Here is a 51,556-nt window from a genome sequence, read left to right on the forward strand (position 1 = left end):
TCGTTGTACTTCTTCAGACCGCCGTGGTACTCGTCCATCCAGGCCTGGGCGAAGGTGCCGTCCTGGATCTCGGCGAGGACCTGCTTCATCTCGGCCTTGGTGGCGTCGGTGATGATCCGCGGGCCGGTGACGTAGTCGCCCCACTCGGCGGTCTCGGAGATCGACCAGCGCATCTTCTCCAGGCCGCCCTCGTACATGAGGTCCACGATCAGCTTCAGCTCGTGCAGGCACTCGAAGTACGCGATCTCCGGCTGGTAGCCGGCCTCGGTCAGCGTCTCGAAACCGGCCTTGACCAGGGCGGCCGTACCACCGCAGAGGACGGCCTGCTCACCGAACAGGTCGGTCTCGGTCTCCTCGGTGAAGGTCGTCTTGATGACGCCGGCGCGGGTGCCGCCGATGCCCTTGGCGTACGACAGGGCCAGCGCGAAGGCGTTGCCGGTGGCGTCCTGCTCGACAGCCGCGATACACGGAACGCCGCGGCCCTCCTCGTACTGGCGGCGGACCAGGTGGCCCGGGCCCTTGGGGGCGACCATGCAGACGTCGACGCCGGCCGGGGGCTTGATGAAGCCGTAGCGGATGTTCAGACCGTGGCCGAAGAACAGGGCGTCGCCGTCGTTCAGGTTCGGGGCGATGTGCTCCTCGTAGACCTGGGCCTGGATCGGGTCCGGGACGAGGATCATGATGACGTCGGCCTCGGCGGCGGCCTCCGACGGGGTCACCACGCGCAGGCCCTGCTCCTCGGCCTTCGCCTTGGACTTGGAGCCCTCGTGCAGACCGACGCGGACGTCGACACCCGAGTCACGGAGCGACAGCGCGTGGGCGTGGCCCTGGCTGCCGTAACCGATGACCGCGACCTTGCGGCCCTGGATGATGGACAGGTCGGCGTCGGCGTCGTAGAACAGCTCGGCCACTTTGGGTTCTCTCCTTGTGTGCAGGTGTTGCGTCCCACCGTATGACGGCGGGCGGAAGTGAAGCTGCGGGGTCTCGGTATACGGGCGGCCGGTGTCCCCCGGTCGCCCGTATCCATCGTTACGCCGACCGGTCGAGGGCGCGCAGCGACCGGTCCGTGATCGAACGCGCGCCGCGTCCGATCGCGATCGTGCCGGACTGGACGAGTTCCTTGATGCCGAAGGGCTCCAGCATCTTCAGCATGGCGGACAGCTTGTCGCTGCTGCCGGTCGCCTCGATCGTGACGGCCTCCGGGGAGACATCGACGGTCTTGGCGCGGAAGAGCTGGACGATCTCGACGATCTGGGAGCGTGTCTCGTTGTCGGCGCGCACCTTCACCAGAACGAGTTCGCGGTGCACGGCCTGTGCGGGCTCCAGCTCGACGATCTTCAGCACCTCGACGAGCTTGTTGAGCTGCTTGGTGACCTGCTCCAGCGGCAGCGCGTCGACGCTCACCACGATCGTGATGCGGGAGATGTCAGGGTGCTCGGTGACACCGACGGCGAGCGAGTCGATGTTGAAGCCGCGGCGGGAGAACAGGGCGGCGATCCGGGCCAGGATGCCCGGCTTGTTCTCCACCAGGACGGAGAGCGTGTGCTTGGACATGATCTTTTACGTCTCTCTCGCTCAGTCGTCTTCGTTGTCGCCGAAGTCGGGGCGGACGTCCCGAGCGGCCATGATCTCGTCGTTGGAGGTGCCGGCGGCGACCATCGGCCACACCATCGCGTCCTCGTGGACGATGAAGTCGACCACGACCGGACGGTCGTTGATGGAGTTCGCCTCTTCGATGACCTTGTCGAGGTCGGCCGGGTTCTCGCAGCGGATCGCGTAGCAGCCCATGGCCTCCGACAGCTTCACGAAGTCGGGGACGCGGGTGCCGGCGCTCGGCTGCTTGCCGTCGGCCTCGGGGCCGGAGTGCAGCACGGTGTTGGAGTAGCGCTGGTTGTAGAAGAGGGTCTGCCACTGGCGGACCATCCCGAGGGCGCCGTTGTTGATGACGGCGACCTTGATCGGGATGTTGTTCAGGGCGCAGGTGGTGAGTTCCTGGTTGGTCATCTGGAAGCAGCCGTCGCCGTCGATCGCCCAGACGGTCTGCTCCGGGGCTCCGGCCTTTGCGCCCATCGCGGCCGGGACCGCGTAGCCCATTGTCCCGGCGCCGCCGGAGTTCAGCCAGGTTGCGGGCTTCTCGTACTGGACGAAGTGCGCGGCCCACATCTGGTGCTGGCCGACGCCCGCCGCGAAGATGGTGCCCTCCGGGGCGAGTTGACCGATCCGCTCGATGACCTGCTGCGGGGCCAACGAGCCGTCCTCGGGCTGGTCGTAGCCGAGCGGGTAGGTGTCGCGCCAGCGGCTGAGGTCCTTCCACCAGGCGGTGTAATCGCCCTGGTGGCCCTCGGCGTGCTCCTTCTGGACGGCCTGGACCAGGTCGGCGATGACCTCGCGGGCGTCACCGACGATCGGCACGTCGGCGGCGCGGTTCTTGCCGATCTCCGCCGGGTCGATGTCGGCGTGGACGATCTTGGCGTACGGGGCGAAGCTGTCCAGCTTGCCGGTGACGCGGTCGTCGAAGCGGGCTCCGAGGGCGACGATCAGGTCGGCCTTCTGCAGCGCGGTGACGGCGGTGACCGCACCGTGCATGCCCGGCATTCCCACGTGCAGCGGGTGGCTGTCGGGGAATGCGCCGAGCGCCATCAGGGTGGTGGTGACGGGCGCTCCGGTGAGTTCCGCGAGGACCTTCAGCTCGGCGGTCGCGCCGGCCTTGAGGACGCCGCCGCCGACGTAGAGGACGGGGCGCTTCGCGGAGGTGATGAGCTTGGCGGCCTCGCGGATCTGCTTGGCGTGCGGCTTGGTGACGGGCCGGTAGCCGGGCAGGTCCATGGTGGGCGGCCAGGAGAAGACGGTCTTCGCCTGGAGGGCGTCCTTGGCGATGTCGACCAGGACCGGGCCCGGGCGGCCGGTGGAGGCGATGTGGAACGCCTGCGCGATCACCCGCGGGATGTCCTCGGCCTTGGTGACCAGGAAGTTGTGCTTGGTGATCGGCATCGTGATGCCCACGATGTCCGCCTCCTGGAAGGCGTCCGTGCCGATCGCCTTGGACGCGACCTGGCCGGTGATCGCCACGAGCGGCACCGAGTCCATGTGCGCGTCCGCGATGGGCGTGACCAGGTTGGTGGCGCCGGGACCGGAGGTCGCCATGCAGACGCCGACCTTGCCGGTGGCCTGCGCATAGCCGGTGGCCGCGTGGCCGGCGCCCTGCTCGTGACGGACCAGGACGTGGCGCACCCTGGTGGAGTCCATCAGCGGGTCGTACGCAGGCAGGATCGCACCGCCCGGAATGCCGAATACCGTGTCGGCGCCGACCTCCTCGAGCGAACGGATGAGGGACTGCGCACCCGTGACGTGCTCGGGGGCGGACTGCTGTCCTCCGGAACGGGGCCGCGGCTGCGGATTATGGGCCCCGGTGGCCTGCTCGGTCATCGGCATTCTCTTCTCGATGCTGAGGGTTTTTGCGAGGTTTGGGCGGAGTTGCGGTGCTGCACCGACTGGGCCTGTGCAACAAAAAACCCCTCGTGCCATAAGGCAAGCGAGGGGAGCGCGCCGGATGCGGTCGCTGGGAGTTCCGGGTCTGTCCGGACGTCACCAGCTTCAGCCGACGCGCTTTCCAAGTACGAGAATTCGGGTGCGCATGGCACTGACCCTCCCCCCGGCACACACCCACTGTCAAGCGGGTGGGACGGGAGTCTCATTATGTGAGCGAAGGGCACTTCCGCCTCCGAGAACGGCCGACACACCACTGGTGTACACCCCGGAGCCGCCACCCGCGAACGCGGGCTCCACCGGTCCGTGCGGCACCGGAAAGTGGCCGGAACCGATCGCCCGGCGCAGCCGGTACTCGTCCAGCGGCCCGGAGAACGCCATGCCCTGCCCGTGCGTGCACCCCATCGCCCGCAACGCGACGACCTGCTCCGGCAGATCCACGCCGTCGGCCACGGACTGCAGCCCGAGGTCTCCGGCGATCCGCAGCAGCCCGCTGGTGATCTTGTGCAGCCGCGCGGACTCCACGACCCCCTCGACCAGACCGCGGTCGAGCTTGAGGACGTCGACGGGAAGCCTGCGCAGCGCCGTGATCGCCCCGTATCCGCTGCCGAAGCCGTCCAGGGCGACCCGGACGCCGAGTCTGCGCAGGCCGCTCAGGCGGCGCTCCAGTTCATCCAGTGAGACACGGGGGTCCAGATCGGACAGCTCGATGATCAGCGATCCGGAGGGCAGCCCGTGCCGGGTCAGCAGCGCCTCGATCGAGCCGAGCGGCATCGACCGGTCCAGCAGCCGGCGCGCACCCAACCGCACGGCGACGGGTACCGCGAGCCCGGTCGCGGTGCGCTCGGCGGCCTGCTCGACAGCCTCCTCCAGCATCCAGCGGCCCAGCTCGGCGGTCTTGTCGCTGTCCTCCGCCACCCGCAGGAACTCGGCGGGCGTGAACAGCACCCCTTGCGAGGACCGCCAGCGCGCCTGGGCGGCGACCGACGTGATCCGGCCGTCCGCCAGACACACCACCGGCTGGTGCAGCAGCGCGAACTCGCCGTCGTGCAGCGCGGCCCGCAGGCGCGTGGCCAGCTCCGCCTTGCGTACGACGTCCTGCTGCATCTGCGGCTTGTAGAGCTCGACGCGGCCCTTGCCGCCCGCCTTGGCGCGGTACATGGCCAGGTCGGCGTTGCGCAGCAGCTCGCCCGCGCCGAGGCCCGGCTCGGCGAAGGCGACGCCGATGGAGGCGTTGACCCGGACATCGTTGCCGTCGATGAGGTACGGCTGCGACAGGGTCACCCTAAGGCGGTCGGCGAGCTCCAGGATGTGTCGTTCGCGGGCCGTGCGGTCGCGGGTGTTGTCCCCGACGATCAGGGCCGCGAACTCGTCGCCGCCCAGCCGGGAGGCGGTGTCCCCGTGCCGGACCGCCTCCTGGAGTCTGCGGGCGGCCTGGACGAGCAGTTCGTCGCCGGCCTGGTGTCCGATCGTGTCGTTGACGCCCTTGAAGCCGTCGAGGTCGATGAAGAGGACGGCGGTGTTGCGCAGGGCGAGGCCTCGGTCGGTGGCGCGGCGGCCGGACAGGGCCTGCTGCACGCGCTGAGTGAACAGCGCGCGGTTGGGCAGGTCGGTGAGCGGGTCGTGCTCGGCGTTGTGCTGGAGCTGCGCCTGGAGGCGCACTCTTTCGGTCACGTCCCGGCTGTTGAAGATGAGGCCGCCGTGGTGCCGGTTGACGGTCGACTCGACGTTGAGCCAGCCTCCCCCACTTTCGGCTTCGCTCGAGCGGGAGGTGCCCCCACCACCGGACCGGAAGCGGCACTCGATGCGCGTAGTGGGTTCCTCGAGTGGGCTCGTGGCGAGGAAGCGGCGCACCTCGTGCACCACGCAGCCCAGATCCTCCGGGTGGATGAGATTGGCTAGTTCCGTACCCACGAGCTCCTCGGCGGAACTGCCGTAGACCCCGGCGGCGGCCGGGGAGACGTACCGGAGGATTCCGTTGGGCGCGGCGATCATGATGACGTCGCTGGAGCCCTGCACCAGCGAGCGGAAGTGATTCTCCTTCTGCGCCAGTTCCTGGGTGAGGGTGATGTTGTCGAGCAGCATGATGCCCTGGCGCACCACGAGGGCGAGGACGACGGTGCCGCCGGTGATGAGCACCACGCGGTCGACGCTGCGGCCGTTGAGGACGTTGTAGAGGATCCCGAGCGTGCAGACCGCGGCGGCGAGGTACGGCGTGAGCGCGGCCAGGGAGCCGGCGATCGGCCGGGTGACCGGATGCCGGGTGTGCTCACTTCCCGGCGCGGGCGTGTGGTGATGGCTTGTGGCGCGCTGTCCGGGCACATGCTCGTGCACCACGCGCGTGTGCCCTGTGTGGTGCCGGTCGGCCTCCTCGTGCCCCCGTCGGGGCGTGGCCCACGGCGCGTACGCCAGGAGTAGCGAGCCGGCGAACCAGCCCGCGTCGAGCAGTTGCCCGGAGCGATAGCTGTTGTGCAGCAGCGGCGAGGTGAACAGGGCGTCGCACATCACGGTCAGGGCGAGCGCGCCGATCGCGGTGTTGACCGCCGTGCGGTTCGTCGAGGAGCGGCGGAAGTGCAGCGCGAGCACCATGCTGACCAGCGCGATGTCGAGCAGCGGGTAGGCGAGCGAGAGCGCGGTGTGCGCCACGCTCTCCCCGCCGCCGGCGTCGATCTTGGCCGCCTGGGCCAGGGCGAGGCTCCACGCCAGCGTCAGCAGCGAGCCGCCGATCAGCCAGGCGTCCAGCCCGAGGCAGACCCAGCCGGCCTTGGTCACCGGCCGCTTGGCGAGCACCAGGAGTCCCACGATGGCGGGCGGCGCGAAGCACAGGAAGAACCCGTCGGCGTAGGAAGGGCTGGGCACGGGCCGCTCCAGGACGACCTCGTACCACCCCCACACCAGGTTGCCGAGGGCGGCCATCGCCGAGGAGAGGGCGAACAGCAGCCAGGCGGGCCGGAAGCGGATACGGCTGCTACGGGCGTAGCGGAAGCAGGACACGGCGGCGGCGCCGGCCGCGGCGGCCAGGCCGAAGTCGCCCATGATCAGCGCGAGTTGGTCCGAACCCCAGCCGAGCGCGGAACCGACGGCGTATCCCGCGCACACCAGGGCCAGAACAACTTGCGGCAGCAGCCCCGAGCCGTCACCCGAGGACGACAGACGGGGCAGCATCGTGCCCGGCGAACGCTGTGCCCGCAGCGCCGAGTCGAGAGTGGCCGTGGGGGGCGGCGGGCTCACCGGGCCCTCCCGGTCCGCGCCGCTCCCGGGTCCCGAGTGTCCCGGGGCATCGGCTGCACATGCCGCCTGCGGCTGCTGTGCCTGCGGTGGTGATGGGTGTGAGGGCAGCCGTGGCTGCCGTGGTGACCGCGTCTGCGCGCGGCCGTACTCCAGGGTCGCCGACGGCGGCCCCGCCGCGTCGGATTGCTCGTCCATAGGCCGTGCATCGCCCGTCGCCCCCCTCACAAATCTGAAATGTCCATCCCCGGCGCCGAACGGTGCGGCGCAACCCCTGTCCGGACGATACACCAGTCTCGTCACTCAGGGACATAGGGCCTCTACGCTCCGTGACGACCAGCGCATATGCGAGTACGGACCGCTTCCGCAGAGTTGCGGAGGGTACTCGAACCGGATGAAGAAGCTGTTACGCGCCCGTCGTAAGGATCACGTTGCGCAGCGGTTCACGGTTCACATAACGACTCAACTGGTCCACCAGCAGCCGCTTGGCGCGCGGCAGGAACGCGGACGTCGGTCCGCCCACATGCGGGCTGATCAGCACGCCCGGCGCACGCCACAGGGGGTGTTCGCGCGGCAGCGGTTCGGGGTCGGTGACGTCCAGCGCGGCGGTGATGCGCCCGGTCTCCAGCTCGGCGAGCAGCGCCTTGGTGTCGGCGACTCCTCCTCGGGCGACGTTGACCAGCAGCGCGCCGTCCTTCATCAGGGCGAGGAAGTCGGCGTCGACCAGGTGCCGGGTGGCATCCGTCAGGGGCGTGGACAGGATGACGACGTCCGCTTCCGGGAGCAGAGCGGACAGTTCGGTGAGCGGATGCACAGGTCCGCGCGCCGTGGTGCGCTCAGAGCGCGCGACGCGCGCCACCCGCGCGAGTTCAAAAGGCGTGAGCCGGTCCTCGATCGCGGCCCCGATCGAGCCGTATCCCACGATGAGGACGTTCTTGTCCGCCAGCGCGGGCCGGAACCCGCCGCGCCACTCCCCCTTGTCCTGGGCGCGCACGAAGTCGGGGATGCCGCGCAGCGAGGCGAGGATCAGGGTGAGGGTGAGTTCGGCGGTGCTCGCCTCGTGCACCCCGCGCGCGTTGCACAGCCGCACGCCCGGCCGCAGGTGCTTGAGGCCCGGCTCCACGTGGTCGGTACCTGCGGAGAGCGTCTGCACGACCTCCACGGAGCTCATCCGCGGCAGGGGACGCTGCCCGAGCGCGGGCGGCTTCATGTACGGGACGACGTAGAAGACGCAGTCGGCCGGGTCGGCGGGGAAGTCCTCGGCACCGTTCCAGAAGCGATAGTTGGGGCCTCCGGGAAGACCCTCGATCTCTTCCGGCGGGATGGGGAGCCACACGTCAGCAGTCATGGTCAGGAGGCTATGTCAGGCGAACTGGAGTGCAGAGGTTAGGTTGGGGTGCCGGAAGAGGGAGGGTTACGGCCAGGTGGAGCGCAGGACGATCGGCGCGGCGGCACTCGCGGTGGGAGCCGTCGGGCTCGGGTGCATGCCGATGAGCTGGGCCTACAGCTCGTCGCGGCAGCGGGGCGAGGAGTCGGTCAGGGCGGTGCACCGGGCGCTCGATCTGGGCTCGACGCTGCTGGACACGGCCGACATGTACGGCCCGTTCACCAACGAGCTGCTGGTCGGGCGGGTGTTGAAGGAGCGCCGCCAGGACGCCTTCGTGTCGACCAAGGTCGGTCTGCTGGTCGGCGAGCAGCACATCGTGGCCAACGGCCGCCCCGGCTATGTGAAGCGGGCCTGCGACGCCTCTCTGCGCCGTCTGCAGACGGACGTCATCGACCTCTACCAACTGCATCGCGCGGACCCCGAGGTTCCCGTCGAGGAGACGTGGGGCGCGATGGCGGAGCTCGTCCAGGCCGGAAAGGTACGGGCGTTGGGGCTGTGCGCGATGGGCGCGCGAGGCGGCCGCCGCTCCGGAGCGCGCCTGCACGATGCGACGATCCGGCAGTTGCAGCGGGTGCAGCAGGTCTTCCCGGTGAGCGCCGTGCAGGCGGAGCTGTCGGTGTGGTCGCCTGATGCGCTGGAGACGCTGCTGCCGTGGTGCGAGGCGCGCGGCGTCGGCTTCCTCGCGGCCATGCCCCTGGGCAACGGCTTCCTGACCGGCACGCTCACCCCCGGGCAGGGCTTCGAACCGGACGACGTCCGCGCCCGGCACCCGCGCTTCACCGCGGAGATGATGGCGGCGAACCAGCCGATCGTCGTCGGCCTGCGCCGGATCGCGGCCCGTCACGGTGACGGGGTCACGCCCGCGCAGGTGGCGCTGGCCTGGGTACTGGCGCAGGGACGGCACGTGGTGGCGGTGCCGGGGGCCAAGCAGGAGCGCTGGGTGACGGAGAACGCCGGGGCCGAGGGGTTGCGGCTGACGCGGGAGGACCTGGCGGAGGTGGCGGACCTGCCGGGGGCCCGGGGATCCTGGGACTGACATCTGCAGGGCCCCGGCGGCTCTGATTCAAGGTTCACAGTTCGGGAACCTCTGAGGCGCGAGCGGTGTAAGAAAAGTAGAACCCGCCGCGTCGAAGGGACCTTGATCGTGCAACGTCGAGTTGTGGCGGCCGTGACGGCCGCCGCCGCACTCCTGCTGACGGCCGGCTGCTCCTCCGACAGCGGGGGGTCGCCGGACGAGGGCAAGAGCGGGGCGTCCAGCAATGCGGATCCGGGATCGTCGCCCACCCGGCAGGCGGCGGAGACCCCGCCCGCGCAGGGCACGGTCAAGGTGGTGCGCACCGTCGCCGAGGGCCTGAACACCCCCTGGGGCCTGGCCCCGCTCCCCGACGGCGATCTGCTCGTCTCCTCCCGCGACGAGGCCACGATCACCCGGGTCGACGGGGAGACGGGCAAGAAGACAGAGCTGGGCGAGGTACCGGGGGTGTCACCGGCGGGCGAGGGCGGCCTCATGGGCCTGGCGCTGTCGCCGGACTACGCCTCGGACCACATGGTCTACGCGTACTTCACCTCGGCCTCGGACAACCGCATCGTCCGCATGCTGTACGACGAGCAGCGGCCGTCCGGTGAGCAACTGGGCGCGCCCGACACGATCTTCAAGGGCATCCCCAAGGGCTACATCCACAACGGCGGCCGGATCGCCTTCGGCCCGGACAAGATGCTGTACGCGGGCACGGGCGAGAGCGGCGACACCGGGCTGTCCCAGAACAAGGAGTCCACAGGCGGCAAGATCCTGCGCCTGACACCGGAGGGCGAACCGGCCCCGGGCAACCCCTTCCCCAACTCCCCGGTGTACTCGTTCGGCCACCGCAATGTGCAGGGCCTGGCCTGGGACGCCCAACAGCGCCTGTTCGCCGCCGAGTTCGGCCAGGACACCTGGGACGAGCTGAACGCGATCAAGCCGGGCGGCAACTACGGCTGGCCCGAGGTCGAGGGCAAGTCCGACGACAGCCAGTACCAGAACCCGCTGGCCCAGTGGGGCACCGACGACGCCTCCCCCAGTGGCATTGCCTACGCCGAGGGCTCCGTCTGGATGGCCGGTCTGAAGGGCCAGCGCCTGTGGCGCGTCCCGCTGAACGGCACGGAGGCATCGGCGGACCCGCAGGCGTTCCTGGAGGGCGAGTACGGCCGGCTGCGCACGGTCGTCCCGGCGGGCGGCGACAAGCTGTGGCTGACGACGAGCAACACGGACGGACGGGGCGATCCCAAGGACGGGGACGACCGGATTCTGGAGGTGCAGGTGAGCTGAGAGCCCCTCACTCCGCTCCGTCGGCCTCCTGCGCCGACGCCTCGGGCCGCCGTACGACCACCTTCCCGGACGCGAGATCTATCGGCCCACGCCCGGGGTCGTTGTCCCCGACGTCCTCGCGGGTCAGTTCCAGTCGGTTCTGCTCGTCGCGGGTGTGCTTGCGGCCGGGAGCAAAGAGTTCCTCGAAGGCGTTGAACACGAAACCTCCCTTGGCCGACGCGACGTCCCTTACAGCGTAAACCTCAGCTTCTCGTTCCGGATGTGACCGTTTCGGCCGAGAACAACCCCATCCGATGCGCCATCGCGGCTGCTTCCCCCCTCCCTGAGACGCCGAGCTTTCCGAGAATGTTCGACACATGGACGCTGGCCGTCTTGGGGGAGATGAAGAGCTCCTCGGCGATCTGACGGTTGGTGCGACCGGCGGAGACCAGACGCAGGACGTCCCGTTCCCGGGTGGTGAGTCCGAGGGAGTCGGCCGGGTCGGCCGGGGGCGGGGCCGCGGTGAGGGAGAGGCGGGCACGCTGGGCCAGGTGGGCCGTGGCGTCGGCGAGGGGGCGGGCGCCCAGGTGGGTGGCGGTGGCCCGGTTCAGGCGGAGCAGTTCCGTGGCGCGGGCGCGCTCGTCCTCGCCGCCGATCTCGAGCAGTGCCTCGGCGAGGCGGTGGCGGACCTGGGCGAGGTCGTAGGGGCGTTCCAGGGCCTCGAAGGCTGTGACCACATCCGACCAGGTGTCGACGGTGGCCCGGCTCTCGGCGCGGTCGAGTTCGGCTCGGGTCCACTTGTCGTACGCCAGCCACAGGGGGGCGCCCGTGGTGAGCTTGCGGACGGCCTCGAAGAGCCGTTCCAGGTAGGCGGCGCGGCCCTCTTGAGCGGCGGGCAGCGCATGGGCGCGGGCCTCGGACTCGGCGAGGGCGGCGGCCAGCAGCAGCGGCCAGGCGTAGCGCTGGGTGCCGGGCGGGAAGCCGGTGCTCAGGGCCCGGTCGCCCTCGGCGCGGGCGTCGAGGAGGCGGCCCTCGGCGGCGGCTATGCCGATGGTGAGGCAGGCCATCGGCAGGTTGCTCTGCGGCACGGCGTCGTGGGTGCCGTAGGTGGCGCGGGCGGAGGCCAGATGGCCGGCGGCCGCGGCGACCTCGCCGCGGGAGAGCGCAAGGTGGGCAAGGCTGTTGGAGCCGCCGCCGTGCGGCTTGGCGGGCCGCCCTGTGCGCTGGGCGTTGACCGCGGCCTCTACGGCTTCGTCCCAACGGCCCAGGGAGATCAGTGACTCGGCGAGGTTCGCCCAGATCCAGGCCTCGGTGTCGCGCAGGCCCGTCTTCTGGGTCAGCCGCAGTCCCTCCCGCAGGAGGCCCACGGCCTCCTCGGAGCGGCCGACGCCTTCCAGGACGGACGGCAGGTTCACATGGCTGCGTCCGATCACGGCGGTGAGGCCGCGAGCCAGTGCCTCCTCCCTGACCTCGTTCATCTGGGCCAGGCCGGCCTCGATCTGCCCGGCGTCGACCATGAGTCCGCCGAGTGTGAGCCGTGCGTTGAGTTCGATGTCCTCGGCGCCCACCATGCGCGCGTACTCGACGGCCCGCTCGGCGGCGGACATGGCGTCGGGGCCGGGGTCGCGCAGCATCGACCAGTTGGCGGCTGCGGCGAGCACCTCGGCGTGCACCTCGGACGGCGGCAGTCCGCGCACCAGTTGCTGCGCGGTGGCCAGTTCCTTCCAGCCGTCGCCGCGGGCCTGGGCCTGGACCAGTCGGGAACGCTGGACCCAGAACCAGGCGGCGCGCAGGGGGTCGCCGTCCTCCTCCAGGATGTGCAGGGCCCGCTTGGTGATCTTCAGGGCGCGTTCGCGCTCCCCGCAGAGCCGTCCGGCGACGGCGGCCTCGGCCATGAGGTCGAGGTAGCGCAGGGGCTTGGTGGCGGGGTCGCAGCCGCAGGGGGGATAGACCTCGGTGTAGTCGACGGGGCGCAGCGTGGCCCGTACGTCCTCGGGGGCGGAGTCCCACAGCTCCATCGCGCGTTCCAGCAGCCGCAGTTGCTCGGAGTGGGCGTGCCTGCGGCGGGCGGTGACCGACGCGTCCAGGACGGCGGGCAGGGCCTTGGCCGGGTCGTGGGCGTGGTACCAGTAGCTGGCCAGCCGCGTGACGTGCACGTCGGCCGGGACGAGCGTCGGGTCGGCCTCCAGGGCCTCGGCGTAACGGCGGTTGAGGCGGGAGCGCTCGCCGGGCAGCAGGTCGTCGCCGACGGCCTCACGGACCAGGGAGTGCCGGAAGCGGTAGCCGTCGCCGCCGGGCGCGGCGATGAGGATGTTGGCGTTGACGGCGGACCGCAGCGCCTCGATGAGGTCGTCCTCGGCGAGCCGGGCGACGGCGGCGAGCAGCCGGTACTCGACGGTGGAGCCTCCCTCGGCGACGATCCGGGCGACCCGCTGGGCGCTCTCGGGCAGTCCCTCGACGCGGACCAGGAGCAGGTCGCGCAGGGAGTCGGTGAGGCCGGTGCAGCTGCCCTCGTGGGCGGCGACGGCGAGTTCCTCGACGAAGAAGGCGTTGCCGTCGGAGCGTTCGAAGATCGCGTCGACCTGGGCCGGGTCGGGTTCGCACGCCAGGATTCCGGCGATCTGGCGGCCGACCTCGGCGCGGTTGAAGCGGCCGAGTTCGAGACGACGAACCGTGCGCAGGCGGTCGAGTTCGGCGAGGAGCGGGCGCAGGGGGTGGCGGCGGTGGATGTCGTCGGAGCGGTAGGTGGCGAGGACGACGAGGCGGCCGGTGCGCAGGGTGCGGAAGAGGTAGGCGAGGAGGTGGCGGGTGGAGGCGTCGGCCCAGTGCAGGTCCTCCAGGGCGACGACGACGGTGCGGTCGGCGGCGACGCGCTCCAGGAGACGGGCGGTGAGTTCGAAGAGGCGGGCCATGCCCTCCTCGTCGGACCGGTCCGCCCTGCGGGCCGCCGCCGTCTCGCCCAACTCGGGCAGCAGCCGCGCCAGTTCCTCCTCCTGACCGGCGGCTGCGGCGGCGAGTTCCTCGGGCAGTTCGCGGCGCAGGGCGCGCAGTGCAGTGGAGAACGGGGCGAACGGCAGTCCGTCGGCGCCGATTTCGACACAGCCGCCGAACACGACGACGGCGCCCTCGCGGGCGGCGGCGCCGGCGAACTCCTCGACGAGGCGGGTCTTGCCGACCCCGGCCTCGCCGCCGATCACCAACGCCTGCGGGTCGCCTCCGGCGGCGCGGGCGAAGGCGTCGTGCAGCGTCTCCAACTCTGCTGCGCGACCGACGAACACGGGGCTGACGGACTGGCTCTCCACGGGGCCGAGCATCGCACGCGGTGCGGGCAGGAGGGCAACGGTTTTCGCCGGGCTCGGCGTCGTGGGCGCCGCCCTCTGGAGGCTGCCGCCCCCAGACCCCCGCTTCGGCCCCGAAAGGGCCTCGTCCTCAAACGCCGGACGGGCTGAGATCGCCTCCCTCGCCTTCACGCGGCACGCGGACGCCGGTGCCTGCGGCGGCGCCACGTATGCGCCTCCCTCTCCCCCACCCCCTCAGCGGAGCCTTCCGCGGCCTCGCGGCGGGTCGCGCGGCGGGAGCGGACGACCTCACGGACCAGGCGCTCGTGCTCGGCCCGGCGGATCAGTTCGGCGGAACGGAGGTGGTGGAGCTCGTACTCGTACACAGGTGGTCCCTCGTTTTCCCTGGTGAGACGCGGGTTCTGGCGTCGCGTTGCGCGATGCCTCCACCTTCGTCTCCCAGGCGGGTCCGCCACATCGGGAGAGTTCCGCATCTTCGCCGGTTGGCGGGGCCTTAGACACGCGTGAGGGGCCTCAGGGCGCCGTCTAAGGTGCTTACGGCTGCCCTGGGACCCCTCGGGACTTGTGGTGACTCAGCTCGCTGTCGGCAGGCCGAGCAATGCGTCGGTGTACTTGAGCACGGCCAACAGCAGGCCGATGACACCGAGGGCGACGCCGCCCCAGGCGACCGACTTGATCCACGTGGCCTGCGGCTTGCCGGGCGCGCCGAACGCGGGACGGGCGAGCACCACGACGCCGACGATCAGCGCGGCGAGCGCGAACACGCCGGCCCACACGGCGGAGGTCTGCCAGGCGTCGCCGTAGACCTCCTTGATCTGCTGGGCGACGCTCGCGTTCGAGGCGGTCTCCAGCTGGCCGACGAGGGTCTCGCGGGCGGCGGCGACCGTACCGATCCAGCCGCCGGTCAGGGAGACGAGGCCGAGCGCCGCGGAGACGACCGCGCCCGCGCCCTGGCCGACGCCGGTGGGGCCCTCTTCCGTGGCCTCGGCGGTCACCTCGTCCTCGGCCTCGATCTCGTCGTTCTCCGTGACCTCGTCGGAGTCGGTCGCCTCAGTGGCCTCAGTGGCCTCGGTCGTCTTGACGACGTCCACCTTCTCCTCGTCGGTCTTCGCCTGGGTGCCGGAGTCGGCGCCGCTCTCGTCCACTGTCTTCGTTCCCATGCCTCGCACCGTACGGACGCTGTCTGAGAGGTCTCTTAATTTCGTCGAGGCCTCTTATCGGTCGTTGTGAGCGGCACGCGTGCGTGCCTCACGCCACTCGGGGGCCAGGATCGACCACACCTCGAGGTCGTGCCGCACTCCACGATAGGGGTAGCTCTCCCGGCGCACCCCTTCGCGGGTCATTCCGAGCCTCCGGGCGACATCGAGGCTCGGGGTGTTCCCGGCGGACGCGATCCACTCGACGCGGTGGATGCGGCGCTGCTCGACCGCGAAGTCGATGAGGACGCGCATCGCGCGCGTGACGAGCCCGCGCCCGGTGCCGGCGGGCTCCAGCCAGCAGCCGACCTCGGCGTTGGCGTTCTCGGCGTCGAAGTTGAGGAAGAGCACCCCGCCGACGAGTTTGCCGTCCAGCCAGATGCCGTGCAGGGAGCCGGTGTCGGCGGCGCGCATGTCGGCGTAGCGCTGGAGCACCTCGCGCGCGGAGTCCACGTCGGTGGCCTTCGCCCCGAAGGGGATGTACTGGTTGATGAAGTCGCGCCCCCGCTCCAGGTGGGCGAGGAACTCCTCGGCGTACCAGGGCTCCAGGGGGCGCAGTTCGGCTCCGTCGTCACCCAGCGATATCGCGTACATCCCGCCCTCGCTCCTCCTCGGCCAGCACGTCCGCCACCTCGGCGTCCGTCGCGGCGGCCAGCCTCTCATGGGCGGCACGGGACTCGGGCGGCTCGATGCTGATGCGGGGCAGGCGCGCCTCGAGCCAGCGGGGCAGCCACCAGTTGGCGCCGCCGAGCATGTGCATCAGGGCGGGGACGAGCAGGGTGCGCAGGACGAAGGCGTCCAGGGCGACGGCTGCGGCCAGCGCGATGCCGAACATGGCGATCACCCGGTCGCCGCTGAGGACGAAGGCGAGAAAGACCGAGATCATGATGACCGCGGCGGAGTTGATCACGCGGCCGGTCTCGGCGAGGCCGATCCGCACGGCCCTCCGGTTGTCGCCGGTCTCCAGCCATTCCTCGTACATCCGGCCGACCAGGAAGACCTGGTAGTCCATGGACAGGCCGAACAGCACCGACACCATGATCACCGGGAGGAAGGGCTCGATCGGGCCCGCGCGACCCAGTCCGAGGAGTTCGCTGCCCCAGCCCCACTGGAAGATCGCGACGACGACACCGAAGGCGGCGGCGACGGCGGCCACGTTCATCGCGGCGGCCTTCAGGGGTATCCCGACGGACCGGAAGGCGAGCAGGAGCAGCAGACAGCCCAGGCCGATGACGACGCCGACGAACAGCGGCAGCTTGCCGACGATGATGTCGGCGAAGTCGTCGTAGCCGGCCGTCATGCCGCCGACCTGCACATCGAGCGAGGTACCGGTCTCGGCGCGCGGCAGGACCTTCTCGCGCAGCCGGTCGACGAGCTCGCTGGTCTGCCGTGACTGCGGGGAGGACTCCGGTACGACGGTGAGGTACGCGGTGTCGCCACCGGTGTTGTACCTCACCGGGGTCACCGAGGCGACGCCCTCGGTGCCCCGCAGGGTCGCGTCGAGGTTGTCGAGGGCGAGCCGGTCGTCGCCGCCGTCGACCTCGGTGACCAGAGTGAGCGGGCCGTTCACACCGGGCCCGAATCCGTCGGCGAGGAGGTCGTAGGCCTGGCGGGTGGTGGAGGACTCCGGGTTGTTGCCCTGGTCGGAGGTGCCCAGGCGCAGGCCGAGGGTGGGCAGTGCGAGGACCGTGATGACGGCCAGGGCGATCGCGCCGAGCGCCTTGGGGTGGCGCTCCACGAACGCCGACCAGCGGGCGGCGAACCCGGTCGGCAGCTCGGGCCCGGGTCCGTGCTCGGCCAGCCGGCGCCGCTCGCGGCGGCTGAGGGCGCGCATGCCGATGAAGGACAGCAGGGCGGGCAGCAGGGTCACGGAGGCGGCGACCGTCAGGACCACGGTCAGCGAGGCGGCTATCGCGACGCCGTTCAGGAAGCTGAGCCGGAGGATCAGCATCCCGAGCAGGGCGATGCACACCGTGGCACCCGCGAACACGACCGCACGACCGGTGGTGGCCACGGCGTTCGTGATCGACTCGGTGACGGACAGCCCGCGCTTCAGTCCGCGGCGGTGTCTGGTGACGATGAACAGCGCGTAGTCGATGCCGACGCCGAGCCCGATGAGCATCCCGAGCATGGGCGCGAAGTCGGCCACGGTCATGGCGTGCCCCAGCAGGGCGATCCCGGCGTACGCGGTGCCGACGCTCACCAGCGCGGTGGCGATGGGCAGCAGGGAGGCGGCGAGCGAGCCGAAGGCGAGGAACAGCACGACCGCGGCGACGGCCACCCCGACGGCCTCGGCGAGATGCCCGCCCGGCGACTCGGTGAGCCCGACGGCGCTGCCGCCCAGCTCCACCTGGAGCCCGTCGGCCTCGGCGGCCTCGGCCGCGTTCACGACGGCCTGCGCCTCGCCCCTGTCGAGGTTCTCGGCGCTGTCGCCGAAGGTGACGACGGCGTACGCCGTGTGCCCGTCCTCGCTGATCTGGGCGGCGCCCTGCTTGTCGTACGGGCTGCCGACGGCCGCGACACCCGGCAGCTCCGCGATCTCGTCCAGGGTGCGGGTCATGGTCTGTTCGACGTCGGCGGCACGGACGGTGCCGGACGTGGTGTGCCAGACAACGGTGTCACTGTCGCCGCCGAGGCCGGGGAAACCGTCCTCCAGGAGCTGGGTGGCGCGGCCGGACTCGGTGCCGGGGACGTGGTAGTCGTTCGAGTACGCGGTGCCCGTGACGGCGGCGGCCGCGGTCACCCCACCGAAGGCGAGCAGCCAGAGCAGTACGGCGACGAGGCGGCGCTGGACACACCAGCGTGCAAGAGCTGCCACGAACGAGCTCCCGGGGGCGATTTGTGGATCTTTGACCGGGATAAGTCGTTCATGAAGTGAACAGCCCGCAAAGAACGCATGAGCGATGTGAAGCAAACTCTCGCAGGCGAGGAAGATCGTTTATGGCGTTCGTGGGTTTATTCACAAGAGTGGGAGGCAGATCACAGGACAGTAACGGCCCCTCTGTCATCCCCGCGTGACGCCTTTCACATCAGTCGAACTGATCCCCCAGCGCCATCACCATCACCCCGGTGACGAGCAGCCACAGCGCCCGGCGGGTGCGCCCCCGCGAGCCGAGGAACGCGGCGAGCGCGCAGACGGCGGCCCCGAAGGCGTAGGCGGCCGGGACGAGGGCCGGGGCGGAACCTGTGGCACGAAGGGTCGAGGCGGCCAGCCCCGCAAGGGCGAGGAGCACCCCGGTCCCGGCCGCCGTCCAGCGGGCCCGCCGCGCCACCTGCGCCGGATCCTCGGCGTCCGCCAGGTCTTCGTCGCGCTCGTCCTCCGGCGTCTCGGGCTGCTCCGCCTGCTCCTCCCGCGTCTCGGATATCTCGGAATCACCGCGTCCACTCATGGCGGGCGAGCGTAGCGCGTCGCGCTGAGAAACCAGATGCCAGTCCGAAGGGCGGGCTGCTAGCTTCCGAAGGTCAACCATGACCGCGGCACACCGCCGCCGACCTGGGCAGGTGCATTGTTTGAGCGTCCGACCGAGCTCCTCCGTATCCCCTTCCGCTTCCCCGGACTCAAGGAGCCCGTTCACCGATGCCAGACATCACGCAGAGGACCTCGAATGAGGATCTCGCCAAGCGGCTGACCCACCCCCGCTACCCGCGCAGCAACAGCTACGACCCCCGCTGGGTCGTCGACAACCAGATGGGCCCCAACGCCCTCTGGCTGCTGGAGTGGCTCGCCCCCGCCCTCGGCCTGGACGCCCTGCGTCCCTGCGCACGCGTCCTCGACCTGGGCTGCGGCCGGGCGATGACCTCCGTCTTCCTGGCCAGGGAGTACGACGCCCAGGTCACCGCCGCCGACCTGTGGATCAAGCCCGACGACAACGCGCGGCGGGTGGCCGAGGCGGGCTTCGCCGACCGGGTGCTGCCCGTGCACGCCGAGGCGCACGACCTGCCGTTCGCCGAGGGCAGCTTCGATGCGATCGTGAGCATCGACGCGTACCAGTACTTCGGCACGAACGATCTCTATCTGCCCACGCTGACACGGCTGTTGAAGCCCGGCGGGCGGATCGGCGTCGTCGTGCCGGCACTGCGGGAGGAGCCGGACGGCATCGAGCCGCCCGAGCATCTCAAGCCGTGGTGGGAGCCCGACTTCTGGTGCTTCCACACCGCCGAGTGGTGGCGCCGGCACTGGACGCGCAATGGCGCCGTCGAGGTCGAGGCGGCCGACTGGCTGGACGACGGCTGGCGGGACTGGCTGCTGTGGTGCGACGTGATCGCCGAGGAGAGTCCCGAGGAGTTCCATCGCACCATGGCCCGCCAGGTCGGCGAGATGGTGCGGCTCGACGAGGGCCGCGCGCTGGGTTTCGTACGGCTCGTAGGACGCCGTAAGTGACCCTGTGAGCACGACAACGGCCCCGGAGGAGCTGCCTCCGGGGCCGTTTCGGTTGTCGGCGCTCAGCCCTCGCTGACGCCCAGCTTCTCCAGGATCAGTTCCTTGACGCGCGCGGCGTCGGCCTGACCCCGGGTCGCCTTCATGACCGCGCCGACCAGGGCGCCGGCCGCGGCCACCTTGCCGCCGCGGATCTTGTCGGCGATGCCCGGGTTGCCGGCGATGGCCTCCTCGACGGCGGTGGTGAGCGCGCCCTCGTCAGAGACGACCTTCAGACCGCGTTTGTCGACGACCTCGTCCGGGGTGCCTTCGCCCGCGAGAACGCCCTCGATGACCTGGCGGGCCAGCTTGTCGTTGAGGTCGCCCTTCGAGACCAGCTCGGAGACGCGGGCGACCTCGACCGGCGTGATGGCCAGCTCGTCGAGCGACTTGCCCGACTCGTTGGCGCTGCGCGCCAGTTCGCCCATCCACCACTTGCGGGCGGAGGCGGCGTCGGCACCGGCGTCGATCGTGGCGACGATCGGGTCCAGCGCACCGGCGTTGAGGATCGCCTGCATCTCGACGGTGGAGATGCCCCACTCGGCGAGCAGCCGGGTACGGCGGGCCAGCGGCATCTCCGGCAGCGCGGCGCGGATCTCCTCGACCCACTCGCGGGACGGAGCAACCGGGACGAGGTCCGGCTCGGGGAAGTACCGGTAGTCCTCGGCCTCTTCCTTCACCCGGCCCGAGGTCGTGGACCCCGTGTCCTCGTGGAAGTGCCGGGTCTCCTGGATGATCGTCCCGCCGCTGCTGAGGACGGCCGCGTGCCGCTGGATCTCGAAGCGGGCCGCACGTTCCACGGAACGCAGCGAGTTCACGTTCTTCGTCTCGGAGCGGGTGCCGAACTTTTCGGTGCCGTTCGGGCGCAGCGACAGGTTCACGTCGCAGCGCATCTGCCCCATCTCCATGCGGGCTTCCGAGACACCGAGCGCCTTGATGACCTCGCGCAGCTCACGGACGTACGCCTTCGCGACCTCGGGAGCACGCTCGCCCGCACCCTCGATCGGCTTGGTGACGATCTCGATGAGCGGGATGCCGGCGCGGTTGTAGTCGAGCAGCGAGTGCGAGGCGCCGTGGATACGGCCCGTCGCGCCGCCGACGTGCGTCGACTTGCCGGTGTCCTCCTCCATGTGGGCGCGTTCGATCTCCACGCGGAAGGTCTCGCCGTCCTCCAGCTGGACGTCGAGGTAGCCGTTGAAGGCGATCGGCTCGTCGTACTGGGAGGTCTGGAAGTTCTTCGGCATGTCCGGATAGAAGTAGTTCTTCCGGGCGAAGCGGCACCACTCGGCGATCTCGCAGTTCAGCGCGAGACCGATCTTGATCGCGGACTCGACGCCGGTCGCGTTGACGACCGGGAGCGAGCCCGGCAGGCCGAGGCAGGTGGGGCAGGTCTGCGTGTTGGCGTCCTGACCGAGTTCGGTCGAACAGCCGCAGAACATCTTGGTCTTGGTGCCGAGTTCGACATGGACCTCAAGGCCCATGACGGGGTCGTACGACGCCAGCGCGTCCTCGTACGACACCAAGTCGGTCGTGGTGGTCACGGTGAAACTTCCCTCTCAGCCCAGCAGGACGTCGTCGTCGCCCAGCCGCTTCAGCTCGCGGTAGAGGATGGCGAGGCCGGTGACGATCGCGGCGGCGGACACGGCGGCGTCGATCAGGCGCAGCGTGTCGCTCTCCACGCGGGCCTTCTTGGCCTGCTTGGCGACGTTGACCGCACCGAACGCGGTGGTGGCCATGGACAGGTACAGACCGGACTTGGACTTCTTGAAGCCCTTGGCCTTGGACATTGCCTTGCTCACAGCGACGGAGCCTCCTCGAGCAGCGGGTGCCCCCACTTTTCCACGAAGGCGGCCTCGACGGCGGCTCCGACCTTGTACAGGCGGTCGTCCTTCATCGCCGGGGCGATGATCTGCAGGCCGACCGGGAGGTTGTCCTCCGGGGCCAGACCGCAGGGCAGGGACATGGCCGAGTTGCCCGCGAGGTTCGTCGGGATGGTGCAGAGGTCGGCGAGGTACATCGCCATCGGGTCGTCGGCGCGCTCGCCGATCGCGAAGGCGGTGGTCGGCGTCGTCGGGGAGACGATGACGTCCACCTGCTCGAAGGCCTTCTCGAAGTCGCGCGTGATGAGCGTGCGGACCTTCTGGGCGCTGCCGTAGTACGCGTCGTAGTAGCCGGAGCTGAGCGCGTACGTGCCGAGCATGATGCGGCGCTTCACCTCGGGGCCGAAGCCCGCCTCACGGGTGATCGACGTGACCGCCTCGGCGGAGTTCGTGCCGTCGTCGCCGGTCCGCAGGCCGTAGCGCAGGCCGTCGAAGCGGGCGAGGTTGGAGGAGCACTCGGAGGGCGCGATCAGGTAGTACGCGGAGAGCGCGAGGTCGAAGGACGGGCAGTCCAGCTCGACGATCTCGGCGCCCAGCCCCTTGAGCAGCTCGACGGACTCGTCGAACCGCTGGATGACGCCGGCCTGGTAGCCCTCGCCGCGGAACTGCTTGACGACACCGACGCGCATCCCGGCGACGCTGCCGTTGCGAGCGGCCTCGACGACCGGCGGGACCGGGGCGTCGATCGACGTGGAGTCGAGCGGGTCGTGCCCGGCGATGACCTCGTGCAGCAGGGCCGCGTCCAGGACCGTACGGGCACAGGGCCCGCCCTGGTCGAGGGAGGACGAGAACGCGACCATGCCGTACCGCGAGACGGCCCCGTACGTCGGCTTCACGCCGACCGTGCCGGTGACGGAGGCCGGCTGGCGGATGGAGCCGCCGGTGTCGGTGCCGATGGCGAGGGGCGCCTGGAAGGAGGCGAGCGCGGCGGAGGAGCCGCCACCGGAGCCGCCGGGGATCTTGGTGAGGTCCCAGGGGTTGCCGGTCGGGCCGTACGCGCTGTTCTCGGTGGAGGACCCCATGGCGAACTCGTCCATGTTGGTCTTGCCGAGGATGACGACGTCAGCGGCCTTCAGACGCTTGGTGAGGGTGGCGTCGTACGGCGGAATCCACCCCTCCAGGATCTTCGAGCCGACGGTCGTCGGAACGCCCTCGGTGGTGAAGATGTCCTTGAGCGCGAGGGGAACACCGGCGAGCGGCCCGAGCTTCTCGCCCTTGGCGCGCTTCTCGTCGACGGCGCGGGCCTGCGCGAGGGCGCCCTCGCGGTCGACGTGCAGGAAGGCGTGCACCTTCTCGTCGACGGCCTCGATGCGGGCGAGGTGGGCCTCGGCGACCTGCACGGCCGTGAGCTCACCGGAAGCGATCTTCGCGGCGGTCTCGGCGGCCGTGAGCTTGATGATGTTGTCCGTCATGGCGGTTAGTCCTCCCCCAGGATCTGCGGCACCTTGAAACGCTGCTGCTCCTGGGCCGGGGCGCCGGAGAGCGCCTGCTCGGGGGTGAGCGACGGACGGACCTCGTCCACGCGCATGACGTTCGTCAGCGGGAGCGGGTGCGAGGTCGGCGGTACGTCTTGGTCGGCGACCTCACTGACGCGTGCGACCGCGCCGATGATGTCGTCCAGCTGTCCCGCGAAGTGCTCGAGCTCTTCGGGCTTCAGCTCCAGACGCGCCAGCCGTGCGAGGTGGGCGACCTCCTCGCGCGTGATGCCAGGCATGCAGCGATCCTCTGGGGTGAGTGTGTGGTGTTTGGGCCCAATCCTATGGGGCGGGGCCCTGTGCCCGTGAAACGGATTCCCCCGGGGCGGGCGTACGCCTGCCCCGGCACTCACATGTACGCCCCACAACTCACTCTGCGGCGGGAAGCGCCGCCCGCGGTCGCTGCCACCCCCGCGAACCCCGTGCCCGCAGCCAGGCCGTCGTCTCCTCCGGCGGCATCGCCGCCGCGACCAGCCACCCCTGGACGGCGTCGCAGCCCAGGTCCCGCAGGCGTTCCCAGGTCTCGTCGTCCTCGACGCCCTCGGCGACGACGAGCAGGCCGAGGGAGTGCGCCAGATCCACCGTGCAGCGCACGATCTCCGCGTCCTCGACGTCGAACGCGAGCCGCGCCACGAACGAGCGGTCGATCTTCAGCTCGCTGACCGGCAGTCGTCTGAGGTGCACGAGGGACGAGTACCCCGTGCCGAAGTCGTCCAGGGACATCTTCACGCCGTGCCCGGTCAGCCCGGCGAGCGTGTCGGCGGCCCGCTGCGGGTCCTCCAGCAGGACGTGTTCCGTTATCTCCAGCTGGAGCGCTCCTGCCGGAACACCGTGCCGGGCCAGCCGCGCCGCGACGGAACCCGCGAATCCGGGGGTGTGGACGTCACGGGGAGAGACGTTGACCGCCACGGGCACGAACAGGCCCTGCGAGCGCCACTGCGCCACCTGCCCGAGCGCCGTCTCCAGCACGTACTCCGTCAGATGCGGCATCAGCCCCGACGACTCGGCGATCGCTATGAACTCGTCCGGTGGCACCTTCCCGCGTTCCGGATGCACCCAGCGCACCAGCGCCTCCAGCCCGGCGACCTGTCCGTCGAAGCGCACCTTCGGCTGGTAGTGCAGCTCGACCTCGTGCGCGTCGAGCGCCCGGCGCAGATCGCCCAGCAGGCCCAGCCGGTCCGGGGTGTTGGAGTCCCGCTTCGACTCGTAGACCTCTACGCCCGTACGGTCCCGTTTCGCCTGGTACATCGCCACGTCCGCGCGCCGCAGCAACCCCTCGGCGTCGAGGGCGTGGTCGGGGAAGACGGCGACGCCGGCGCTGGCCTCCAGGACCAGGGTGAGCCCGTCGAGGTCGAGCGGGGAGCTGAGGGCGGTGACGAGGCCGCGGGCGACCCGGGTCGCGGACGTCGTGGAGTCGGCGACCGGCAGTAACACGGCGAACTCGTCACCGCCGAGCCGCGCGGCCTCCGCTCCGCGCGGCAGGGCGAGCCGCAGTCGGTCCGCTATCTGCAGCAGCAACCGGTCACCGGCGAGATGGCCGAGCGTGTCGTTGACCGATCGGAAGCGGTCGAGGTCGATCAGCATCAGGGCGGACCGGGCGCCGATACGCTCGGCGTCGTCGAGCGCGGTCCAGATGCGCTCCAGCAGCCACTGCCGGTTGGGCAGCCCGGTCAGCGGGTCGCGCAGCTGCTCCTCCGCCCTGGCCCGGGCGATCCACAGGGTGGAGTCCAGGGCGATGAGGGGGATGGAGAACAGCGGCAGCAACAGGGGCTTGGCGATGGCGACCACGCACACCAGCGGCGCGATGCCGAGCAGCGCGACGGCGACCAGTCCCTGCCTGACCAGGGCGGTGCGGGCGACGGTGGGCAGGCCGCCGTGCGGGGCGTGCAGATACCAGAGCAGGACGCGGGTGACCGCCAGGTAGGCGGCGGCGACGAGCACCACGCCGGGGGCGGTGTAGAGCGTCCAGGTGTCGGGGTTCCAGGGGTTCTCGACGGTGGGCACGCGGCCGAAGGCGGCCAGCACGAGGGCCCCGGCGGCGATGCCGAGGATGTCCACCGCACCGTGCAGCACGCCCTGCCGCCAGCGGCCCCGGCGGGCGATGCCGACCAGGACGACGACGGTGAGGCTGACCATGCCGGCGGGCACCCAGCCGTACAGCATCAGCACGGCGAGGGTGAGGGCGGCGCCGGAGCCGGTGCCGCCCCACCAGCGGGCGCGGCCGAGCGCGACCAGATGGCCGACGATGACTCCGGTCAGCACCGCCAGGGACCAGCCGACGGTGCCGGACGGGAAGAGGGCGTGGTTTCCGGTGAACGCCCGGTAGAAACCGGCGCCGAGGACGAACCCGGCCGCCGCGACGACCGCCGCGGGCAGCGCGGGCCAGGACAGGTGCCGTTCGTGGTCGGAGCCCGGCAGCCCGGCGGTGCGCTCGGCGTCGAGCCGCACGGCGCCGCCGTCCGCCACGGTGTGCGGCCCGGCGGCGCTCCCCGCGCCTCTTTCCACCCGCGAACGCTCCGCGGCCCGCGCCGCCCACCCTCGCCATGCGCCGGCGATCCGGCGCAGCCGTGAGTCCGGGGCGGCACTCTCGGTCGGTTCCATTCCCGTCCCTCTCACAGCCGGCGGTGCCCACGCCACGCGGCCCGATGCCCGACAACAACCTTCAACGGCACCGCGTTGGAAAACCCTTCCCCCCGCCCTGCAAAGCCCGTCGGGAGCAAGGAGATGCCCCGACCGCAGCTGGGCACGGCAGGCGCACCCCTCAACAGTAGGCCGCAGAAGGCTTCCACGGGCCCCGGTCGTCGACGGTTGCCCGAATGCGCCCCAGCCACCCGTATGCATCTGGTATGCGCCTATCCGGTGGCCTTCAACCGTTACTCCTCCGCAGGGAGGGCAACTTCGGCCGCGGCGTCGGGCCCCTGCTCCAGCAGGACGCCGAATCCGTCCTCGTTCAGAACAGGCACCTTGAGCTGCATGGCCTTGTCGTACTTGGACCCAGGACTGTCACCTACGACGACAAAAGATGTCTTCTTCGAAACGGAACCTGTCACTTTCGCTCCGCGACTTTGCAGCGCCTCCTTGGCGCCGTCGCGGGTGAAGTGCTCCAGCGTGCCCGTGACGACGACGGTAAGCCCTTCCAGCGGACGCGGCCCCTCGTCCTCGCCGGAGCCCTCCTCCTCCGTGCGGACACCGGCGGCCTTCCACTTGCGAAGGATCTCCTGGTGCCACTCCTCGGCGAACCACTCCTTGAGCGAGGCGGCGATGATCGGGCCGACCCCGTCGGTGTTCGCCAACTCCTCCTCACTGGCCTGTTCGATGCGGTCGATGGAGCGGAACTCACGGGCCAGCGCCTCGGCGGCGACCGGGCCGACGTGACGGATCGACAGGCCGGTGAGGATACGGGCGAGCGGGCGCTCCTTGGCGGCGGCGATGTTCTCCAGCATCGCGACCGCGTTCTTCTTGGGCTCGCCCTGCTGGTTGGCGAAGACCGTGGCGATCTTCTCCTCGCCGGTCTTCGGGTCGCGCTTGGGCAGACCGCTGTCCTGGTCGAGGACGTACGCCTTGATGGGCAGCAGCTGCTCGACGCTCAGGTCGAACAGGTCGCCCTCGTCCACCAGCGCCGGCTCGGCCGGCTCCAGCGGCTTGGTGAGCGCGGCGGCGGCGACATAGCCGAAGTGCTCGATGTCCAGCGCCTTGCGGCCCGCGAGGTAGAACAGGCGCTCGCGCAACTGGGCCGGGCAGGTACGGGCGTTCGGGCAGCGCAGGTCGACGTCGCCCTCCTTCATGGGCCGGAGCGCCGTACCGCACTCGGGGCACTCGGCCGGCATCACGAACTCGCGCTCACTGCCGTCGCGCAGGTCGACGACGGGGCCGAGGATCTCCGGGATGACGTCACCGGCCTTGCGCAACACCACCGTGTCGCCGATGAGGACGCCCTTCAGCTTCACGACGTCCTGGTTGTGCAGGGTGGCGAACTCGACCTCCGAGCCCGCGACCGTGACCGGTTCGACCTGGGCGTACGGCGTGACCCGGCCCGTACGGCCCACGCCCACGCGGATGTTGATGAGCTTGGTGTTGACCTCTTCGGGCGCGTACTTGTACGCGATCGCCCAGCGCGGTGCGCGCGAGGTGGACCCGAGGCGGCCCTGGAGGGGGATCTCGTCGAGCTTGACCACGACTCCGTCGATCTCGTGCTCCACGGAGTGCCGGTTCTCGCCGAAGTACGCGATGAACTCCCGGACGCCGTCGAGGTCCTCGACCACCTTGTTGTGCCGGGCGGTCGGCAGGCCCCAGGTCCCCAGCAGGTCGTACGCCTGGGAGAGGCGGGTCATGCCGTCGGAGCCCTCCAGGGCGCCGATGCCGTGGACGACCATGTGCAGGGGGCGGGTGGCGGTGACGCGCGGGTCCTTCTGGCGCAGTGAACCGGCGGCCGCGTTGCGCGGGTTGGCGAAGGGCTTGTCGCCGGCCTCGACCAGGCGGGCGTTGAGCTCCTCGAACTTCTCCATCGGGAAGTAGACCTCGCCGCGGATCTCCACCAGATCCGGGATGCGGTCGCCCTTCAGGCGGTCCGGAATGTCCGCGATCGTACGGACATTGGGAGTGATGTCCTCACCGGTGCGACCGTCGCCCCGAGTCGCCGCGCGCGTGAGGCGGCCCTGCTCGTAGGTGAGGTTGACGGCGAGGCCGTCGACCTTGAGCTCGCACAGGAAGTGGAACTTCGACGTGCCGACGTCCTTGTGGACGCGCTCGGCCCAGGCGGCGAGCTCCAGGTCGTCGAAGGCGTTGTCCAGCGAGAGCATGCGCTCGCGGTGCTGGACCGCGGTGAACTCCGTCTCGTACGCGCCCGCGACCTTCTGGGTCGGCGAGTCCGGAGTTCGCAGTTCCGGGTACTCCTCCTCCAGCGCTTCGAGCGAGCGCAGGAGCTTGTCGAACTCCGCATCGCTGACGACGGGAGCGTCCTTCACGTAGTACCGGAAGCGGTGCTCCTCGATCTGCTCAGCGAGCTTCGCGTGCTGCTCCCGTGCCTCGGCGGGCACCGTCGTCTCCGCTTGCTTGTCGCCGGCCACCGTAATGTCCTCCCGTTACTCTGGGTTGTCCGCGAGGGATCTCGCCGCCCGGACACAGTGGGCGAGAGCCCCCCGCACATACTCGGGGGAAGCCCCCGCGAGTCCGCACGACGGCGTGACCGTGACCGCCTCCGCGAGAAGCCCCGGTGACAGCCCCAGCCTGCGCCACAACGTCCTGACACCCATGACGCTACCGGCAGGGTCTGACAATGGGCCGTCCGTGCCCGGGACGACACCGGCGAAGAGCCGCGTGCCCCCTTCCACCGCCTCGCCGATCGCGTCGTCGTCACGCTCGGTGAGAAGGGAGAAGTCGAAGGAGATCGCCGCCGCGCCCGCTCGGCGCAGCAGGGCGAACGGGACGTCCGGTGCGCACGAGTGGACCACGACGGGGCCCTCACCGTGAACCCCGACGACGTCGCGGAGGGTGGCCTCGACGATCTGCCGGTCCACGGCCCGATGGGTGCGGTAGCCGCTGGCGGACCTGACCTGGCCGCGCAGGACGGCGACGAGGGAGGGCTCGTCGAGCTGGAGGACGAGTCGGGCGCCGGGTACGCGCCTCCGGACCTCCTCCAGATGCAGCCGCAGCCCTTCGGCGAGGGAGGCGGCCAGGTCGCGGCAGGCGCCGGCGTCGGAGAGAGCGGCCTCGCCGTTCCGCAGCTCCAGCGCGGCGGCCAGCGTCCACGGCCCCACGGCCTGGACCTTCAGCAGCCCCTCGTACTCCTGGGTGAACTCCTCCAGCGCGTCGAGGTCCTCCCCCAGCCACGACCTGGCCCGCCGGGTGTCCCGCCCCGGCCGGTCCCCGAGCCGCCACCCGCTGGGCTCCACGCGCGCGTACAGCTCGACGAGCATTCCGGCGGTCCGCCCGATCATGTCCGCACCGGGCCCGCGAGCGGGTAGCTCGGCGAGGTACGGGAAGTCCTCGAAGGACCCGGTCACGGTCCTGGCGGTCTCACGGGCGTCACCGCCGGGCATGGAACCGACGCCGGTGGCGGGGGCGAAGGCGAACTGGGTGTTGTCACTCACCCGGACAGCGTATGTAACCGTCCGCCCCAGGTTTCACCACCCGAGCCACGTCACCGCCCCGGCCGCACCGTCAGATCGTTGATCTCCGCGTCCCTCGGCAGGTCCAGGGCCATCAGGATCGTCGTCGCCACCGACTCGGGGTCGATCCACTTCGAGGCGTCGTACTCCTTGCCCTCCTGCTGGTGGACCTTGGCCTGCATGGGGCTCGCCGTGCGCCCGGGGTAGACGGTGGTCACCCGGACCCCGTTGCCGTGCTCCTCGTGGCGGAGGGAGTCCGCGAGGGCCTTGAGGCCGTGCTTGGAGGCGGCGTACGCGGACCAGCCGGCGTGGGCGTTGAGGCCGGCGCCGGAGTTCACGAAGATCACGTGGCCGCGGGTGGTCCGGAGTTGGGGGAGGAAGTGCCGGGTCAGCTCGGCCGGGGAGACAAGGTTGACGTTGAGCTGGTGACGCCAGGTCTTGGAGGTCAGGTCGCCCACCGCGCCCAGGTCCACGACACCGGCGATGTGAAGCAGGGAGTCCACCCGGTCAGGCAGCGACTGGTGGGAGAAGGCCCAGGACAGCCTGTCCGGGTCCGCCAGGTCGCCGACCAGCGTCCTCGCGCCGGGAAACTCCGCCGTCAGCTCCTTCGCACGGCCCGCGTCGCGCGCGTGCAGGACAAGTTCGTCCCCGCGCGCGTGCAGGCGGCGGGCGACGGCCGCGCCGATGCCGGAGCCCGCTCCGGTGATCACATGAGTAGCCATGCCCGCCATGCTCGCATCAGCGCGGGGTCACTCCACCCCCTGGCTCTCCTCCAGATACGCCAGCGCCCCGACCGGCTCCTCCGCGAAGAAGACCAGGTCGGTCAGTGGGCGGGGCAGGAAGCCCTCGTCGTCCATGCGGCGGAACTGCTCCTTCAGGCCGTCGTAGAACCCCGCGGTGTTGAGCAGCACCACCGGCTTGTCGGTGTGACCGTGCTTCTTCAGCTCCAGGATCTCCGTCGCCTCGTCCAGGGTCCCGGTGCCGCCGACCATGATCACCACCGCGTCGGCCTTCTCCAGCAGCAGCCTCTTGCGCTCGGCGAGGTCCTTGGCGATGACCATCTCGTCGACACCGGCGCGCGCCTTGGCGGCCAGGAACTCGACGGAGACCCCGACGAGCCGTCCGCCCGCCTCCTGCACCCCGTCGGCGACGACCTTCATCAGCCCGACGTCGGAGCCGCCCCACACGAGCGTGTGACCGCCCTTGCCCAGCAGTTTCGCGAACTCGCGCGCGGGGCGCGTGTAACGGTCGTCGAGGTCGGCGGCGGAGAGGAAGACGCAGATTCGCATGCAGCCACCGTACGCGGGAAGAACCGGGGGCCCGCGAGCGCTTTTGCGGATATGGCTGACGGACACACGATCACGATCGAGCAGGGCACACGCAGCGTGCGGGTGGTTCACGGCAACCAGATCCTGGCCGAGAGCGACCGCCCGCTCATCCTGCGGGAGACAGGCTGCCCCGCGCGGTACTACATCCCGCCCGAGGACGTACGCCTGGACCTGCTGACGCCCTCCGAGACGCACACCTACTGCCCCTTCAAGGGAACGGCCTCCTACTGGTCACTGCCGGACGCGACGGACCTCGTCTGGTCGTACCCGGACCCGAAGCCGGACGTCACCGCGATCAAGGACCATCTCTGCTTCTACGAAGTCGAAGTGTCGTAGGCGATTAGATCCGTGCCGTGCGGCAACCTGCACAAGCATGGACAAGAAGACCATTTCGACCGACGGCACCTCCATCACGTACGAGATCACCGGTGAGGGTCCGGTGGTGATCCTCGTCAGCGGCGCCATGTCCACCGGGGGCACGGTGGCGCCGCTGGCCGTGCCCCTGTCCGCCCGCTTCAGGGTCGCCGTGTACGACAGGCGCGGGCGGGGAGAGAGCGGGGACACGGCGCCGTACGCGGTGGAGCGTGAGGTCGAGGATCTCGCCACCCTGATCGAGACGATGGGCGGCGAGGCGGCGCTGTGCGGCGTCTCGTCGGGCGGTGCGCTGGTGCTCGAGGCCGCGGCGAGCGGGCTGCCGGTGCGTCAGATCGCGGTGTACGAGGTGCCGTTCGTCGATTTCCTGGAGGGTGGTGCCAGGCTGCACGCCGAGTACACGGCGAATCTGGCCGAGGCGCTCGCGCAGGGGCGACGCGGCGACGCCGTCGAGCTCTTCCTCCGGCTCACCGGCATGGCCGAGCAGACGATCCAGGGTGCCCGCCAGTCACCCATGTGGGCCGGAATGGAGGCGATCGCACCGAGCCTGGCGTACGACAACGCCGTGATGGGCGACGGGCTGGCGCCCCGGGAACGACTGGCCTCGATCACGGCCCCGCTCCTGGCCGTGGCGGGCGGCGCAAGCCCTTCCTGGATGCGCGAGGCGACGCGGACGGTCGCGGAGACCGTGCCCGAGGGGACGTACCGGAGCCTGGAGGGGCAGACCCACATGGTGGAGCCGGACGTCCTCGGGCCGGTCCTCGCGGAGTTCTTCGAGGGGTGACCCGACCGCGCGGGGAGCGCCGCCTCAGACGGCCGTGGGCGTCGCCCGCACCGTAGACGCGATCGTCGCCGAGCCCACCACGCGCGTGTCGTCGTACAGGACGATCGCCTGGCCGGGGGCGACGCCGCGGACCGGCTCGGTGAACGTGACCTCCAGGGTGCCGTCGATCAGTTCGGCGGTCACCTCGGTCTCGCCGCCGTGGGCGCGCAGCTGGGCGGTGTAGGTGCCGGGGCCGGTCGGGGCGGTGCCGCACCAGCGGGGCTTGATGGCGGTGAGGGCGCTGACGTCCAGGGAGGCCGCCGGGCCGACCGTCACCGTGTTGTTCACCGGCGAGATGTCGAGGACGTAGCGCGGCTTGCCGTCGGCGGCCGGGGTGCCGATGCGCAGGCCCTTGCGCTGGCCGATGGTGAAGCCGTACGCGCCCTCGTGGGTGCCGAGCTTGGCTCCCGACTCGTCGACGATGTCGCCCTCCGCCTTGCCGAGGCGGTGCGCGAGGAAGCCCTGGGTGTCGCCGTCGGCGATGAAGCAGATGTCGTGCGAGTCGGGCTTCTTGGCGACCGCGAGGCCCCGGCGCTCGGCCTCGGCGCGGATCTCGTCCTTCGTCGTCAGCGTGTCGCCGAGCGGGAACAGCGCGTGCGCCAGCTGCTGCTCGTCCAGGACGCCGAGGACGTACGACTGGTCCTTGGCCATGTCGGAGGCGCGGTGCAGTTCGCGCGTGCCGTCGTCGTTCAGCACGACCGTCGCGTAGTGGCCCGTGCAGACCGCGTCGAAGCCGAGGGCCAGCGCCTTGTCGAGCAGGGCAGCGAACTTGATCTTCTCGTTGCAGCGCAGGCAGGGGTTCGGGGTGCGGCCGGCCTCGTACTCGGCGATGAAGTCGTCGACCACGTCCTCGCGGAAGCGGTCGGCGAGGTCCCACACGTAGAACGGGATGCCGATGACGTCGGCGGCGCGGCGGGCGTCGCGGGAGTCCTCGATGGTGCAACAGCCCCGCGCGCCCGTGCGGAAGGATTGGGGGTTCGCGGAGAGTGCGAGGTGGACGCCGGTGACGTCGTGGCCCGCTTCGGCCGCGCGGGCGGCTGCGACGGCGGAATCGACCCCGCCGGACATGGCGGCGAGGACGCGGAGGGGGCGGGAGGGCTGCGCGGTGTCAGTCATAACCCTTCCAGGGTACGGGGGCGCGGGAACCAGGGCCCCCGGGTATCCGTTGACGATCACATGGGACAGCGGAAGGCTCCGAAGGACGGCGACCGGAAGGTCGGGCGTCGCGCGTTGCTGATCGGTGGGGCAGTGGCGGCCGCGGGCTCGGCCGTGCTGGCCCGCGACGAGCTCGCGAGGTTGTGGTGGCGGGTGCCGGGCGTGGAGAAGCCGCGCAAGGAAGGCGAGGTCGACTTCGCGGGCGCGCGGTGGGTGGCGGCGTCGGACGCGAACTGGCGGCGGGCGGACCGGCCCGACGACTACGGCATAGACATGGTGATCATCCATGTCACCCAGGGCAGCTTCGCCAGCGCGGTGAAGGTGTTCCAGGACCCGGAACACGGCGCCGCCGCGCACTACATCGTCCGCAAGGACGGCCACATCACGCAGATGATCCGCGAGCTGGACGTGGCGTACCACGCGGGCAACCGCGACTACAACGAGCGCAGCATCGGCATCGAGCACGAGGGCTTCGTGGACCGGCCGCAGGACCTCACGGACGAGATGTACGAGGCCTCGGCGCGGCTCACGGCCCGGATATGCGCGCGCTACGACATCCCGGTCGACCGCGAGCACATCATCGGGCATGTGGAGGTGCCGGGGACCGACCACACGGATCCCGGGGAGCACTGGGACTGGGACCGGTACATGAAGCTCGTCCGGGAGGCGCGTACGGCGCCCGCGTAGCGGGCCAGGGCCTGTCCGGCGGATCAGGCCCTAGGTGAGCCCTGCCGCCCGCGCTCGTTCCACCGCCGGGCCGATCGCCTTGGCCACGGCCTCGACGTCGGCCTCGGTGGAGGTGTGGCCGAGGGAGAAGCGGAGGGTGCCGCGAGCCAGGTCGGGGTCGGTGCCGGTGGCCAGCAGGACGTGGCTGGGCTGGGCGACGCCCGCGGTGCAGGCGGAGCCGGTGGAGCACTCGATGCCCTGGGCGTCCAGGAGCAGCAGCAGGGAGTCGCCCTCGCAGCCCGGGAAGGTGAAGTGGGCGTTGGCCGGGAGGCGGCCGCCGGGTGCGGGGTCGCCGCCGAGGATCGCGTCCGGGACGGCCGTACGGACCGCCTCGACCAGGGCGTCGCGCAGGGCGCCGATCTCGGTGGCGAACCATGCGCGCTGCTCGGCGGCGAGACGGCCGGCGACCGCGAAGGAGGCGATGGCGGGGACGTCGAGGGTGCCGGAGCGGACGTGGCGTTCCTGGCCGCCGCCGTGCAGGACGGGTACGGGGGTGTATTCGCGGCCGAGCATCAGCGCGCCGATGCCGTAGGGGCCGCCGATCTTGTGGCCCGACACCGTCATCGCGGCGAGGCCGGAGGCGGCGAAGTCGACGGGGACCTGGCCGAAGGCCTGGACGGCGTCGGCGTGCAGGGGGACGTCGAACTCCCTTGCCACGTCCGCGAGTTCGCGGATCGGCATGAGGGTGCCGATCTCGTTGTTGGCCCACATCACGGTCGCCAGGGCGATGTCGTGGGGGTTGCGGGCGATGGCCTCGCGCAGGGTGTCGGGGTGGACGCGTCCGTGGGAGTCGACCGGGAGGTACTCGACGTTCGCACCCTCGTGCTCGGCGAGCCAGTGGACGGCGTCGAGGACGGCGTGGTGTTCGACGGGGCTGGCAAGGACACGGGTGCGGGTGCCTGCGGGGTCGGCATCGCGGCGGGACCAGTACAGGCCCTTGACCGCGAGGTTGTCGGCCTCGGTGCCGCCGGAGGTGAGGACGACCTCACTGGGGCGGGCGCCGAGCGCTTCCGCGAGGGTTTCGCGGGCCTCCTCGACGGTGCGCCTCGCGCGGCGGCCGGATGCGTGGAGGGAGGAGGCGTTGCCGGTGACGCTCAGCTGGGCGGTCAGTGCCTCTGCCGCCTCCGGGAGCATGGGGGTCGTCGCGGCGTGGTCGAGGTAAGCCATGGTGACGCCGATTCTACGGGCCCCTGTCAGCCGACCTGGCTCCAAGGTCGACTTGGGCTGCGGCTCGTCCCCGGCCGCTCGCCGTCAGCTCCGCATACCTGTGCTCGCGGCTCCTAGAAGCTCCACGACAACGTGTTGTCCATCTGCACGAACGCCAGCAGGACCAGCAGGTCGGCAACGCCCAGGCCCATGCCCAGGTATGCCCGGCCCTTGCGCTTCGTGCCGCGCCACAGGGACACCGCCGCAAGGACGATGGCGACCGGGCCGAGGAAGATGTTGAAGACGAGGAGGCCGAGGAGGCCGAGGACGAAGGACGCCACGGCCATGCCGTCGGCGTCGCGGGTGCGGGTGCCGGGGCGGGCGGTGGCCGGTGCGGTGAGGTGCATGGGTGTCAGCTCCCGAGAAGTCGGTTCGGTCCGGTTGACGGAGTCAGTGGCGGCGGGCGAGTCGCTCGCGGGCGGCGAAGACGCCGAGCCAGACGGTGATCACGGAGGCAGCGACGACGGTGAAGGCGAGCGGCGCGTGGGCCACGGCGCCCAACAGCACGCCCAGCAGCAGGAGCGCGGCAACGAGGAACAGCATGGGTCGGATCCCCCTTTGAGATCTTTCGCGATCTCTCGTGATCTCTTGTGTGATCTCTCGCGTTACATTTCGGTGAACAGTTGTAGTAACAGTTGTTCACTGACTCCAAGTCTAGCGCGCCCCACGGCTTTTCAATTCCAGAGAACAGTTGTTAACTGCATGGTATGAGTCACACCCTCGGCATCCGACAGGCCCAGAAACAGAAGACCCGGCAGTCCCTCCTGGACGCGGCGTTGGGACTGCTGGAGGAGCAGAGCCTGAGCAGTCTGGGCCTGCGCGAGGTCACCCGTGCGGTCGGCGTCGCCCCGACGGCCTTCTACCGGCACTTCCGCTCCACCGCCGACCTCGGTGTCGCCCTCGTCGAAGAGGCGCTCGGCAGCCTGCACCCCATGATCCGCACGATCGTCACCTCCGCCGGCGACAGCGACCAGCGCATAGAGCGCGCCGTCGAGTTGATCGCCCGGCACGTCGAGACGCACCCGGCCCATGTCCGCTTCATCGCCCGCGAACGGCACGGCGGAGTGCAGTCGGTACGGGAGGCGATCCAGGACCAACTGGCCCGTTTCGCCGAGGAAGTGAAGGTCGCGCTCACCAAGGATCCGGTCTCCGAGGGCTGGAACGACGACGACCTCCTCATGCTCGCCCATCTCTACGTCGACCAGATGCTGATGACGGCCTCGCTCTTCCTGGACACCCTTGAGGCATCCAAGGAGGAGCGGCAGCGCGTCGCCCAGGCCGCGACCCGCCGGATGCGGCTGATCAGCATCGGCCGCGAACACTGGCTGGACTGAACGACGGCAACGACGGCAACGACAGCCGGCAACGCCAAGGGGCGACACCCCCGTTCACCGGGAGTGCCGCCCCTTTCGTAAGGCGACCTGCGTCAGCCCTCGTCGTACGGCGTCCTGCGTCAGCTCTTGGTCGCCGAGGCCGCCGCGCTGGGCGCGCCGCTCGGGGCACCGCTGGGGGCCTCCCCGCCGCCCTGGCCACCGCCCGGACCGCCACAGCCGCCGCCCTGGCCACCGCCGGGGCCACCCTGACCGCCGCCCTGAGCCCCACCCTGACCGCCGCCGGGGGCACCGCTGGGCGCACCGCTCGGAGCACCCGAGGGCGCCCCCGACGGCGCGCCGGACGCCTGGGCGGTCGGCGCGCCGGACGGGGCACCGCTCGGCGCCCCCGACTGAGTGCCGCTCGGCGGCTGGCACGACGACGATGACTGCTGACCGGAGTTGCCGCTGTTCGAGTTCGACGACGAGTCGCCGGACCCGCAGGCCGCCAGGGCCAGGGGCGAGAGCGCCAGCAGGGCCACGGCGGGGAGGAGACGCGCACGCTTCATGAGAAACAGCTCCATGGAAGATGAGGAAAGTCCTGGAGCCGGAACTCAACCAACGCCGCTTAGGGCTTCCTTGAGGGCCTGCTGTCGACGGCCTGTGCGCCGGGCAAAGCGATCTTCAATTCACCCCGCTGACCTGCGAGTTTCCTCGGATCCTCGCCTTACTCGCTGGTACAGGGCCGTGACAGAAGCAGTCTCCCCCGCCGGTCTCAGCCCAGCCTGACCCGCGCCAACTGCCGCGACTGCGCCACGAGTCGGTCCGCGCTGTCCCATACCTCCGCGTCCTCCTCCAGGAACCCGCCCGCGAGGTTGCGCGTCGTGATCGACACCCGCAGGGGGCCCGGGGCCGGGCGGCAGCGTATGTGGACCGTCAGTTCGACCGTCGGGACCCAACCCGAGATGCCGATCTCGAAGGCCGTGGGCGGGAGGGCGTCCACCGCCAGCAGCAGGGAGAGCGGGTCCGCGTCGCGGCCGTCGGCCAGGCCGAACCAGGCGCGCATCTCGCCCTTGCCCGAGGGCTGGCCGAGGGCCCAGCCCAGGGTCGACGGGTCGAGCTTGAGCATCAGGCGGTCGGCGATGGCGGAGCTGCCGGAGACGGGGGCCGGTCCGTCCTCGGGGCCGAAGCAGTGGTCCATCGGCGGGATCGCCGGCGGCTTGGCCGTCGTACGGACGTCGTCGGGGAGGGTGTCGAGGTCGCCGTACGAGGCGAGGACGCGGATGCGCTCGATCTCGCGGCCCTGCTCGTCGTACTGGAAGAGCGAGGCCTGGCCGGTCGACAGCGTGCGCCCCGTGCGCACCACGCCCGTGCGGACGACCGCCGGGCCCGGCTGGGACGCGGTCAGGTAGTGCGCGGAGATGGTGAACGGGTCGCTGTGTGGCAGGGCGTCACCGAGGGCGCGGCCGAGGACGGCGAGCAGATAGCCGCCGTTGACGGCGCTGATGATGGTCCAGCCGGCGGAGAGGTCGATGTCGTAGACGCCGGGTTCGCGCCGGGTGAGCGCGGTGTCGCGGTCGAACTCGCTGTCGCCGATCGTGGCCCGCGGGGCCGTCGGTGCGGAGGCTGCTTCTGGCATGGATGAACGGTACAACAGCTAACTACTAAGCGGTAGCTTTTCGATTCGATGGGTGGGCGGAAGCGCAGGGAGACGCGGGCAACTTTTCGGTAAGTGTCCCTGCTCGCCCGAAACCCGGAGCCCGTTCTCTCCCTCTATGAGGACATGAGTCTCACCGGGACCCCGTTCCTCTACACGCTGATAGCACTGTGCGTCGGCGCCGTCGCGCTGCCGCTGATCCTCTGGTCGCGGGTGCGCGGGCCCAGGGTCGTGCGGGCCGTCGCCAGGCTGCTGATGGTGCTGTTCGCCCAGGGCACGGCGGTCGCGCTCGTCTTCACGATGGTCAACAACTCCAACCAGCTGTACGACAACTGGGGCGACCTGCTCGGCACCAGCAACCATGTGCAGGAAGCGGCAGACCTCGGGGCGAGCGGCACCGGTGGGATCGCGCTGGAGAAGCTGCCCAGGGTCCGGCAGGCCTTCAAGCAGGCCAAGGGGCCGGGCATGCGCGCGGACGGCGGGGTTCTGGTCACCCAGCTCAAGGGCCGGGTGTCCGGAGTGCACGCCGAGGTCCATGTCTGGCTGCCGCCGCAGTACGACGACCCGGCCTACCGCAATCACCGGTTCCCGGTCGTCGAGGTGCTGCCGGGCTATCCGGGCTCGTCGAAGGCCTGGTACGGGACGATGGACGCGCCCGAGCAGCTGGCACCGCTGATGCGCAGCGGGCAGATCGCGCCGTTCATCATCGTCTCGCCGCGCACCACACTGCTGCCCGGCAAGGACACCGGCTGCGCCAACATCCCCGGCAAGGTGAACGCCGACAGCTGGCTCAGCATCGACGTGCCGAAGATGGTCATGGACAACTTCCGGGCCCAGGCCGCGCCGGACGGCTGGGCGGTCGCCGGGTACTCGGCGGGTGCGCACTGCGCGGCCAAGCTGGCCGTCGCCCACCCCGACCGCTACCGGGCCGCGGTCAGCATGTCGGGCTACAACGACCCCGTCGCCGTACCCCAGTCGCTCGCCGGCAAGTCCCCCGCCCTGCGGGCGGCGAACAACCCGTATGTGCTCCTGCAGAACTACCGTGTCCCGCCGCGCGTCGCGCTCTACATGTCCGGCCAGCCTGGGGACGGGTACGAGGCGGCCATGGCTCTCAAGCGGGTCTCGAAGGCGCCGACCACCGTGGACGTGGTGTTCATCCCGAGCAGTGCGGGCGGTCACACGATGGCGCTGTGGAAGCCGCAGGTCGTGCCCGCGTTCCGTTGGCTGACCCAGATGATGGGGACCGGGCACCAGACCGGTTCGGCGCCGGGGACTACTCCTCTCGTACCGTCGACCGCCGGTTCCAGGCACGCGGAGCTCGCCAGTGGTACCGCATCGCCAGCAGACGCAGCACGAAGGCCGTGACGGCCGCGAGGCCGCTGGTGAGCGGGGTCAGGGCGTCGTAGCGGATGCACAGGACGACCATCGTGGCGCCGACGATCGCCGGGACCGCGTACAGGTCGCGGTCCCAGCGCAGCAGTGACGGCACCTCGTTGGCGAGGACGTCGCGCAGCACACCGCCGCCCACGGCGGTCGCGAGGCCGAGGCAGGCCGACGCGGTGAGGCCGAGGCCGTAGTCGTACGCCTTCGTCGTCCCGGCGACGCAGAACAGGCCGAGGCCCGCCGCGTCGAAGACGTTCACGCCGGTCTGGATGCGCTCCACGTGCGGGTGCAGGAAGAAGACCAGGAGCGTGGCGAGCAGCGGGGTGAGGAAGTACCCCAGATCCGTGAAGGCGGCCGGCGGTACGGCGCCGATGACCACGTCCCGGAACAGCCCGCCGCCCAGGGCGGTGACCTCGGCGAGGACGGCGATGCCGAAGACGTCGAAGTTCTTGCGGACGGCCAGCAGGGCGCCGGAGATCGCGAAGACGAAGATGCCGACCAGGTCGAGCGTGTGCTGGACGGACGGGCTGAACAGTTGCTGGAGCACCCGTACATTCTTGCGCAGCAATAGGCCCCCGCCTTGCAAAGGAAGGCGGGGGCCGGGGTTGGGTTACTTGTTGTTGTCCGTGGTTTCCGCGGAAGGCTCTGCGGAGTCCGTGGTCTCGGGGGCCTCCTCGGGCGCTGCGGCCTCGGGGGCGGCCTCAGTCTCGGGAGCCTCGTCGGCAGCCTCGGCCTCAGGCGCCTCCTCGGAAGCGGCGGCCTCTGCGGCCTCCTCCGTCGGCACCAGCTCCGCCGCCGCCTTGGCCACGGTCAGCAGCACCGTGTCCTGCGGCTGCTGGTCCTCGAAGTTCTCCGGGTGGTGGCAGGCCACGCGCTGGCCCGGCCGCAGCTCGGCCAGCGGCGGTTCCGTCGTCCGGCAGATCTCCGTCGCCTTCCAGCACCGGGTGTGGAAGCGGCAGCCGCTCGGCGGGGCGATCGGCGAGGGAACGTCGCCGCGGAGCAGGATGCGCTCGCTCTTGGTCGCGCGCCGCTTCGGGTCCGGGATCGGCACCGCCGACAGCAGGGCCTTGGTGTACGGGTGCATCGGCGCCTTGTACAGCGACTCCCGGTCGGCGAGCTCGACGATCTTGCCGAGGTACATCACCGCGATGCGGTCCGAGACATGCCGTACGACCGAAAGGTCGTGCGCGATGATCACGTACGTGAGGCCGAGCTCCTCCTGGAGGTCGTCCAGCAGGTTCACGACCTGCGCCTGGATCGACACGTCGAGGGCGGAGACGGGCTCGTCGGCCACGACCAGCTTGGGGTTGAGCGCGAGGGCACGGGCGATGCCGATGCGCTGGCGCTGGCCGCCGGAGAACTCGTGCGGATAGCGGTTGTAGTGCTCGGGGTTGAGGCCGACCACCGACAGCAGCCGCTGGACCTCCTTCTTCACCCCGCCCTCGGGCTGGACGCCCTGGAGCTTGAAGGGGGCGCCGACGATCGTGCCGATGGTGTGCCGGGGGTTCAGCGAGGAGTACGGGTCCTGGAAGATCATCTGCACGTCTCGGCGCATCGGGCGCATCTGCCCGACGCCGAGGTGTGTGATGTCCCGGCCCTCGAACTCCACGGTGCCGCCGGTCGGTTCGAGCAGCCGCGTGATCAGCCGGCCCATCGTCGACTTGCCGCAGCCCGACTCGCCGACGACGCCCAGCGTCTCGCCCTGACGCACCTCGAAGTCGATGCCGTCGACCGCGCGCACCGCGCCGGTCTGCCGCTGGAGCAGGCCCTTGCGGATCGGGAAGTGCTTCTGCAGGCCGGTCACCTTGAGCAGGATCTCGCCGTCGGCGGCACCTCTTTTCGCGAGGGTGCCGCTCTGCGCGGGGATTTTCACCGCTTTTTCGTCGCTCACAGCTTCGGCGCAATCTCTTCGGTCCAGATACGCTCCCGCTGCTCCTGGCCCATGTGGCAGGCGGCCCAGTGCCGCTCGCCGACCTCGGTCAGCTCGGGGCGGACCGTGCGGGTGACGTTGTCCTTCGGGATGTCGGCGTACGGGCAGCGCGGGTTGAAGGCACAGCCGGACGGGACGTTGATCAGGGAGGGCGGGGAGCCCTTGATCGGGATGAGGCGGTCGGTCTCGTCACGGTCCAAGCGCGGCATCGAGCCGAGCAGGCCCCAGGTGTACGGGTGCCGGGGCTCGGAGAAGACACCCTCGGCGGGACCGCGCTCCACGCATCGGCCGCCGTACATGACCAGCAGGTCGTCGGCCATCTCGGCGACGACGCCCAGGTCGTGCGTGATCATGATGACCGCGGAGCCGAACTCCTTCTGCAGGTCCCGGATCAGGTCGAGGATCTGCGCCTGGACGGTGACGTCCAGGGCGGTGGTCGGCTCGTCGGCGATGAGCAGCTCGGGGTTGTTCACCAGCGCCATGGCGATCATGGCGCGCTGGCGCATACCGCCGGAGAACTCGTGCGGGTAGCCGTCGACGCGCTTGTCGGGCTCGGGGATGCCCACCCGGTCCAGCATCTCGACGGCCCGCTTACGGGCCTCCTTCTTGCTGACCTTGTGGTGCACCCGGTACGCCTCGACGATCTGCTGCCCGACCGAGTAGTACGGGTGCATCGCCGACAGCGGGTCCTGGAAGATCATCGCCATCTTGCGGCCGCGCAGCCGGCGTACGTCGTCGGGGTCGGCGGCGATCAACTCCTGGCCGTCCAGCCAGACTTCGCCGGAGACCTTGGCGCGCGCCGAGCGGTGCAGGCCCATCACGCCGAGCGAGGTGACGGACTTGCCGGAGCCGGACTCGCCGACGATGCCGAGGGTCCTGCCCCGCTGCACGTCGAAGCTGACGCCGTCCACCGACTTGACCAGACCGTCGTCGGTGTCGAAGTGGATGCGCAGATCGCGTACGGAAAGGAACGCGCCGTCCGTGTCGGACGGGGCGGCGACGGCGGGTTCGCCGAGCGCCGCTTTCTCGAGCTTGCTCACGAGTACCTCACCCGGGGGTCGATGGCGGCGTACACCAGGTCGACGACGAGATTGCAGAAGACGATGAAGAACGCGGCGACCAGGGTGACGCCCATGACGATGGGCAGGTCGTTGTCCTTGATGGACTGGACCGCGTAGGCACCGATGCCCTGCAAGGAGAAGACGGTCTCGGTGAGCACCGCGGAGCCGACGAGGGTGCCGAAGTCCATGCCGAAGATGGTGACGATCGGGGTCAGCGCGGCGCGCAGGCCGTGCTTGGCGACCACCGAGGTCTCCTTGAGCCCCTTGGCCCTTGCCGTTCTGATGTAGTCCTCGCCCATCGTCTCCAGCATGCCCGCCCGGGTGAGTCGGGCGTAGAGCGCGGAGAAGAGGAAGGCGAGGCTGACCCACGGCAGGATCAGATGCCAGGCCCAGTCGGCGGGGTTCTCGGTGAACGGGACGTACTCGATGGCGTCCCAGATGGGGATCTCGTACACGAACAGGGCGTTGAGCACCTGGCCGGTGAAGAAGATCGGGAGGGAGACGCCGGCGAGGGCGATGAACATCGAGATGCGGTCGATGGGGGTGCCCTTGCGCAGCGCCGAGATCACGCCGGTCGTGACGCCGAAGATCAGCCAGATCACGGCGGCACCGATGGCCAGCGAGAGGGAGACCGGGATCCGTTCCGTCAGCTGGGGCCACACCTCGACGTGACTCTTGAAGGAGTAGCCGAAGCAGGGGGCGTTGCAACGCGTGGCGTCGGGGCCGAACTTGTAGTCGGCGCCCACCACGAGGCCCTTGATGTAGTCCCAGTACTGGACGGCGATGGGCTGGTCCAGCCCGAGGTTCTGCTTGATGGCGGCAACGGACTCGGGGTTGGCGTCCTTGCCGACATACTGCGTGGCCAGCTGGTCGGCGGTCTGGCCACCGAGCCGTGGCACGAGGAAGAAGATCGCGAAGGTGACTGCGCTGACCACCAGCAGCAACAGCACCGCGCCGAAGACGCGTCGGATGATGTACGCAGCCACAGCTGTACGGCTCCGGTCGGCCGGGGCGGGTTCTGCCCGCCCCGGCCATCCAGTGCCTTCACCTGCCTTTCAGGGGGATCCGGCCTTGCTGGTTACTACTTGGTGGAGCTCATCAGCAGGTAGTCGTACATGCCCAGGTAGGCCTGCGTGACCGTGACGTTGGCCGCGGATGCCGGCCTGTACAGCAGGTTCTTGCGGTAGATCAGCGGGACGACCGAGGCGTTGTCCATCACCATCTTGTCGATGTCGCCCCAGGCCTTGGTGCGGGCGGCGTCGTCGGTGTTGGCGATCGCGTCCGTCAGGGCCTTGTTGATCTTCGGGTCGTTCAGCTCCATCAGGTTGTTGCCACCGGAGGGCTTGATGGCAGCGCCGTTGATGATCTGGTCGAGGAAGCCGAAGCCGGTCGGCCAGTCAGCACCCCACGCCATCGACAGCATGCCGAGCTTGTTGTCGTGGACGTAGCTCGGGACACCGGCGAAGTTGGAGAAGTACTTGCCGGAGGGGAACTGCTTGATCTCGACGTTGATGCCGACCTTCTTCAGCGAGGCCTGCACGGCCGTGGCCGACGCGACCTCGGCGGGACGGTCGGAACGCGCGGTCAGGATCGTGTCGAAGCCGTTCGGCTTGCCGCACGCCTTCAGGGCTTCCTTGGCCTTGGCCACGTTGCCCTTGTTGCCGTCCGTCGCGTAGGTGTCGAACTTGGTGTAGCCGTTCACCGACGGCGGCAGCAGCGTGCTCGCCACGTCACCCTTCGGCGAACCGCCGATGGCGTCCTGGACGGACTTCTTGTCGATGGCCCACTGCACGGCCTTGCGGCAGTCGGCGTTGTCGAACGGCTTCACGTTGACGTTCAGCGCGATGTACTGCGTCGCACCGGCGTACGAGGCGTCCGTCGAGGCCGCGTTCTTGCCGACCAGGACCTTCGGCTGGGTGGCCGGCTGGACACCGGTGCCCGCCGCGTCGGCCGTGATCTTGTTGGAGAGCAGGTCGTTGTCGACCGTCACCGGGTTGACCTTGAACTTGATCGTGACCTTGTCCGGCAGCGCCTTGCGGATCGGGTCCGTCTTGGCGTCCCAGTTCTTGTTGCGCACGAGGGTGGCGCTACGGCCCTCCTCGTAGGACTCGAACTGGTACGGGCCGGAGGACACGATGTTCTGCACGTACTTCGCGCCGGTGTCCTTGGCCTGCGGCACCGGAGCCGTCTGCGAGAACGTCGCCAGGTAGTCGAAGTCGGCGAAAGGCGCCTTCAACTTGAAGACGATCGTGCTGTCGTCCGGCGTCTCGATGGACTTCAGACCGTCGGCGGACTTGTCCTTGTACGGGCCTTTGTACTTGTCGCCGCCCTCGAGGTACGACTTGAAGTAGGTCGGGCCGTTGGACAGGGCCTCCGGCGCGAAGTTCGAGCGCTCGATGGCGTACTTGACGTCCTTGGACGTGATCGGCGTGCCGTCCTGGTACTTCAGGCCCTTGCGGAGCTTGTACGTCCAGGTCTTGGCGTCGGCGCTGGGCGTACCCAGGGACTCGGCCAGGTCGGGGACGACCTCAAGGCCTTCCTTGCCCGCCGCCGGCTTGAACGTGGTGAGCGCACGGGCGTAGAGCCGGGAGAAGTTCTGCACCCAGCCGTAGTACGTGTTGCCCGGGTCCAGGGAGTCCGGCACGTCCGAGTGCTCGTACGAGACCGTTCCCCCCTTCTTGGTCGACGGGTTGACTATGGAGGTCAGCGCGGCGTCCTTCTTGCCGTTGCCTCCGCCGTTGCCGTCACTGTCATCCCCGCCACCACATGCGGCAGCACCCAGCGAGAGCGCTACGACCGACGCGATGGCGGCGGTCACCCTTCTCGTCTTCACCTGAGGAAAGCCCCCTCTATCGATGGATCACTTGCTGCGAGGGTCGAGGGCGTCACGCAGCCCGTCACCCAGCAGGTTGAAGGCCAGGACGGTGATGAAGATCGCCAATCCGGGCACGAACATGTACTGCGGATCCGCTGTGTAGAGATCCACAGCGTTGCTGAGCATGCCGCCCCAGGAGGCCTGCGGCGGGGCGATGCCGACTCCGAGGAAGCTCAGCGCAGCCTCGAAGAGGATGTTCGTCGGGATGATCAGCGTCGAGTAGACGAGGATCGGCGCGACGAGATTGGGGAGCAGCTCGCGGAACAGGATGTACGGCCCGCGTGCGCCCAGGCTCGTGGAGGCCTCGATGAACTCCCGCCTGCGCAGGGTCATGGTCTGTGCGCGCACGATGCGGCCGATGTAGGGCCAGCTGAAGAAGCCGATCACGAAGATCAGCACGCAGATGCGCAGCGGCAGGCCTTCGAGCCCGAAGAAGCCGTCCTGGACGGAGGCGGAGATGGAGATCGCGAACAGCAGCAGCGGGAACGCCAGGAAGGTGTCCATCAGCCGGCTGATAACGCTGTCGATCCAGCCGCCGTAGTACCCGGCGATCACACCGAGCACGGTGCCGATGCACACGGACAGGAGCGTGGCGCCTCCCGCGACCAGCAGCGACACCCAGGAGCCGTCGATGATGCGGGCGAGCATGTCACGGCCGTACTGGGGGTCGACGCCCAGCGGGTGGTCCCAACTCATGCCGCCCCAGCCACCCTTGGGGGCGAGCAGGGCCGGGTCGATCAGGTCCTGGTTGAACTGGTTGGGGTCGAGGTCGAACACCCACAGGATGGGCTTGGAGAGGACCGCCATGAGCACGAGGCAGATGACGACGACGCCACCGGCCATCGCCACCTTGTCCCGCTTGAAGCGCATCCAGGCGATCTGGGTGAGCGAACGCCCCTCGATCTGGCTCTTCTTGACTCCGGCGAGCACGGCCTCGGGCTGTGCTCCGGCCTCCGCGCCCGTTGTCTCGATCGGTGCGGTCACAGTGAGATTGACCCCTCTCGGCCGGCGGTTGCCGACCCCCCTGGCTGCCGCTGTAGCGGTTGCTTCCACTCGTACACAGGACCGACCGGCCCGTGTCTTGCCGGGAGTCTTCAACGCTTTGGCGATCTGTTGCCAGAGCTGGCGGGGAAAGGATGCGCAACCGTGATGCTGTCCTGGGGGTTCCGTTATCCGAACAACGGGTAACGGCCGTCGGACGCGAGCCAGTTGGGGCGTATGAGGGCGGACCGGGACCTTCCGATCTCATCTACGCGCGAAGATCTACCTGGGAAACCGAAGCGTGGGACCGTTCGCACCTACGACTTTCGGGCTACTGACTGAACGGTAGGTTAGCCGGTCGAAGATCAGTAACGGCCCTGGGCCGGCGGGTAGCCGTAGCCGGCCGCCGGAGCCTGCGCGGGGGCGGCGACGTGTGCCTCGCGGTCGTAGAACGGACGGGCGCTCGCGCGCATCCACATGGCGACCGGATCGCACTCGTCGGACATCGCCACGGTCGAGACGGGCAGCCCGTCCGGGACCGCGCCGATCGACTGCGACATCATCGAGCGCACCGAGTCCACGGCGGGCGGGCTGGTGTCGTACACGTCGAGCCCGATGGCGAGATACGGCGCGCCGAGCGCCGGCTGCACCCAGGCGCGGCGCAACGAGCGGACGGCCGGCGTGCGGTGGGCGTTCTGTGCGAGCAGGGCGTAGAACTGCGGGATCTCGATGCCGGGCTCCGACAGCCGCAGCGGGCCGGCGGGCTGGCGGTCCAGGCCCGTGGCGATGCGGCGCAGGTCGAGCCAGGGGATGCCGACGCCGCCGCCCGGGGCGTGCGGGTTCAGCCACAGGCCGTAGTGGTCCGGGTAGAGGGTGCGGGCCACGTCGACGCCGTCGACCACCTCGTACGAGCGGTTCCAGCCGCTGGCCGACAGCTCCTGGGCGGAGGTGACGCACGGGGCGTAGCCGTAGCCCTCGACCTCCATGTTTCCGTACTGGGCGTCCGGGGAGCCGGCCTGGCCGTGCCACAGCAGCATCCAGACCTGGCCGGTGGTCGGGGTCGCGAGCGCGCGCAGGAGAGCCTCGTAGGCGTCGTAGCGCCCGGGCGTCACCTGGCGCAGCATGTGCTCGACCTGTCCGGTCGAGGTCGTGCCGCTCGCGCTCACCTTTACCGCCCCTTCGGGAAACATGGGTTTTCGCGTCCAGCTTAGGCGCTCCGCTGGGAGAGCCGCTGAGAGCTCGGGACCTATTGTGGTCTGCGGACTGCGGGTCGCGTGTGGCTTGTCGCGCCCGCGCGGCGGAGCCGCACATGTATACAGCCCCGCGCCCCTTTCGGGGCGCTGCCCCCTAGGGACGTTACAAGTCCCGCTGATAGAAGGGGCGGACCCTCTGGCGCATCCAATCGATCACCGGGTCCTGCGCCACGTCCAGCAGGACCAGGTTGACCGGCCACTGGACCGGGGTGCGGCCCAGGGTGCGGGCAAGGGCGTCCATGGGGGCGGCTCGCAAGTCGCCCTCCCAGTGGGAGAGTTCGACGCCTATGAACATCACGGGGGCGGCCGTCTCGATGGCGGCCAGGCAGCGGCGGGCCGTCGCGACCACGCCGGTCTGCGCGAACTCGGCCGAGGCGGCGGCGAGGAAGTCGACCGGGTCTTCCTGCCAGTCGGGCTCGTAGAGCTTGACGCGACCGCCGGAGGTGAGGCCGTCCAGCGGGGTGCGGCCCACGCGGCAGAGTTCGGCGACCGCCGTCGGGGGCAGGGGGACGCCGACCACGCCGTCGGGGTTCACGGCGATGCCCACCTGCGGGGGCAGACCGCGGGCGAACTCGACGGCGGGGGCGATGGTGTACGCCATGTGGGACCCGGCGACCTGGCGGAACTGTTCCTCGGAGCTGAAGACCGGTACGTACACCTGGCCCTCGATCTGCACCGTGGGCAGGTCCAGTGGGCCGCTGTGCGGGCCGCCGCCGTTGGGCAGGGGCACCCAGACGAAGCTGCGGCCCAGCACTTCGATGATCCGTCCGCCCGCCGACGGCAGGCCGAGGGAGGCCGAGAGCACCTCCTCCAGTTCGTTGCCGGGCCAGCCGCCGTGCGGGTGGAGGTGTGCGTTTGCCGGGAAGTCCGCGGGGAGATCCGCTGGGAAGTCCATCTGAATGACCGCCTGCTGTGAACCACGTCTGTGGCTCAGAAGGCTATCCGGTGTCCCGCCCGCGCAGGTCCACGGCCGCTCAGCCCCCGAACCCGATCCGGCGCAGGACGTCCGCCGCCGAGCGGTCGACCAGCACCGCCGAGCCGCACCCCTGGGGCAGGTCGCCCTTCTCCACCGAGCGCAGCAGCCGGGCGGCGGCACTGCGGTGGCGCAGGAAGGCATACCGCGAGACGCCGCGACCGCGCTCGCGCTGGCCCTCCAGGGCCGTGTGCGGGGTGACGTCGAGCAGGAGCAGGTGCAGGGTGCCGCCGCGGCGGCGGGCCGCGCGGGCCAGCCAGCCGCGCACCCAGGCCTGCGTACCGCAGTCGTGCACGACGACGCCCTCGCCGGAGCGCAGGGCGCGGCGCAGTCCGGCGTAGTGCGCGAGGCGGACCAGGGGGCGGTAGACGGCGTAGGGCAGGAAGCCGGGCATGAGGGCTTCCCAGCGGTCCCGGGCGTCCTGGGAGTCGATGCGGATGCCCTTCACGGTCCGCTTCATCAACGTGGTCTTGCCGCTGCCGGGCAGACCGGTGACCGCCACGAGGTCCTGGGGGCCGAAGAGCAGAGCGTGCGGGCTGTGGCCGCAGCGCTCGCGCAGATCGCGGACCACGGGCGCGGGGCACATGGCGCGGGCTTCGACAACGGGGGCGGCGGGCTGCTTGGGCAGCGCGAGGCCCGAGGTCGTGGCGTACGCCGTGGTGCGCTTCACCGTCATCGTCCTCCTCCGGGGGTCAGGAGTCCCTATCCCCACTGAGCGTAAAGAGAAGGTAATGGATGATCTCTCGCATTTTCGTTCGCTTCCTGCCACAAGCTGGTTACAGAGACGGCCCTGCCCAAGACGGGCCCGGCATGCAATGATGTGCCCGCCAACTGCATACCGGCCGCTTGAATCCGCGCGGGAGAGTCCCCAGCAGTCCACCGCTGGGGCGCCGAAGGAGCAAGTCCCTCCCTTGAATCTCTCAGGCCCCGTTACCGCGCGGGCGAGGCACATCTGAAAAGCGGGCCACTGGTTCCAGTGGCTCCACCCAAGGTGCAAGCCGTGTCCTCCAGGGATCACGGCGAACCTCTCAGGTTCCGATGACAGATGGGGAGGAACGACCTCGCCCTTGATGTCTTGCCCTGGGAGACGACCGACCGATGAGCAGCACAGGAGAACTCCGTCACACCGCGCTCGATGCCCTGCATCGCTCGCTCGGCGCGACGATGACCGACTTCGCCGGCTGGGACATGCCGCTTCGCTACGGCTCCGAGCGCGACGAGCACCTGGCCGTACGCACCAAGGCCGGCCTGTTCGACCTCTCGCACATGGGCGAGATCACGGTGACGGGACCCCAGGCGGCCGGGCTGCTGAACCACGCCCTCGTCGGCAACATCGCCTCCGTCGGTGTCGGCCGCGCCCGCTACACCATGATCTGCCGGGCCGACGGCGGCATCCTCGACGACCTGATCGTCTACCGGCTCGCCGAGACCGAGTACATGGTCGTCGCCAACGCCTCCAACGCCCAGGTCGTGCTGGACGCGCTGACCGAGCGCGCCGCCGGCTTCGACGCCGAGGTCCGTGACGACCGGGACGCCTACGCGCTGCTCGCCGTCCAGGGCCCCGAGTCCCCCGGCATCCTGAAGTCCCTCACCGACGCAGACCTCGACGGCCTGAAGTACTACGCCGGTCTGCCCGGCACCGTCGCCGGCGTCCCCGCCCTCATCGCGCGCACCGGCTACACCGGCGAGGACGGCTTCGAGCTGTTCGTGAAGCCGGAGCACGCCGTCGAGCTGTGGCAGGCGCTGACCAAGGCGGGCGAGGGCGTCGGCCTGGTCCCCTGCGGGCTGTCCTGCCGGGACACGCTGCGCCTGGAGGCGGGCATGCCGCTGTACGGCCATGAGCTGTCGACCTCCCTCACCCCCTTCGACGCCGGGCTCGGCCGGGTGGTGAAGTTCGAGAAGGAGGGCGACTTCGTCGGGCGCGAGGCGCTGCAGGAGGCCGCCTCCCGCGCCGCGGAGAACCCGCCGCGCGTCCTGGTCGGCCTGGTCGCCGAGGGGCGTCGCGTCCCGCGCGCCGGGTACCCGGTCGTCGCGGGCGGCGAGGTGATCGGCGAGGTCACCTCCGGTGCGCCCTCCCCCACGCTGGGCAAGCCCATCGCGATGGCCTACGTCGACGCGGCGCACTCGGCGCCGGGCACGGCCGGTGTCGGCGTGGACATCCGCGGCAGTCATGAGCCGTACGAGGTCGTGGCGCTGCCGTTCTACAAGCGGCAGAAGTAACAGTGGATGCGGCGGATCCGGCGCCGAAAAGTACACACTGACAGCGGCAACCGCGTGACCCTGCGCACATTTCCGCTGCTCACGCACGTTTCCAGCAGTCCCCTATTCATCAGCACTCCCGCGCGTACAGGAGAATTCAGGCCATGAGCAACCCCCAGCAGCTGCGCTACAGCAAGGAGCACGAGTGGCTGTCGACCGCCGAGGACGGCGTCTCGACGGTCGGCATCACCGAGTTCGCGGCCAACGCGCTCGGCGATGTCGTCTACGCCCAGCTCCCCGAGGTCGGCTCGACCGTGACCGCGGGTGACACCTGCGGCGAGCTGGAGTCGACCAAGTCGGTGTCCGACCTGTACTCCCCGGTCACGGGCGAGGTCACCGAGATCAACGAGGACGTGGTGAACGACCCGGCGCTGGTGAACTCCGCCCCCTTCGAGGGTGGCTGGCTGTTCAAGGTACGCATCACGGAGGAGCCGGCCGACCTGCTCACCGCCGACGAGTACGTCGCCCACACCGCCGGCTGAGGAGTCGTAGCCCCTTATGTCTGACAAGTCGCTTCTGAACACGCCCCTGCATGAGCTCGACCCGGCCGTCGCCGCCGCGCTCGACGCCGAGCTGGAGCGCCAGCAGTCCACCCTGGAGATGATCGCCTCCGAGAACTTCGCCCCGCTGGCGGTCATGGAGGCACAGGGCTCGGTCCTGACGAACAAGTACGCCGAGGGCTACCCGGGACGCCGCTACTACGGCGGCTGCGAACACGTCGACGTCGCCGAGCAGATCGCCATCGACCGGATCAAGGAGCTGTTCGGCGCCGAGTACGCCAACGTCCAGCCCCACTCCGGCGCCTCCGCCAACCAGGCCGCCCTGTTCGCCCTCGCCCAGCCCGGCGACACCATCCTCGGCCTGGACCTCGCCCACGGCGGCCACCTCACCCACGGCATGCGCCTGAACTTCTCCGGCAAGCAGTTCAACGTCGTCCCCTACCACGTCGACGACGCCGGCCTGGTCGACATGGCCGAGGTCGAACGCCTCGCCAAGGAACACCGCCCCAAGGTGATCATCGCCGGCTGGTCCGCCTACCCGCGCCAGCTCGACTTCGCCGAGTTCCGCCGCATCGCGGACGAGGTCGAGGCGTACCTGTGGGTCGACATGGCGCACTTCGCCGGTCTGGTCGCGGCCGGCCTGCACCCCAACCCGGTCGAGCACGCCGATGTGGTCACCTCCACCACGCACAAGACCCTGGGCGGGCCGCGCGGCGGCATCATCCTGGCCAAGCAGGCCTTCGCGAAGAAGCTGAACTCCTCCGTCTTCCCCGGCTTCCAGGGCGGCCCCCTGGAGCACGTGATCGCGGCCAAGGCGGTCTCCTTCAAGGTCGCCGCCTCCGAGGAGTTCAGGGAGCGCCAGCGCCGCACCATCGAGGGCGCCCGCATCCTCGCCGAGCGCCTGACGGCCGCCGACGCCCGTGAGGCCGGCGTGAACGTCCTGTCCGGCGGCACCGACGTCCACCTCATCCTGGTCGACCTGCGCGCCTCCGACCTGGACGGACA

At 70.2% G+C, this 51,556-nt stretch carries 47 protein-coding genes and 1 riboswitch; of the genes, 11 read left to right on the forward strand and 36 right to left on the reverse strand.

Features of this window, described 5'->3' with window-relative positions; all coding sequences use genetic code 11:
- The 5 genes from ilvC to BLU79_RS45920 form a co-directional block, all read right to left on the reverse strand.
- A partial coding sequence (gene ilvC / locus BLU79_RS45900) for a ketol-acid reductoisomerase (RefSeq protein WP_093912017.1) occupies window positions 1–911 on the reverse strand: 911 nt, incomplete at its 3' end.
- Window positions 912–1,029: 118 nt separating this feature from the next.
- Window positions 1,030–1,554, reverse strand: coding sequence for an acetolactate synthase small subunit (gene ilvN / locus BLU79_RS45905; protein ID WP_093912018.1), 525 nt, complete (start codon window positions 1,552–1,554; stop codon window positions 1,030–1,032).
- Between the two features lie 21 nt (window positions 1,555–1,575).
- On the reverse strand, window positions 1,576–3,432 hold the full coding sequence (locus BLU79_RS45910; protein ID WP_093912019.1) for an acetolactate synthase large subunit: 1,857 nt from the start codon (window positions 3,430–3,432) through the stop codon (window positions 1,576–1,578).
- A 237-nt stretch (window positions 3,433–3,669) separates the two neighbouring features.
- Window positions 3,670–6,717: a putative bifunctional diguanylate cyclase/phosphodiesterase gene (locus BLU79_RS45915; protein WP_177001458.1), complete on the reverse strand. Its 3,048-nt coding sequence runs from the start codon at window positions 6,715–6,717 to the stop codon at window positions 3,670–3,672.
- Window positions 6,718–7,120: 403 nt separating this feature from the next.
- A complete protein-coding gene (locus BLU79_RS45920; protein WP_177001459.1) occupies window positions 7,121–8,062 on the reverse strand; it encodes a 2-hydroxyacid dehydrogenase in 942 nt (313 codons plus the stop codon).
- A gap of 76 nt (window positions 8,063–8,138) precedes the next feature.
- Here BLU79_RS45920 and BLU79_RS45925 point away from each other — a divergent pair, with 76 nt between their 5' ends.
- Window positions 8,139–9,137, forward strand: a complete 999-nt coding sequence (locus tag BLU79_RS45925; protein WP_093912022.1) for an aldo/keto reductase — start codon at window positions 8,139–8,141, stop codon at window positions 9,135–9,137.
- 102 nt (window positions 9,138–9,239) lie between these two features.
- Window positions 9,240–10,406 (forward strand): PQQ-dependent sugar dehydrogenase, encoded by a 1,167-nt coding sequence (locus BLU79_RS45930; RefSeq protein WP_256333751.1) that lies wholly within the window; start codon window positions 9,240–9,242, stop codon window positions 10,404–10,406.
- Window positions 10,407–10,413: 7 nt separating this feature from the next.
- Here BLU79_RS45930 and BLU79_RS45935 read toward each other — a convergent pair whose 3' ends face one another.
- The 7 genes from BLU79_RS45935 to BLU79_RS45965 all read right to left on the reverse strand — a co-directional run bounded on the left by BLU79_RS45935 (window position 10,414) and on the right by BLU79_RS45965 (window position 18,269).
- A complete protein-coding gene (locus BLU79_RS45935) occupies window positions 10,414–10,605 on the reverse strand; it encodes a DUF6191 domain-containing protein (protein ID WP_093912024.1) in 192 nt (63 codons plus the stop codon).
- A 43-nt stretch (window positions 10,606–10,648) separates the two neighbouring features.
- Entirely contained in the window at window positions 10,649–13,699 is a 3,051-nt protein-coding gene (locus BLU79_RS45940; RefSeq protein ID WP_093912025.1) for a helix-turn-helix transcriptional regulator, read from the reverse strand.
- Window positions 13,700–13,851: 152 nt separating this feature from the next.
- Complete coding sequence (locus BLU79_RS45945) at window positions 13,852–14,049, reverse strand: hypothetical protein (protein ID WP_093912026.1); 198 nt, start codon at window positions 14,047–14,049, stop codon at window positions 13,852–13,854.
- A 207-nt stretch (window positions 14,050–14,256) separates the two neighbouring features.
- The gene (locus BLU79_RS45950) at window positions 14,257–14,844 is read right to left on the reverse strand and encodes a hypothetical protein (RefSeq protein ID WP_093912027.1); all 588 of its coding nucleotides are present in this window, start codon (window positions 14,842–14,844) and stop codon (window positions 14,257–14,259) included.
- A 54-nt stretch (window positions 14,845–14,898) separates the two neighbouring features.
- On the reverse strand, window positions 14,899–15,474 hold the full coding sequence (locus BLU79_RS45955) for a GNAT family N-acetyltransferase (protein ID WP_093912028.1): 576 nt from the start codon (window positions 15,472–15,474) through the stop codon (window positions 14,899–14,901).
- The gene (locus BLU79_RS45960; protein WP_093912029.1) at window positions 15,452–17,698 is read right to left on the reverse strand and encodes an MMPL family transporter; all 2,247 of its coding nucleotides are present in this window, start codon (window positions 17,696–17,698) and stop codon (window positions 15,452–15,454) included. Before BLU79_RS45960 ends, BLU79_RS45955 begins: the two co-directional genes overlap by 23 nt.
- Before the next feature lie 211 nt (window positions 17,699–17,909).
- On the reverse strand, window positions 17,910–18,269 hold the full coding sequence (locus tag BLU79_RS45965; RefSeq protein ID WP_093912030.1) for a hypothetical protein: 360 nt from the start codon (window positions 18,267–18,269) through the stop codon (window positions 17,910–17,912).
- A 188-nt stretch (window positions 18,270–18,457) separates the two neighbouring features.
- Between BLU79_RS45965 and BLU79_RS45970 the strand changes: the two genes are divergently transcribed.
- Window positions 18,458–19,261 (forward strand): SAM-dependent methyltransferase, encoded by an 804-nt coding sequence (locus BLU79_RS45970; protein ID WP_093912031.1) that lies wholly within the window; start codon window positions 18,458–18,460, stop codon window positions 19,259–19,261.
- A 62-nt stretch (window positions 19,262–19,323) separates the two neighbouring features.
- On the opposite strand, the gene gatB is transcribed toward BLU79_RS45970, so the two are convergent.
- The 9 genes from gatB to BLU79_RS46015 form a co-directional block, all read right to left on the reverse strand.
- A complete protein-coding gene (gatB, locus tag BLU79_RS45975; protein WP_093912032.1) occupies window positions 19,324–20,838 on the reverse strand; it encodes an Asp-tRNA(Asn)/Glu-tRNA(Gln) amidotransferase subunit GatB in 1,515 nt (504 codons plus the stop codon).
- Between the two features lie 15 nt (window positions 20,839–20,853).
- Window positions 20,854–21,096, reverse strand: coding sequence for a hypothetical protein (locus BLU79_RS45980; RefSeq protein ID WP_093912033.1), 243 nt, complete (start codon window positions 21,094–21,096; stop codon window positions 20,854–20,856).
- A complete protein-coding gene (gene gatA / locus BLU79_RS45985) occupies window positions 21,093–22,589 on the reverse strand; it encodes an Asp-tRNA(Asn)/Glu-tRNA(Gln) amidotransferase subunit GatA (RefSeq protein ID WP_093912034.1) in 1,497 nt (498 codons plus the stop codon). The genes BLU79_RS45980 and gatA overlap by 4 nt, the downstream gene beginning before the upstream one ends.
- A 5-nt stretch (window positions 22,590–22,594) precedes the next feature.
- The gene (gene gatC / locus BLU79_RS45990; protein WP_031485327.1) at window positions 22,595–22,891 is read right to left on the reverse strand and encodes an Asp-tRNA(Asn)/Glu-tRNA(Gln) amidotransferase subunit GatC; all 297 of its coding nucleotides are present in this window, start codon (window positions 22,889–22,891) and stop codon (window positions 22,595–22,597) included.
- A gap of 130 nt (window positions 22,892–23,021) precedes the next feature.
- On the reverse strand, window positions 23,022–25,253 hold the full coding sequence (locus tag BLU79_RS45995; protein ID WP_093912035.1) for a putative bifunctional diguanylate cyclase/phosphodiesterase: 2,232 nt from the start codon (window positions 25,251–25,253) through the stop codon (window positions 23,022–23,024).
- A 272-nt stretch (window positions 25,254–25,525) separates the two neighbouring features.
- A complete protein-coding gene (gene ligA / locus BLU79_RS46000; RefSeq protein WP_093912036.1) occupies window positions 25,526–27,718 on the reverse strand; it encodes an NAD-dependent DNA ligase LigA in 2,193 nt (730 codons plus the stop codon).
- Between the two features lie 15 nt (window positions 27,719–27,733).
- Window positions 27,734–28,741: a methionine synthase gene (locus BLU79_RS46005; RefSeq protein WP_093912037.1), complete on the reverse strand. Its 1,008-nt coding sequence runs from the start codon at window positions 28,739–28,741 to the stop codon at window positions 27,734–27,736.
- A 50-nt stretch (window positions 28,742–28,791) separates the two neighbouring features.
- Complete coding sequence (locus BLU79_RS46010; RefSeq protein ID WP_093912038.1) at window positions 28,792–29,490, reverse strand: SDR family oxidoreductase; 699 nt, start codon at window positions 29,488–29,490, stop codon at window positions 28,792–28,794.
- An 18-nt stretch (window positions 29,491–29,508) separates the two neighbouring features.
- Window positions 29,509–30,048, reverse strand: a complete 540-nt coding sequence (locus BLU79_RS46015) for an LOG family protein (protein WP_093912039.1) — start codon at window positions 30,046–30,048, stop codon at window positions 29,509–29,511.
- A gap of 51 nt (window positions 30,049–30,099) precedes the next feature.
- Here BLU79_RS46015 and BLU79_RS46020 point away from each other — a divergent pair, with 51 nt between their 5' ends.
- On the forward strand, window positions 30,100–30,423 hold the full coding sequence (locus tag BLU79_RS46020; protein ID WP_093912040.1) for a DUF427 domain-containing protein: 324 nt from the start codon (window positions 30,100–30,102) through the stop codon (window positions 30,421–30,423).
- Window positions 30,424–30,460: 37 nt separating this feature from the next.
- Window positions 30,461–31,243 carry an alpha/beta fold hydrolase gene (locus BLU79_RS46025; RefSeq protein ID WP_093912041.1) on the forward strand — a complete coding sequence of 261 codons (783 nt, stop codon included), beginning with the start codon at window positions 30,461–30,463 and terminating at the stop codon, window positions 31,241–31,243.
- 24 nt (window positions 31,244–31,267) lie between these two features.
- Here the strand turns inward: BLU79_RS46025 and mnmA are convergent, their stop codons facing one another.
- Window positions 31,268–32,398: a tRNA 2-thiouridine(34) synthase MnmA gene (gene mnmA, locus BLU79_RS46030; protein ID WP_093912042.1), complete on the reverse strand. Its 1,131-nt coding sequence runs from the start codon at window positions 32,396–32,398 to the stop codon at window positions 31,268–31,270.
- Between the two features lie 60 nt (window positions 32,399–32,458).
- Between mnmA and BLU79_RS46035 the strand changes: the two genes are divergently transcribed.
- Window positions 32,459–33,124: an N-acetylmuramoyl-L-alanine amidase gene (locus BLU79_RS46035; RefSeq protein WP_093912043.1), complete on the forward strand. Its 666-nt coding sequence runs from the start codon at window positions 32,459–32,461 to the stop codon at window positions 33,122–33,124.
- A 30-nt stretch (window positions 33,125–33,154) separates the two neighbouring features.
- On the opposite strand, the gene BLU79_RS46040 is transcribed toward BLU79_RS46035, so the two are convergent.
- From BLU79_RS46040 to BLU79_RS46050, 3 genes are all read right to left on the reverse strand, one after another.
- Window positions 33,155–34,330 carry a cysteine desulfurase family protein gene (locus tag BLU79_RS46040; protein WP_093912044.1) on the reverse strand — a complete coding sequence of 392 codons (1,176 nt, stop codon included), beginning with the start codon at window positions 34,328–34,330 and terminating at the stop codon, window positions 33,155–33,157.
- A 113-nt stretch (window positions 34,331–34,443) separates the two neighbouring features.
- Window positions 34,444–34,716: a DUF4190 domain-containing protein gene (locus BLU79_RS46045; RefSeq protein WP_093912045.1), complete on the reverse strand. Its 273-nt coding sequence runs from the start codon at window positions 34,714–34,716 to the stop codon at window positions 34,444–34,446.
- A 43-nt stretch (window positions 34,717–34,759) separates the two neighbouring features.
- On the reverse strand, window positions 34,760–34,912 hold the full coding sequence (locus tag BLU79_RS46050) for a hypothetical protein (protein ID WP_093912046.1): 153 nt from the start codon (window positions 34,910–34,912) through the stop codon (window positions 34,760–34,762).
- Between the two features lie 164 nt (window positions 34,913–35,076).
- On the opposite strand from BLU79_RS46050, the gene BLU79_RS46055 reads away from it, so the two are divergent.
- Entirely contained in the window at window positions 35,077–35,703 is a 627-nt protein-coding gene (locus tag BLU79_RS46055; protein WP_093912047.1) for a TetR family transcriptional regulator, read from the forward strand.
- Between the two features lie 119 nt (window positions 35,704–35,822).
- Here the strand turns inward: BLU79_RS46055 and BLU79_RS46060 are convergent, their stop codons facing one another.
- Together BLU79_RS46060 and BLU79_RS46065 are read right to left on the reverse strand one after the other, a co-directional pair.
- Window positions 35,823–36,248, reverse strand: a complete 426-nt coding sequence (locus BLU79_RS46060; protein ID WP_093912061.1) for a hypothetical protein — start codon at window positions 36,246–36,248, stop codon at window positions 35,823–35,825.
- A 206-nt stretch (window positions 36,249–36,454) separates the two neighbouring features.
- Window positions 36,455–37,318, reverse strand: coding sequence for a thioesterase family protein (locus tag BLU79_RS46065; protein WP_093912048.1), 864 nt, complete (start codon window positions 37,316–37,318; stop codon window positions 36,455–36,457).
- A gap of 144 nt (window positions 37,319–37,462) precedes the next feature.
- Here BLU79_RS46065 and BLU79_RS46070 point away from each other — a divergent pair, with 144 nt between their 5' ends.
- A complete protein-coding gene (locus BLU79_RS46070; RefSeq protein ID WP_093912062.1) occupies window positions 37,463–38,701 on the forward strand; it encodes an alpha/beta hydrolase in 1,239 nt (412 codons plus the stop codon).
- Here BLU79_RS46070 and BLU79_RS46075 read toward each other — a convergent pair.
- From BLU79_RS46075 to BLU79_RS46115, 9 genes are all read right to left on the reverse strand, one after another.
- Window positions 38,610–39,266 carry a trimeric intracellular cation channel family protein gene (locus tag BLU79_RS46075; protein WP_093912049.1) on the reverse strand — a complete coding sequence of 219 codons (657 nt, stop codon included), beginning with the start codon at window positions 39,264–39,266 and terminating at the stop codon, window positions 38,610–38,612. The genes BLU79_RS46070 and BLU79_RS46075 overlap by 92 nt on opposite strands.
- Before the next feature lie 63 nt (window positions 39,267–39,329).
- Window positions 39,330–40,592 (reverse strand): ABC transporter ATP-binding protein, encoded by a 1,263-nt coding sequence (locus tag BLU79_RS46080; RefSeq protein WP_371132081.1) that lies wholly within the window; start codon window positions 40,590–40,592, stop codon window positions 39,330–39,332.
- Window positions 40,593–40,606: 14 nt separating this feature from the next.
- Window positions 40,607–41,689, reverse strand: a complete 1,083-nt coding sequence (locus BLU79_RS46085) for an ABC transporter ATP-binding protein (RefSeq protein WP_093912051.1) — start codon at window positions 41,687–41,689, stop codon at window positions 40,607–40,609.
- Window positions 41,686–42,696, reverse strand: coding sequence for an ABC transporter permease (locus tag BLU79_RS46090; protein ID WP_093912052.1), 1,011 nt, complete (start codon window positions 42,694–42,696; stop codon window positions 41,686–41,688). Before BLU79_RS46090 ends, BLU79_RS46085 begins: the two co-directional genes overlap by 4 nt.
- 95 nt (window positions 42,697–42,791) lie before the next feature.
- Window positions 42,792–44,528, reverse strand: coding sequence for an ABC transporter substrate-binding protein (locus BLU79_RS46095; protein ID WP_371132082.1), 1,737 nt, complete (start codon window positions 44,526–44,528; stop codon window positions 42,792–42,794).
- A 42-nt stretch (window positions 44,529–44,570) separates the two neighbouring features.
- Entirely contained in the window at window positions 44,571–45,569 is a 999-nt protein-coding gene (locus tag BLU79_RS46100; protein ID WP_093912054.1) for an ABC transporter permease, read from the reverse strand.
- A 362-nt stretch (window positions 45,570–45,931) separates the two neighbouring features.
- Window positions 45,932–46,732 (reverse strand): enhanced serine sensitivity protein SseB C-terminal domain-containing protein, encoded by an 801-nt coding sequence (locus BLU79_RS46105; RefSeq protein ID WP_093912055.1) that lies wholly within the window; start codon window positions 46,730–46,732, stop codon window positions 45,932–45,934.
- Window positions 46,733–46,922: 190 nt separating this feature from the next.
- Window positions 46,923–47,714: an enhanced serine sensitivity protein SseB gene (locus BLU79_RS46110; protein ID WP_093912056.1), complete on the reverse strand. Its 792-nt coding sequence runs from the start codon at window positions 47,712–47,714 to the stop codon at window positions 46,923–46,925.
- 79 nt (window positions 47,715–47,793) lie between these two features.
- The gene (locus BLU79_RS46115; protein ID WP_093912057.1) at window positions 47,794–48,468 is read right to left on the reverse strand and encodes an AAA family ATPase; all 675 of its coding nucleotides are present in this window, start codon (window positions 48,466–48,468) and stop codon (window positions 47,794–47,796) included.
- 171 nt (window positions 48,469–48,639) lie between these two features.
- Window positions 48,640–48,738: riboswitch (glycine riboswitch) on the forward strand.
- 152 nt (window positions 48,739–48,890) lie between these two features.
- On the opposite strand from BLU79_RS46115, the gene gcvT reads away from it, so the two are divergent.
- The 3 genes from gcvT to glyA form a co-directional block, all read left to right on the forward strand.
- A complete protein-coding gene (gcvT, locus tag BLU79_RS46120) occupies window positions 48,891–50,012 on the forward strand; it encodes a glycine cleavage system aminomethyltransferase GcvT (protein ID WP_093912058.1) in 1,122 nt (373 codons plus the stop codon).
- 143 nt (window positions 50,013–50,155) lie between these two features.
- Window positions 50,156–50,533: a glycine cleavage system protein GcvH gene (gcvH, locus tag BLU79_RS46125; RefSeq protein WP_093912059.1), complete on the forward strand. Its 378-nt coding sequence runs from the start codon at window positions 50,156–50,158 to the stop codon at window positions 50,531–50,533.
- A 16-nt stretch (window positions 50,534–50,549) separates the two neighbouring features.
- Window positions 50,550–51,556: serine hydroxymethyltransferase (gene glyA, locus BLU79_RS46130; protein ID WP_093912060.1), on the forward strand; the 1,007-nt coding region annotated here is incomplete at its 3' end.

Source organism: Streptomyces sp. cf386 (genome assembly GCF_900103585.1).
Classification (GTDB): domain Bacteria; phylum Actinomycetota; class Actinomycetes; order Streptomycetales; family Streptomycetaceae; genus Streptomyces.

Bases quoted from the DNA above. Each gene is read 5' to 3' on its own strand.
- gcvH (WP_093912059.1), top strand. From the start codon at position 50,156: ATGAGCAACCCCCAGCAGCTGCGCTACAGCAAGGAGCACGAGTGGCTG.
- BLU79_RS46045 (WP_093912045.1), bottom strand. From the start codon at position 34,716: ATGCACCTCACCGCACCGGCCACCGCCCGCCCCGGCACCCGCACCCGC.
- BLU79_RS45920 (WP_177001459.1), bottom strand. From the start codon at position 8,062: ATGACTGCTGACGTGTGGCTCCCCATCCCGCCGGAAGAGATCGAGGGT.
- BLU79_RS45950 (WP_093912027.1), bottom strand. From the start codon at position 14,844: ATGGGAACGAAGACAGTGGACGAGAGCGGCGCCGACTCCGGCACCCAG.
- BLU79_RS46055 (WP_093912047.1), top strand. From the start codon at position 35,077: ATGAGTCACACCCTCGGCATCCGACAGGCCCAGAAACAGAAGACCCGG.
- BLU79_RS46050 (WP_093912046.1), bottom strand. From the start codon at position 34,912: ATGCTGTTCCTCGTTGCCGCGCTCCTGCTGCTGGGCGTGCTGTTGGGC.
- BLU79_RS46035 (WP_093912043.1), top strand. From the start codon at position 32,459: ATGGGACAGCGGAAGGCTCCGAAGGACGGCGACCGGAAGGTCGGGCGT.
- BLU79_RS45995 (WP_093912035.1), bottom strand. From the start codon at position 25,253: ATGGAACCGACCGAGAGTGCCGCCCCGGACTCACGGCTGCGCCGGATC.
- gcvT (WP_093912058.1), top strand. From the start codon at position 48,891: ATGAGCAGCACAGGAGAACTCCGTCACACCGCGCTCGATGCCCTGCAT.
- BLU79_RS46010 (WP_093912038.1), bottom strand. From the start codon at position 29,490: ATGGCGGGCATGGCTACTCATGTGATCACCGGAGCGGGCTCCGGCATC.
- ilvN (WP_093912018.1), bottom strand. From the start codon at position 1,554: ATGTCCAAGCACACGCTCTCCGTCCTGGTGGAGAACAAGCCGGGCATC.
- BLU79_RS46070 (WP_093912062.1), top strand. From the start codon at position 37,463: ATGAGTCTCACCGGGACCCCGTTCCTCTACACGCTGATAGCACTGTGC.
- BLU79_RS46115 (WP_093912057.1), bottom strand. From the start codon at position 48,468: ATGACGGTGAAGCGCACCACGGCGTACGCCACGACCTCGGGCCTCGCG.
- gatC (WP_031485327.1), bottom strand. From the start codon at position 22,891: ATGCCTGGCATCACGCGCGAGGAGGTCGCCCACCTCGCACGGCTGGCG.
- BLU79_RS45965 (WP_093912030.1), bottom strand. From the start codon at position 18,269: ATGAGTGGACGCGGTGATTCCGAGATATCCGAGACGCGGGAGGAGCAG.
- BLU79_RS45910 (WP_093912019.1), bottom strand. From the start codon at position 3,432: ATGCCGATGACCGAGCAGGCCACCGGGGCCCATAATCCGCAGCCGCGG.
- BLU79_RS46110 (WP_093912056.1), bottom strand. From the start codon at position 47,714: ATGGACTTCCCAGCGGATCTCCCCGCGGACTTCCCGGCAAACGCACAC.
- BLU79_RS46015 (WP_093912039.1), bottom strand. From the start codon at position 30,048: ATGCGAATCTGCGTCTTCCTCTCCGCCGCCGACCTCGACGACCGTTAC.
- BLU79_RS46025 (WP_093912041.1), top strand. From the start codon at position 30,461: ATGGACAAGAAGACCATTTCGACCGACGGCACCTCCATCACGTACGAG.
- BLU79_RS46065 (WP_093912048.1), bottom strand. From the start codon at position 37,318: ATGCCAGAAGCAGCCTCCGCACCGACGGCCCCGCGGGCCACGATCGGC.
- BLU79_RS45940 (WP_093912025.1), bottom strand. From the start codon at position 13,699: ATGCTCGGCCCCGTGGAGAGCCAGTCCGTCAGCCCCGTGTTCGTCGGT.
- gatA (WP_093912034.1), bottom strand. From the start codon at position 22,589: ATGACGGACAACATCATCAAGCTCACGGCCGCCGAGACCGCCGCGAAG.
- BLU79_RS46020 (WP_093912040.1), top strand. From the start codon at position 30,100: ATGGCTGACGGACACACGATCACGATCGAGCAGGGCACACGCAGCGTG.
- BLU79_RS46060 (WP_093912061.1), bottom strand. From the start codon at position 36,248: ATGAAGCGTGCGCGTCTCCTCCCCGCCGTGGCCCTGCTGGCGCTCTCG.
- BLU79_RS46040 (WP_093912044.1), bottom strand. From the start codon at position 34,330: ATGGCTTACCTCGACCACGCCGCGACGACCCCCATGCTCCCGGAGGCG.
- BLU79_RS45970 (WP_093912031.1), top strand. From the start codon at position 18,458: ATGCCAGACATCACGCAGAGGACCTCGAATGAGGATCTCGCCAAGCGG.
- mnmA (WP_093912042.1), bottom strand. From the start codon at position 32,398: ATGACTGACACCGCGCAGCCCTCCCGCCCCCTCCGCGTCCTCGCCGCC.
- BLU79_RS45955 (WP_093912028.1), bottom strand. From the start codon at position 15,474: ATGTACGCGATATCGCTGGGTGACGACGGAGCCGAACTGCGCCCCCTG.